Below are 53249 nucleotides of genomic sequence, written 5' to 3'. Positions count from 1 at the left end.
GCGGGCGGGGTCGCGGCCCCCCCCCCCGGGGGCCCCCCCCCGGGGGGGCGCGCCCCCCCCCCCCCCCGCCCCGCCCCCCCCCCCCCCCCCCCCCCCCGCCGCCCCCCCGCCCCCCCCCCCCCCCCCCGGCCGCCTGTTTGCGCCGTATCGTGGAGTACGGCCGACCGTCCCCCTCCGCACGCAGAAAGGCGCCGCGCAATGGTGCAGATCAAGACCCCCGAGCAGATCGCGAAAATGCGCGAGGCGGGCCTGGTGGTCGCTGCCATTCACGCCGCCACCCGCGAGGCGGCCGTTCCCGGGGCCACCACGAAGGACCTCGACGAGGTCGCCCGCAAGGTGATCGCCGATCACGGCGCGAAGTCGAACTTCCTGGGGTACGGCGGATTCCCCGCGACGATCTGCACGTCGGTCAACGACGTCGTGGTGCACGGGATCCCGGACGAGAAGACCGTCCTCAAGGACGGCGACATCATCTCGATCGACGCCGGCGCCATCGTCGACGGCTGGCACGGCGACGCGGCGTACACCGCCTTCGTGGGCACCGGTCACGCCCCGGAGCTCATCGAGCTCTCCCGGGTGACCGAGGAGTCCATGTGGGCCGGGATCGCCGCGATGAAGGTCAACAACCGGCTCGTCGACATCTCGAAGGCCATCGAGTCCTACATCCGCCGCCAGCCCCGCCCGGCCACCGGCAAGTACGGGATCATCGAGGATTACGGCGGGCACGGCATCGGCACCGAGATGCACATGGACCCGCACCTGCTGAACTACGTCTCGCGCAAGCGGGGCAAGGGCATCAAGCTCGTCCCGGGCGTTTGTCTGGCCATCGAGCCCATGGTCTCGCTCGGCACGGCGCAGACGAAGATCCTCTCCGACGAGTGGACGGTCCTCACGACGGACGGCTCATGGTCCTCGCACTGGGAGCACTCGATCGCGCTGACCGAGCAGGGCCCGCTGGTCCTGACCTCCCCCGACTGCGGCCGGGCCCGGCTCGCGACGTACGGCGTGGAGCCCGCGCCGGATCCGCTGGGCTGAGCGGCCGGAGTCCGGCGCAGTGGTTCCGACGCCCATGCGGCGCCGGTCCCGCGAGGACTGGGGGCGGGGAACCCGCGCCCGGTCCGGTGGCGGCCGCAGGTCCGGGTCGCCGCCAGGGCTTAAGGATCAGGGTAAGTGGGCAAACTTGACGGATTCGTCTTTTGGAGTCCGCTGACGTAGACTGACTCGTCGGCTCTCGTGCATCCGTGTGTCCGCATGCGGCGGTGCGAAGTCGATCAAGGTAGCCGATTCGAAGGGCGAAGCGTGGCCAAGAAGCAAGGTGCCATCGAAATTGAGGGCACCGTGATCGAGTCCCTCCCGAACGCCATGTTCAAGGTGGAACTTCAGAACGGTCACAAGGTCCTCGCGCACATCAGCGGCAAGATGCGGATGCACTACATCCGTATCCTTCCCGATGACCGGGTCGTGGTGGAGCTCTCTCCGTACGACCTGACGCGTGGCCGGATCGTCTACCGGTACAAGTAGATCTTGCCGCCACCGCTGCCACGGCGCGGTGAGGGCACTGACCCGGAGAACCTGACATCCCATGAAGGTCAAGCCGAGCGTCAAGAAGATCTGCGACAAGTGCAAGGTGATCCGCCGTCACGGCCGGGTCATGGTCATCTGCGACAACCTGCGCCACAAGCAGCGCCAGGGCTGACGCACGACCACCTGCATCTCGCAGCTTTTCGCGCGACGCACGTAAACGTACATACGCAGTGCCCGTCCACGCTTCGGCTGACGACACCTCCGGCGGGGGCCGGGGACCCGGGCGTACCACCTCCCTCACAGGCGAGGTCGGCGTTCGGGAGCGGTACTGCGGAAGACCCCCGACATGACAACTGGAGCCATTGAATGGCACGCGTTTCAGGTGTTGACATCCCGCGCGAAAAGCGCGTGGAGGTTGCCCTCACCTACGTCTTCGGTATCGGGCGCACCCGGTCCAAGGAGATCCTCGCCACCACCGGCGTGAACCCGAACACCCGCGTTCGCGACCTGGCCGAAGAGGACCTGGTCAAGATCCGCGAGTACGTCGACGCCAACCTCCGCACCGAGGGTGACCTTCGCCGCGAGATCCAGGGCGACATCCGCCGCAAGATCGAGATCGGCTGCTACCAGGGCATCCGGCACCGTCGCGGTCTGCCGGTCCACGGTCAGCGCACCAGCACGAACGCGCGTACCCGTAAGGGCCCGCGTCGCGCCATCGCCGGTAAGAAGAAGCCGGGCAAGAAGTAGTCCTCAGCGGACGTACTGCGGTTCCCCGGGTCACCGGACTCCGCAGCAACCAGCGGTCTTCGCTGTAGGACCGATCACCTCCCCTCTCCATCTGGAGTCAAGACATGCCCCCCAAGGGTCGTCAGGGCGCAGCCAAGAAGGTGCGTCGCAAGGAAAAGAAGAACGTCGCTCACGGGCACGCCCACATCAAGAGCACGTTCAACAACACCATCGTCTCGATCACGGACCCCTCGGGCAACGTGATCTCCTGGGCCTCCGCCGGCCACGTCGGCTTCAAGGGCTCGCGCAAGTCCACCCCCTTCGCCGCGCAGATGGCCGCCGAGTCGGCCGCCCGCCGCGCGCAGGAGCACGGCATGCGCAAGGTCGACGTCTTCGTCAAGGGTCCCGGCTCCGGCCGTGAGACCGCGATCCGTTCCCTGCAGGCCACGGGCCTCGAGGTCGGTTCGATCCAGGACGTCACCCCGACGCCGCACAACGGCTGCCGTCCGCCGAAGCGTCGCCGCGTCTGATCCGTCACGGCCGGTGACGGCCGTGCGTCAGTAGCGTCGGATGCGGGCGGTATGTCCCTTCGGGGACGTGCCGCCCGTATCCTTGTCTCATCTGTCGGGCATCAAATAGCGGGTGCCCATGACTGAAGGATCACAGCATGCTTATCGCTCAGCGTCCGTCGCTGACCGAAGAGGTCGTCGACGAGTTCCGCTCACGGTTCGTGATCGAGCCGCTGGAGCCGGGCTTCGGTTACACCCTCGGCAACTCCCTGCGTCGCACGCTCCTCTCCTCGATCCCCGGTGCCGCCGTCACCAGCATCCGGATCGACGGTGTCCTGCACGAGTTCACCACCGTGCCGGGCGTCAAGGAGGACGTGACCGACCTCATCCTCAACATCAAGCAGCTGGTCGTCTCCTCGGAGCACGACGAGCCGGTCGTGATGTACCTGCGCAAGCAGGGCCCCGGCCTGGTCACCGCTGCCGACATCGCCCCGCCGGCCGGTGTCGAGGTCCACAACCCGGACCTGGTCCTGGCCACGCTGAACGGCAAGGGCAAGCTGGAGATGGAGCTGACCGTCGAGCGCGGTCGCGGCTACGTCTCCGCCGTCCAGAACAAGCAGCTGGGCCAGGAGATCGGCCGCATCCCGGTCGACTCCATCTACTCGCCGGTGCTCAAGGTCACGTACAAGGTCGAGGCGACCCGTGTCGAGCAGCGCACCGACTTCGACAAGCTGATCGTCGACGTCGAGACCAAGCAGGCGATGCGTCCCCGTGACGCCATGGCGTCGGCCGGTAAGACCCTGGTCGAGCTGTTCGGTCTGGCGCGCGAGCTCAACATCGACGCCGAGGGCATCGACATGGGCCCGTCCCCGACGGACGCCGCGCTCGCCGCCGATCTGGCACTGCCGATCGAGGAGCTCGAGCTCACGGTCCGTTCGTACAACTGCCTCAAGCGCGAGGGCATCCACTCCGTGGGTGAGCTCGTGGCGCGTTCCGAGGCCGACCTGCTCGACATCCGCAACTTCGGTGCGAAGTCGATCGACGAGGTCAAGGCGAAGCTGGCCGGCATGGGCCTGGCGCTCAAGGACAGCCCGCCCGGATTCGACCCGACGGCCGCCGCCGACGCCTTCGGCGCGGACGACGACGCGGACGCCGGCTTCGTGGAGACCGAGCAGTACTGAGCCGTCTCCCGGCCGGGGGCACTCCTGTGAGGAGTGCCCCCGGGCCGGGTCGGCCGGGAGGACTTCCGTGGGGCGACCGCCTCGCGGGAACTGACACCGGTACCTGATACGGCCGGTGCAGCACACAAGGAGAAAACCATGCCTCAGCCCGCCAAGGGTGCCCGTCTGGGCGGCAGCGCTGCGCACGAGAAGCTTCTTCTCATCAACCTCGCGAAGTCGCTGTTCGAGCACGGCCGCATCACCACGACCGAGGCCAAGGCCCGTCGCCTGCGTCCGGTCGCCGAGCGTTTCATCACCAAGGCGAAGAAGGGCGACATCCACAACCGTCGCCTGGTGCTGCAGTCGATCACGGACAAGGGCATCGTGCACACGCTCTTCACCGAGATCGCCCCGCGGTACGAGAACCGCCCCGGTGGTTACACCCGCATCACCAAGATCGGCAACCGTCGTGGCGACAACGCCCCGATGGCGGTCATCGAGCTGGTCGAGGCCCTGACCGTGGCCCAGCAGGCCACCGGTGAGGCCGAGGCCGCCACGAAGCGCGCCGTCAAGGAAGACGCCCTCAAGAAGGACGAGGCTCCGGCCGAGACCGTCGAGGACGCCAAGCCGGCGGACGCCGCCGACGAGTCCAAGGACGCCTGAGCGTACTGAGACCCCGTTGCGGGCCCGTACCACCCTTCGGGGCGGTGCGGGCCCGTTCGGTTTTGAGAGGATACGCGGGTGAGTGATGTGGCAGAGCCCGGCTCCGTACGGGTACGGCTGGACCTTTCCTACGACGGGAAGGACTTCTCCGGCTGGGCGAAGCAGACCAGCAGGCGCACGGTGCAGGGCGAGATCGAGGACGCGCTGCGGACGGTGACGCGTTCCGCGGTGACGTACGACCTGACGGTCGCCGGGCGGACCGACGCCGGGGTGCACGCCCGGGGGCAGGTCGCGCACGTCGACCTGCCGGCGGAGGTGTGGGCGGAGCACGAGGAGAAGCTGCTGCGGCGGATGGCGGGCCGGCTGCCGCTGGACGTGCGGATCTGGCGGGCGGCCGAGGCACCCGCGGGGTTCAACGCGCGCTTCTCCGCGCTGTGGCGCCGCTACGCGTACCGGGTGGGGGACCGGCCGGGCGGGGTGGATCCCCTGCTGCGGGGGCACGTGCTGTGGCACGACCGCCCGCTGGACGTGGACGCGATGAACGAGGCCGCCGCCCTGATGACGGGGGAGCACGACTTCGCGGCGTACTGCAAGAAGCGGGAGGGTGCCACGACCATCCGTACGCTGCAGAAGCTGCACTGGGTACGGGACGGGCACACCGGCGTCCTGACGGCGACGGTGCAGGCCGACGCCTTCTGCCACAACATGGTGCGGGCTCTGATCGGCGCGGCGCTCTTCGTCGGTGACGGGCGGCGTCCCGCGGCCTGGCCCGCCGAGGTGCTGGCGGCCCGCGTCCGGGACCCCGGAGTGCATGTGGTCAGGCCGCACGGGCTGACGCTGGAGGAAGTGGCCTACCCGGCAGACGCGTTGCTGGCGGCCCGGGCCGAAGAGGCGCGGAACGTCAGGTCGTTGCCGGGGGCGGGCTGCTGCTGACCCGCCGTCGGCCGGGCGCCGCCGGGGTCAGCTGCCCCGGACGGAGCGGACCGTCCGGCGCAGCAGACCCACCCTGCGGGGGTGGCCGCTTCTCCGCCTCGCCCCGGTACGCGCCGATGTTCTCCGGCGGCGGGACTCAGGAGGCGGGGGCCGCGGCGGCCGCCGACGCCTGGACCTCGCCGCGGTGGCGGATCTGGCGGAACGTGAAGTCGGTCAGGTCGTCGCCGACCGCGTACACGGCCTCGTCCGCCCTGGACACGTTCTTCCCGCTGGTGAAGCCGCCGACGGTGAAGTAGGCGTAGCGGCCGTAGGAGTTGGCGGTGCGGCGGCACACGGACCCGCCCCGGCAGAAGGTGGGGACACCCCCGCCACTGAGGGAGGCGATACCGCCCGACGCCTGCTGGGCCGCCTTCTTCGCCTCCGCCTCGGTGCCGAAGACGGCGAGCCCCACGGTGACCGCGACGCCGCCCCTGCTGTACGTGGCCCGGATGACCTGGTCGCAGCCGTTCGAGGCCAGGATCGAGCCGAGCGCCCCCTGGGTCGTGGCGGCGCAGCCGGTCGTGGAAGCGGTCGCGCCCTTGGCGTAGACACGGTCACCCATCGTGAGCTTCCTGCCGGGGAAGAACGCGTCCACGGTGACCGGGGCCCTGTCCTTGCGGGCGTCGGCTATGTAGTCCTTCGGGTCCGGCGGGGGCGGCGGGGCCACCGAGGAGAAGGACGGCTGCGGGACCGCACTGTCCGAGGGCAGGTCGACGGGGGTGGGAAACTCGCTCGCCTTGCTGCCCCCGCCCGAGGTCCCGCCGCCGGTCGTGATGACGGCCGTGGCGACGATCGCCGCGACCGCGGCGGTGGCCAGCGCACCCCCGCCGATCATCAGCCACTTCTTCCGCCGGCTGCGTGCCGCGGACGCCTCGGCCAGTGCCGCCCAGTCCGGAGTCCGGCTGTCCCCAGGCCCCCAGGAGGGCCCCCCTTGCCCAAAGCTCATGCCGCGAATCCTAGACCGACGGTAATCCGTTTGGGTCAGGGGTGCGCGGGCCGTGACAATGCTGTGCATGGGACATCTCGAAGCGGGCCACCTGGAGTACTACCTGCCGGACGGGCGGGTGCTGCTCGGCGATGCCTCGTTCCGGGTGGCGGACGGGGCGGTCGTCGCCCTGGTCGGGGCGAACGGAGCGGGCAAGACGACCCTGCTGAGGCTGCTCGCCGGGGAGATCCAGCCGCACGGCGGCTCGGTCTCGGTGAGCGGCGGACTCGGGGTGATGGCCCAGTTCGTCGGTTCCGTACGGGACGAGCGGACCGTCCGTGACCTGCTGGTCTCCGTGGCGCAGCCCCGGATCAGGGAGGCGGCGAAGGCCGTCGACGCGGCCGAGGAGCGCATCCTCACCGTCGATGACGAGGCCGCGCAGATGGCGTACGCGCAGGCGCTCAGCGACTGGGCGGAGGTGCGGGGGTACGAGGCCGAGACGCTGTGGGACATCTGCACCATGGCCGCGCTCGGTGTGCCGTACGAGAAGGCGCAGTGGCGCGAGGTGCGCACGCTCAGCGGCGGCGAGCAGAAGCGGCTGGTGCTGGAGGCGCTTTTGCGGGGCCCCGACGAGGTGCTGCTGCTCGACGAGCCGGACAACTACCTCGACGTCCCCGGCAAGCGGTGGCTGGAGGAGAAGCTCAAGGAGACCCGTAAGACGGTGCTCTTCGTCTCCCACGACCGGGAGCTGCTCTCGCGGGCCGCGGAGAAGATCGTGAGCGTGGAGCCGAGCCCCGCCGGTTCGGACGTCTGGGTGCACGGCGGCGGGTTCGCCACGTACCACCAGGCGCGCAAGGAGCGGTTCGCACGCTTCGAGGAGCTGCTGCGGCGCTGGGAGGAGGAGCACGCCCGGCTGAAGGCACTGGTCCTGCGCATGCGGCAGCAGGCGGCGAACAGCCCCGACATGGCGAACCGCTACCACGCGATGCAGACCCGCTTCAAGAAGTTCGAGGAGGCGGGCCCGCCGCCCGAACCGCCCCGCGAGCAGGACATCCGGATGCGGCTGCGCGGCGGGCGGACCGGTGTGCGGGCGGTGACCTGCGCCGATCTGGAGCTGACCGGTCTGATGAAGCCCTTCGACCTGGAGATCTACTACGGGGAGCGGGTAGCCGTTCTCGGATCCAACGGGTCGGGCAAGTCGCACTTCCTGCGGCTCCTGGCGGGGGAACCGGTGGCGCACACCGGTGAGTGGAAGCTCGGGGCGCGCGTGGTGCCGGGGCACTTCGCGCAGACGCACGCCCATCCGGAGCTGCTGGGAAGGACGCTCGTCGACATCCTGTGGACGGAGCACGCCAAGGACCGCGGCGGCGCGATGTCGGTGCTGCGCCGGTACGAACTGGAGCGGCAGGGGGACCAGGCCTTCGAGAGGCTGTCCGGCGGGCAGCAGGCGCGCTTCCAGATCCTGCTCCTGGAACTGGCCGGCACGACCGCGCTGCTGCTCGACGAGCCGACGGACAACCTCGACCTGGAGTCCGCGGAGGCCCTGCAGGACGGCCTGGAGGCTTATGACGGCACGGTCATGGCCGTGACGCACGACCGCTGGTTCGCGAAGTCCTTCGACCGCTACCTGGTCTTCGGTTCGGACGGCGTGGTCCGGGAGACCACGGAGCCGGTCTGGGACGAGCGCCGGGTCGAGCGGGAGCGGTAGACCCGCGCGTTTTGACCCGTCCGGGGCCGAGCGGGTATCGTCGGCCGTTGTTATACGTATTGGCCTCGTCGTTCTACGCGAAGAGCCTTACGTAGGTTCTCTGGAGCAGTTACCAGTGGCTCGCATACGGGCAGTGTTCCCGGCATTGTGGGCCCCAGCTGCATGATCGCTTCAGGGGTGCCATGTGTCTGGACCTCATCCACTGAAGAAGCGAAGGCTACGAAGTGCGTACGTACAGCCCCAAGCCCGGCGATGTCACTCGCCAGTGGCACATCATCGACGCCGAGGACATCGTCCTGGGCCGTCTGGCCACCACGGCTGCGAACCTCCTCCGCGGCAAGCACAAGGCGATCTACGCCCCCCACATGGACATGGGCGACTTCGTCATCATCATCAACGCCGAGAAGGTCCACCTCTCCGGTAACAAGAAGACCCAGAAGATGGCGTACCGCCACTCGGGCTTCCCGGGCGGTCTCCGTTCCGTGCGGTACGACGAGCTCCTCTCGAAGAACCCCGAGAAGGCCGTCGAGAAGGCCATCAAGGGCATGATCCCCAAGAACACCCTGGGCCGTCAGATGCTCTCGAAGCTCAAGGTCTACGCGGGCGACCAGCACCCGCACGCTGCGCAGCAGCCGGTCCCGTTCGAGATCACCCAGGTCGCGCAGTAGTTCCGGCCTCCCCCCTAAGACGTAAAGAAAGATCTGAGGAGAATCGTGGCCGAGACCACTGTTGAGACGACCGCTGACGACGCGGCGGGCACCGAGGGCGAAGAGACCTTCGCCGAGGTGACCACCTTCGAGTCGGAGGTCCCCGTCGAGGGTGAGTACACCTCCGAGTCGCTCGCGGGCCGCTTCGGCGACCCGCAGCCGGCGGCCGGCCTGGGCCGTCGCAAGAACGCCATCGCCCGTGTCCGGATCGTTCCGGGCTCCGGCAAGTGGAAGATCAACGGTCGCACCCTTGAGGACTACTTCCCCAACAAGGTGCACCAGCAGGAAGTCAACGAGCCCTTCAAGGTGCTCGAGCTCGACGGCCGCTACGACGTCATCGCCCGCATCTCGGGTGGCGGCGTCTCCGGTCAGGCCGGTGCCCTGCGCCTCGGCGTGGCCCGCGCGCTGAACGAGGCGGACGTGGACAACAACCGCGCCACGCTGAAGAAGGCCGGCTTCCTCTCCCGCGACGACCGTGCGGTCGAGCGCAAGAAGGCCGGTCTCAAGAAGGCCCGTAAGGCCCCGCAGTACAGCAAGCGCTAAATCGCCTGCTCGTCCGCGTCACACGTTCGCCCCGGCGGCACACCTTCGTGCCGCTGGGGCGTTCGTTTATCGGTCCTCGCGGGCGTATAACGGCTTAAGACGTTTATCGGGCTGGCGGCCTCGACCGCACCTCACACTGCTGCGTTTCGCCTTGCCATGCCCTGTTCTGCTTGCTTTGGTTTTGTGGTTTCGGAGCACCATCGGAGGACACCAGTGGGACGACTTTTCGGCACGGACGGCGTGCGCGGTGTCGCCAACGCGGACTTGACGGCCGAGCTCGCGCTCGGGCTCTCGGTCGCGGCGGCACACGTACTGGCCGAGGCGGGCACCTTCGAAGGGCACCGGCCGACAGCGGTGGTGGGCCGCGACCCGCGCGCGTCCGGGGAGTTCCTGGAGGCCGCCGTCGTGGCGGGCCTGGCCAGTGCGGGCGTCGACGTGCTGCGGGTCGGCGTGCTGCCGACCCCCGCGGTGGCCTACCTCACCGGTGCGCTCGGCGCCGACATCGGTGTCATGCTCTCCGCCAGCCACAACGCCATGCCGGACAACGGCATCAAGTTCTTCGCCCGCGGTGGCCACAAGCTCGCCGACGAGTTGGAGGACCGCATCGAGACGGTCTACGAGCAGCACCGCACCGGCGAGCCCTGGGCCCGCCCGACCGGCGGCGGCGTGGGCCGGGTCACCGACTACACGGAGGGCTTCGACCGGTACGTCGCCCACCTGATCGGCGTGCTCCCCAACCGGCTCGACGGTCTGAAGGTCGTCCTCGACGAGGCGCACGGCGCGGCCGCCCGGGTCTCGCCCGAGGCGTTCGCCCGGGCCGGGGCCGAGGTCGTCACCATCGGCGCCGAGCCGGACGGCCTGAACATCAACGAGGGCTGCGGTTCCACCCACCTGGCGCTGCTGCGGACCGCCGTCGTCGAGCACGGCGCCGACCTCGGCATCGCGCACGACGGCGACGCCGACCGCTGCCTGGCCGTGGACGCGCGGGGCGAGGAGGTCGACGGCGACCAGATCCTGGCCGTGCTCGCCCTCGCCATGCGCGAGGCCGGCCACCTGCGCAAGGACACCGTCGTCGGCACCGTCATGTCGAACCTCGGCTTCAAGATGGCGATGGAGCGGGAAGGCATCAACCTCGTCCAGACCGCCGTCGGTGACCGCTACGTCCTGGAGTCGATGAAGGCCGAGGGCTTCGCGCTCGGCGGCGAACAGTCCGGCCACGTCATCGTCCTGGACCACGCCACCACCGGGGACGGCACGCTGACCGGGCTGATGCTCGCCGCCCGCGTCGCCGCCACCGGCCGCACGCTCGCCGATCTGGCCGGTGTGATGCAGCGCCTCCCGCAGGTCCTCGTCAACGTGCCGGACGTCGACAAGTCCCGCGTGGACACCTCCCCGGAGCTGGCCACCGCCGTCGCCGCGGCCGAACGCGACCTGGGCGACACCGGCCGCGTACTCCTGCGCAAGTCCGGCACCGAGCCGCTGGTCCGGGTCATGGTCGAGGCCGCCGACATCGAGCAGGCCCGTGCCGTGGCCGGACAGCTGGCCGACGTCGTGAAGTCCGCCCTCGGCTGACGTCCCCTCAGCTTGTGTACGGGCCCGGCCTGACGGTCGGGGCCGTACGCCGCTTCAGCCTCCACAGGGCCTTCTGGGCCAGCAGCGTCACCGTCCCCGCCACGACGATGCCCCCCAGGTTGGCCAGCAGCTGCGCCGACGACCCCCAGGTCTGCTGGAGGTCCTGGTAGCTGAAGGCGACCGCGGCGTTGGCGGCGGCGGGCACCGTGGTCACCGAGATGGCCACGCCGATCAGCGCACCGGACTTCGCCGAGGTCAGCGAGAGCGTCCCCGCGACGCCCGCCAGAAGCGCCACGACGAACGACATCCAGTCCGGATGCCAGATGAAGCCGGTGTTGGGCCGGTCCGCCGTGACCATGTCCGCGTTGAACAGCCCGAACGCGTCCATCAGCCAGGAGAACCCCGCCGTCAGCACCATCGCCGCCGCGAAGCCGCCGATCAGTGCCCACAGCGACCGCCCGACCAGCCGCGGGGCACGTTGCACCAGCGCCGTCGAGATCCCGGCCAGGGGGCCGAACTCCGGCCCCACGGCCATCGCGCCCACGATCAGGATGGCGTTGTCGAGCATCACACCGCAGGCGGCGAGCATCGTCGCGACGGCGAGGAACGCCACGTAGGTGGCGCTGAACGTCGACTCCTCGTGCGTCACCTCGGTCAGCTCTTCCCAGAGCACCGCGTCCGCACCCTCACCCGGTGCCTCCCGCTCCGCCTCGTCGGCGTGCGCGGAGAGCGTGAGGTCCATGTTCTCCGCGGTGATCGAGCCGGACCTGTCGATCCCCAGCTCCCGCAGCGCGCCGATCAGCTCGTCGCCCGCCTCCCGCGCCACGTCGCACAGGACCACGTCACCCGCGGGGGCGCGGGCGACACCGGGCAGCACCACGACGTGCGTGGCGCCGACGGTGTGCTCCACCAGCTTCACGACCTCGTCGGTACGGTCGGCGGGCACGATGAGGCGCAGATGCAGCACGGAAAGAACCCCCGGGACTCAGAGTTTGCGCAAGGACAGCCGCCGGACCTTGTGGTCCGCCCCCTTGCGGAGCACCAGAGTGGCACGGCCCCGGGTGGGAGCCACGTTCTCCAGCAGATTGGGCTTGTTGACGGTCCGCCACATCGTGCGCGCGTAGTCCAGCGCCTCCTCCTCCGAGACCTGGGTGTACTTGCGGAAGTACGAGGACGGGTCCTGGAACGCCGTCTCGCGCAGCCGGCGGAAGCGGTGCAGGTACCAGGTCTCGATGTCCTCGGGGCGCGCGTCCACGTACACGCTGAAGTCGAAGTAGTCCGCGAGTCCGACCCTCGTCCGGCCGTCCTTCCCGGGCAGTGCGGGCTGCAGCACGTTCAGCCCCTCGACGATCAGGACGTCGGGCCGGCGCACGGTGAGCCGTTCCCCCGGGACGATGTCGTAGATCAGGTGGGAGTAGACGGGCGCCGTCACCTCGTCCTTGCCGGCCTTGATGTCGGCGACGAACCGGGTCAGCGCCCGCCGGTCGTACGACTCGGGGAAGCCCTTGCGCGACATCAGCCCACGCGCCTTGAGCTCCTCCATCGGCAGCAGGAACCCGTCCGTGGTCACCAGCTCCACCCGGGGGTGCTCCGGCCAGCGTGCCAGCAGGGCCTGCAGGATGCGGGCGCTGGTGGACTTTCCGACGGCGACGCTGCCGGCCACCCCTATGACGAACGGGGTCCCGCGCTGCTCGCCGTGGCCGTTGCCCGCGTCTCCGAGGAAGGTGTTCAGGGCGCCGCGCAGGCCGGAGGTGGCCTGGACGTACAGGTTGAGGAGGCGGGAGAGCGGCAGATAGACGTCCCGGACCTCGTCGAGGTCGATGACGTCACCGAGCCCTCTCAGCCGCTCGACCTCCTCGGCGCTCAGCGGGAGCGGGGTCTTGTCGCGCAGCGCGCTCCACTCCGCCCGGGACAGGTCGACGTAGGGCGTCGGCGCGTGCTCGGTGCGACGGGGGCTCCGTGCGGGCGAAGTGATCACCTGCTCATTGTCGCGGGAGTTGTGCCGCAGCGGGGGGTGGGTTCGGTCACGTGCGGGAGGCCGCCTGCCGGGCCGACGGCCACGGGCGCTGGAACTCGGGCGGCTGGTCCACCACCGGCGCCGCCACGGCCGCCGGCGCATGCGTCGACGTCCGCCGAGCAGGGCGGTGCAGACGGCCCACCCCGTTTCCGTGGGGCGCCGGCGCGGCAGCCGCAGGAAGGCCTCAGGCCGGCAGAGCCGGCTGGCGCGCGTGGAGCGCGAGCCACTTCCTCTCAGACGGCACCACTGCGGTCAAGGGGGCGGTGAGTGGGGGGCTCCGCTCGGGCTGCACCTGTTACGGACGAGCCTCCAGATCGCGGACTGCGGAGGCAGCCCGTACATCGATCCGCGCTACGACCTCGCTTCCGGAGTAAAGTAGGAGTCGCTCATACTTTGAATGGATCCTACTTCAGGGGGATGGCGTGGCCTTCACCGGACGCGGCCGTGAGCTGCGTGTTCTCGGGTCCTGGCTCGACAAGGTCCTGTCGGTCACGGGCGGCAGTGCGGGGCAGGCGCTGGTGGTCAGAGGACGTCGCCGCATCGGCAAAACCCGGCTGGTCCAGGAGTTCTGCGGGCGTTCGGGTCGTCCCTATGTGTTCTTCCAGGCGACGCGTGGCCGACCGGCTCCGCTTTCCCGGCAGGATCTGTTCGATGCCGTAGCCGAGGGAGAAGGCATGGGTGAGTACGGCGCGGCCCTTGCGCACGCCGTGCCTCCCGAGGACTGGGTGCGTACCCTCGCGGCGGTCGCCGCGGCGTTGCCCGTGGACGAGCCGGTGATTCTCGTCCTGGACGAGGTGCCGTGGCTGGCGGAGGCCGATGCCGGGTTCGATGCCGCTCTCAAGACCGCTTGGGACATGCATCTGTCCGCGAAGCCCGTTCTTCTGCTTCTGCTCGGATCGGACCTTGCCATGATGGATCGGCTGACGTCGTACGATCACCCGTTCTACGGGAGAGCAGGCCAGTACACGGTGGGACCGCTGAGCCCGGCTGATGTCCAGGACTCCACCGGTCTGGAGGCCGCGGACGCTCTGGACGCCTATCTGCTCACCGGGGGTTTCCCGGAAGTCGTGACCGACTGGCGGGCAGGCGAATCAGTCAGTGGCTACCTGCGGCGGCAGGTCGAGGACCCCTCCTCCGTGCTGCTGACGACGGGCGAGCGCTCCCTGGCTGCGGAGTTTCCCGCACGGCTGCAGGCAGGCAGGGTGCTGCGGGCGATCGGATCGGGTGAACGGGCCTTCTCCGGCATCGCGGCGAGTACCGGGGGCACGGATGGGCAGCCACTCGCTCATGGGACTCTCGCTCCGATACTGAACGAACTCACCGAGGTGAAAAGGATTGTGGCCGCGGACCTTCCGCTGTCCACACGGCCTGCCCCCAAACTCAAGCGGTACCGGATCGCCGATACCTACCTGCGGTTCTGGCTCGCGCACCTGGAGAACGCCGTCGCGCAGGCCGAGCGCGGCAGGGGTGAGGTCTCGGCCGCCCGGATCAGCCGGTCGTGGGCGTCGTGGCGGGGGCGTGCGGTGGAACCCGTGATCAGAGAGGCGCTGCTGCGCAAGCTGCCTGACGATCTCTTCCCTGGAGTGAACGAGGTGGGCGGTTGGTGGAACCGCCAGAACAATCCCGAGGTGGACCTCGTCGGCGCGGACGCTGAGCCTGTCGCCGGCGCGATCCATTTCGTCGGATCGGTGAAATGGCGGGACGACGCCCCGTTCGGGGCCCGGGATCTCGCCGCGCTTTCCACGGCGGCCGAGCAGGTACCGGGTGCGGGGGACGCGGCTCTGGTGGCCGTCAGCCGCAGGCCGCCCACGGCCGCGGCCAGGCGCGAACTGGCGGCGTGTTGGGGACCGGATCAGGTGGTTGACGCGTGGAGATGACCTGACCCCGGGGGTGGACGAGGCCGTGGCGGTGCGAACGCTGCCGTGCAGCGGTGAAGACAAGGGCCCCGGCCCTCACACGCCGTCCGGACGCTCGCGGAGCAGGGCCCGGAGCGCCAGGGCCGTCCGGTCCGCCTGCTCGGCCGTCACGCGCTCGGACTCCGGGGCCCGGAGCAATGCGAAGACTCCCGGCCCTCTTTGTTCCTGCGGCAGGTCCGCCGTGCGCGGCACGATGTGGAAGTGCACATGGGAGAAGCCCTCGGCCTCGGCGAACTGCACGACGTAGGTCTTGTCGCAGCCGGTCACGTCGCGGAGCGCCCGGGAGAGGCCGACCTGCCACCTCCCGAGAGTGAAGGCCTCCGCGTCGGTGAGGTCGTGAACGGCCGTGACGTGGCGACGTGGTAGCAGCACCAGCCAGCCCGGGACCGCTGTGTCGAAGGCATGGGCCACCCGCCAGTGCTGATCGTGGACCACGCACTCCCGGGGCGGCAGTGCGTCGAACTGCGCTTCCCTGGTACACACGTAACACTCGGCTGTCGTCATGGACCGAGAGCGTAGAACCGCCCGGCCGGGAACGCGCCGGTCTTCGCGGTCAACCCCTCCGCCGTCCGAAGAGCGCGCCCAGCCGGGAGGCGGCCGTACGTCGCACCCTGCTGCGGTCTCCGGCCGGGGGATGTCCTCCGGGGCGCGGAGCGGCATACGGATGACCGCGGCCGGCGGTACAGCGGCGTAGATGACGGCCGTGCGCTGCCGCAGGGGCTCGGGCGTCGAAGACGCGTGGGCACGCAGACGGGTGGCGGGCGGCGGTGAGTGGGAAGCCGCAGGTCAGCAGGGCGCGACGGCAGGGCGACAGGCACGTTCCGGCGGCCTGCCGGACCCCGACACACGCCGGACCCTGGGCTCCGGTAGGCAGGGGCCTTATGGTGCCGATATGTGTGGAATCGTGGGTTACGTCGGGATGCAGCCGGCGCAGGACGTCGTCGTGGCGGGGCTCAAGCGGCTGGAGTACCGGGGGTACGACTCTGCCGGGATCGCCGTCCTCGCCGACGGCGGGCTCGCCACGGCCAAGAAGGCGGGCAAGCTCCTCAACCTGGAGAAGGAGCTCAAGAACCGGCCGCTTCCGGGTGGGAACACCGGCCTCGGGCACACCCGTTGGGCCACGCACGGCGGCCCGACCGATACCAACGCGCACCCGCACCTCGACAACGCGGGCCGGGTCGCCGTCGTGCACAACGGGATCATCGAGAACTTCGCCGCGCTGCGCGAGGAACTGGCCGGGCGCGGCCACGACCTCGCCTCCGAGACCGACACCGAGGTCGTGGCCCATCTGCTGGCGGAGGCGTACTCCTCCGGCGGGGACCCGGCCGAGGCGATGCGGCAGGTGTGCCGCCGGCTGGAGGGGGCGTTCACCCTGGTCGCCGTCCTCGCGGACGAGCCCGACGTGGTCGTCGGGGCGCGGCGGAACTCGCCGCTCGTGGTGGGTGTGGGGGATGGGGAGATGTTCCTGGCCTCCGACGTGGCCGCCTTCATCGCCCACACCCGGGACGCGATCGAGCTCGGCCAGGACCAGGTGGTGGAGCTGCGCCGGGACGGGGCCACCGTCACCGGGTTCGACGGCCGGCCCGCCGAGGTGCGCGCGTACCACGTGGACTGGGACGCGTCCGCCGCCGAGAAGGGCGGCTACGCCTCCTTCATGCTCAAGGAGATCGCCGACCAGCCCAAGGCCGTCGCCGACACGCTCCTCGGCCGGATCGACGCGGAGGGGGTGCTCCGGCTGGACGAGGTACGCATCCCGCCCGGGGTGCTCCGCGAGGTCGACAAGGTCGTCGTCGTCGCCTGCGGGACGGCGTTCCACGCCGGGATGATCGCCAAGTACGCCATCGAGCACTGGACCAGGCTCCCCTGCGAGACCGAGCTGGCCAGCGAGTTCCGCTACCGCGACCCGATCCTGGGCCCGCGCACCCTCGTCGTCGCGATCTCGCAGTCCGGCGAGACCATGGACACGCTGATGGCGGTACGGCACGCCCGCGAGCAGGGCGCGAAGGTCCTCGCCATCTGCAACACGAACGGCTCGACGATCCCGAGGGAGTCCGACGCGGTCCTGTACACGCACGCCGGGCCCGAGGTCGCCGTCGCCTCCACCAAGGCGTTCCTGACGCAGCTCGTCGCCTGCTACCTCGTCGCCCTGTACCTGGGGCAGGTGCGCGGCACCAAGTGGGGCGACGAGATCCGCACCGTCGTGCGCCAGCTCTCCGAGATGTCGGGCGCGGTCGAACGGGTGCTCGGGACCATGGAGCCCGTACGGGAGCTGGCGCGCTCCCTCGCCGACCGCGGCACCGTGCTCTTCGTGGGCCGGCACGTCGGCTACCCGGTGGCCCTGGAGGGCGCGTTGAAGCTCAAGGAGCTCGCGTACATGCACGCCGAGGGCTTCGCCGCCGGGGAGCTCAAGCACGGGCCGATCGCGCTCCTCGACGACGGACTGCCGGTCGTCGTGATCGTGCCGTCCCCACGCGGCCGTTCTGTGCTCCACGGCAAGATCGTGTCCAACATCCAGGAGATCCGGGCACGGGGCGCGCGTACCGTGGTCATCGCCGAGGAGGGCGACGAGGCGGTCGTCCCGTACGCCGACCACCTCATCCGGATCCCCGTCACGCCTACGCTGCTTCAGCCGCTGGTCGCCACCGTGCCGTTGCAGGTCTTCGCCTGCGAACTGGCGACCGCCCGGGGCAACGAGGTGGACCAGCCGCGCAACCTGGCGAAGTCCGTGACAGTCGAGTGAGTGAGTGAGTGGGCGCGTGATCATTGGGGTCGGGATCGATGTGGCGGAGATCGAACGCTTCGGCGCGGCGCTGGAGCGCACGCCCCAGCTGGCCGGTCGGCTGTTCCTGGAGCGGGAGTTGCTGCTGCCCGGCGGGGAGCGGCGGGGGATCGCCTCGCTGGCGGCCCGGTTCGCGGCGAAGGAGGCCCTGGCCAAGGCCCTCGGCGCCCCGGGCGGGCTGCTCTGGACGGATGCCGAGGTCTGCGTCGAGGACAGCGGGCAGCCGAGGCTGGAGGTCCGGGGAACCGTCGCGGCACGGGCGGACGAACTCGGCGTACGCACCTGGCACGTATCCCTCAGCCACGACGCGGGGGTGGCGTCCGCCGTGGTGATCGCGGAGGGTTGAGCACATGCGACATGCGTACAGCGTTCAGACCGTACGGGCCGCCGAACAGGCCCTGATGACACGGCTGCCGGACGGCGCCCTCATGCAGCGCGCCGCCGCCGGCCTGGCGGTTGCCTGCGGAGACCTGCTCCGGCGCAACGGCCGGGTGTACGGGTCCCGGGTCCTCCTCCTCGTCGGCAGCGGCGACAACGGCGGTGACACCCTGTACGCCGGGGCCCGGCTGGCCCGGCGCGGGGCGGGTGTCCGTGCTCTGCTGACCTCCGCGGACAAGGTCCACCGGGCCGGGCTGGCCGCGCTCCTGGCGGCGGGCGGCCAGGTCCTGGACGACCCCGGCGGATTCGGCCCGGTCGACCTCGTCGTCGACGGCATCACCGGCATCGGCGGACGTGGCGGCCTGCGTCCCGATGCCGAGGAACTGGTGCGGGCGGTCACCCGCGGCCATGCGCCCGTCCTCGCCGTCGACCTGCCGAGCGGTGTCGACGCGGACACCGGCCAGGTGGAGGGCGCGGCCGTACGGGCGGACGCGACCGTCACCTTCGGCACGTACAAACCCGCCCTGCTCGTCGACCCCGCGGCCGAGTACGCGGGCGCCCTGCGGCTCGTCGACATCGGCCTGGGCCCCGAACTGCCCGCGCGGTCCGACCTGGAGGCCCTCCAGTACGCGGACGTCGCCGGCCTCCTGCCCCTGCCGGCCGGCGAGAGCGACAAGTACCGGCGCGGCGTGGTCGGGGTGGCCGCCGGCTCGCAGCGGTACCCGGGGGCGGCGGTCCTCGCGGTCGCGGGCGCGCTGCGCGGCGGCGCGGGAGCCGTGCGGTACGCGGGCCCCGGAGCCGACGCGGTGATCGCCCGCTTCCCGGAGACCCTCGTGCACCCCGGGCCGCCGTCGCGGGCCGGGCGGGTGCAGGCGTGGGTGGTCGGACCGGGGCTCGGCGACGGCACGCAGGCCGAAGCCGCCGTCTCCGACGTGCTCGCCGCCGACGTCCCCGTCCTGGTCGACGCCGACGGGCTGCGGCTCATGGACGCCGGAGCCGTACGGGCGCGCACCGCGGCCACGGTGCTCACCCCGCACGCCGGGGAGGCCGCCGCGCTGCTCGGCGTCCCGCGCGAGGAGGTCGAGGCGGGGCGGCTCGCCGCCGTCCGCGAACTGGCCTCCCGCTACCGGGCGACGGTGCTGCTCAAGGGCTCGACGACCCTGGTCGCGGAGGACGGCGACGCGCCCGTGCGGGTCAACCCGACCGGCACGGCCTGGCTGGCCACCGCGGGCAGCGGCGACGTGCTCTCCGGGCTGACGGGCTCCCTGCTCGCCGCGGGCCTCGCCCCGCGCGACGCCGCCTCGGTGGGCGCCTACCTGCACGGGCTCGCCGCCCGCAGGACGGCGGACGGCGCGCCGGTCGCGGCGCAGGACGTCGCGGACGCGATCCCGGCGGCCTGGCGGGACGTACGGGCCTGAGCGACGCTGGGGGGGGATCCGAACGGGACGGTGATCGGTGTGGGAAGCGGGACGACGGTACGCGTACGGCGGGTGTACGACCCGCCGGGGGACGACGACGGACCCGGGTCCTCGTCGACCGGCTCCGGCCGCGGGGGATTTCCAAGGAACACGCCGCCCTCGACTCGGGGGCCAGGGAGGTGACGCCCTCGAAGGAACTCCGCTCCTGGTACCACGAGGACCCCACCGGCTCGCGCTACGACGACTTCGTGGACCGCTACCGCACCGAGCTCGGTGACCCCGCCCACGCCCGGGCCGTCGGCGACCTCGTCGCACTGGTCCGCGAGGGCGGGCCGGTCACCCTGGTCACCGTCGTGAAAGACGTGGAGTCCAGCCTCGTCCCCGTCCTGGTCGACCAGGTGGAGCACACGCTCGGACATCGGTGACCGCCTCACGGGCCGGGACGCCGGGGGCACCGGCGTACGGCTCTGAGAGACTGGACGCGATGAACGAGACAGCGACCACGAGAGCCCGTGCCGAGATCGACCTCGCCGCGTTGCGCGCCAATGTGCGCGCCCTGCGCGCGCGGGCGTCCGGGGCGCAGCTCATGGCGGTGGTGAAGTCCGACGCCTACGGGCACGGCGCGGTGCGCTGCGCCGAGGCCGCGCTGGAGGCGGGCGCGACGTGGCTGGGAACCGCCACACCCCAGGAGGCGCTCGCCCTGCGTGCGGCCGGGCTCGGCGGCCGGGTGATGTGCTGGCTCTGGACACCGGGCGGCCCGTGGCGCGAGGCGATCGAGGCCGGTATCGACGTGTCGGTGAGCGGGATGTGGGCGCTCGGGGAGGTCGTCGCCGCCGCCACGGAGGCCGGCGTCCCGGCCCGGGTCCAGCTCAAGGCCGACACGGGACTGGGGCGCAACGGCTGCCAGCCCGCCGACTGGCCGGAGCTCGTCTCCGCCGCCCGCGCCGCCGAGGACGAGGGTGTCCTGCGCGTTACGGGCCTCTGGTCCCACTTCGCCTGCGCCGACGAACCGGGCCACCCCTCGATCACCCCGCAGCTGAACGTCTTCCGCGACATGGTGGCGTACGCCGAGAAGGAGGGCGTGCGGCCCGAGGTGCGGCACATGGCCAACTCCCCGGCGACCCTCACGCTCCCGGAGTCCCACTTCGACCTCGTACGTACCGGGATCGCGATGTACGGCATCTCGCCCAGCCCCGAACTGGGCGCGCCGGCGGACTTCGGGCTGCGCCCCGTCATGACGCTCTCCGCCTCCGTGGCCCTGGTCAAGCAGGTGCCCCCGGGCCACGGCATCAGCTACGGGCACCACTACACGACGCCGGCCGAGACGACCCTCGCGCTGGTGCCCGTCGGCTACGCGGACGGTGTCCCGCGCCATGCCTCGGGCCGGGGTCCCGTCCTCGTGGCGGGGCGGCTGCGGACCGTGGCGGGCCGCGTGGCGATGGACCAGTTCGTGGTCGACCTCGGGGGCGACACCCCGGCGCCGGGCGCGGAGGCGGTGCTGTTCGGCCCCGGGGACCGGGGGGAGCCGAGCGCCGAGGACTGGGCGGTGGCGGCGGACACGATCGCGTACGAGATCGTCACGCGCATCGGCGGGCGGGTCCCCCGGGTCTACGTCGGCGCGGGTGGCACGGGCGGGGCCGGCGGCGCGCCGCACGCGGGCGACGGCCGGGACTAGGCCGTGTTCCGGAAGTCCCGTCCGCCCGGAGACACCTGGCACGCACACGCGCCGTGCTGCCGGGGTCGCTCCGGTACCGGGGCGCCCCGCCTCGTGCGGTCGTACGCACCGGACGCCGCCGGGTCCGCCCTCCGGGCGGGCGGCGCTACGTCCGGCACACGCCTCAGGTGTACGGCCCCGGGAGGCCGGACAGGCGGCAGGCCGGGCCGACGACAACGACGAGGGAGCACGGCAGGTGAGTGAGACCAGCGCGGGGGACGTGTCCGCGGCGACGGCGGCCGCCGCGGCGGGCTGGCGGCGGGCGGGCCTCGCCGGGGCGGCGATAGGCGTCGTCGCCGCCGGCGCGGCGGCCGGAGTCGCCGTCGAGCGGCTCACGGTGGGCCGCGGCATGCGTAAGAGGGCGCGCCTGGCCCTGGACGCCGCCGGCCCGTACGGGGCGCTGCGCGGACTGCCCGGCCGGGCGGTGGCGGACGACGGCACCGAGCTGTACTACGAGGTCGAAGAGGTCGAAGCCGACGGCCCGCCGGGCGCGCCCGGCGGGCGGGCCCCGGCCGGCTCCGGCCCGCGCCGGCGCCGGCTCTTCGGCATCAAGGCACCGACGCCCGTGACCGTGGTCTTCAGCCACGGCTACTGCCTCGGCCAGGACTCCTGGCACTTCCAGCGGGCAGCGCTGCGCGGTCTGGTCCGCACGGTCCACTGGGACCAGCGCAGCCACGGCCGCTCCGAGCGCGGCAGGTCGCAGGCCGAGGGCGTACCGATCGGCATCGACCAGCTCGGCCGCGACCTGAAGACGGTCATCGACGCGGCGGCCCCCGAGGGACCGCTGGTGCTGGTGGGGCACTCGATGGGCGGCATGACGATAATGGCCCTCGCCGACCGGTATCCGGAGCTGATCCGTGACCGGGTCGCCGCCGTCGCCTTCGTCGGCACGTCGAGCGGGAAACTCGGTGAGGTGAACTTCGGGCTGCCGGTGGCCGGAGTCAACGCGGTCCGCCGGGTGCTGCCCGGTGTGCTGAAGGCGCTCGGCTCGCAGGCGGAGCTGGTGGAACGCGGGCGGCGGGCGACCGCCGACCTGTTCGCCGGGCTGATCAAGCGGTACTCGTTCGGATCGCGGGACGTGGACCCGGCGGTCGCCCGGTTCGCGGAGCGGCTCATCGAGTCGACGCCGATCGACGTGGTCGCCGAGTTCTATCCGGCCTTCACCGAGCACGACAAGAGCGGGGCGCTGCCCGCCTTCCGCGAGATCCCCGTCCTGATCCTGGCGGGCGACAAGGATCTGGTGACGCCCAGCTCGCACAGCGAGGCCATCGCGGACGTACTCCCGGACGCGGAGTTGGTCATCGTGCCGGACGCCGGTCACCTGGTGATGCTGGAGCACCCCGAGACGGTCACCGACCGGCTCGCGGACCTTCTGGTACGGATCGGCGCGGTACCGGCCTGAGGCGGGTTCCGCAGCAGGGGGTGCCGGGGCTGGTCCTCCGCCCCGCGACCGCGGGCACCGGACGACGCCGGGGCCCGTCCTGCGGGCGGCCGGCACTCCGTCCGGAACGCGCCCCGGACATCCTGACCGTCCGACGGCCTCGCCGCCCGCCGGGGGCGAGGCCGTAACGTTGGACGGCATGGAAGCAGCAGCACACGACACCGCCGCCCCGGGCGCCGTCACCCTGGACCTCGCCGTCGAGTCCCCCGAACAGATGCGGGACCTGGGCCGCCGCATCGCCGGAGTGCTGGCCCCCGGCGACCTGGTGATGCTCACCGGCGAGCTCGGCGCGGGCAAGACCACCCTGACCCGGGGCCTCGGCGAGGGCCTCGGGGTACGCGGCGCCGTCACCTCGCCCACCTTCGTGATCGCCCGGGTCCACCCGCCGCTGGGCGCGGGCCCCGCCCTGGTCCACGTCGACGCGTACCGCCTGGGCGGGGGCCTGGACGAGATGGAGGACCTGGACCTCGACGTGTCGCTGCCGGACTCGGTGGTCGTCGTGGAGTGGGGCGAAGGCAAGGTCGAGGAGCTGTCGGACGACCGGCTCCACGTGGTGATCGACCGTGCCGTCGGCGACACGGACGACGAGCGCCGCACGGTGACCCTGGTGGGTGTCGGGGCGCGCTGGGCGGAGCTGCCGACGGAGCTGGCCGCGGTCTGACACCTGCCGGGAGGACGGCCGGGGCCGCTCCGCGCCGACATTTTCCGACAGGGTGTCGGTAACATGTTGCGTGAGAGGCGCCGGCCGTGTTCACATGGGTGGGAGACTTGGTTAGGCTTACCTAACTTCCACCGGCCGGGTCTCCCGTCCGAGCCCGAGGAGGCATGTCATGCCGGTACCCGAGCGAGAAGCGCGACCGCGGTCGCCGCAGGCCGAGCCGCCGCCACCGTCCGAGGTGACGATGCGGGACCTGCTGGCCTCCTGCGCCGCCGCGACGGCGGTCTCGACACCCCCGCGCGACGGGGGCCACCCGAACCTGGACGAGGACGGGCACGAGGACGACGGGCGGGGGCACCTGACCGCCGGACGTGACGCCGCCTGAGGGTCTCCCGCAGTTGCCGGCGGATCCGCGACGAGAGCTACTCGTACTTCGCCGCGTCGTCGGAACGTCCGCATGCGTCCGGGGCCGGTTCGGACGCCGCCGCGCCTGGCGGGGTACCGCCGTGCCGAGGGCTCGAGTCCCGACGGACCGCGCCCGTCCGTCACCGCGGGGCGAGGGCTAGGGGACGACGACGACCTTGGCGCCGACCGTCGCGAAGGTCCACATCGCATTGCCGTCGGGGCGCTTCATCCGCACCCCGCCGGTCTTCAGCGTCGGGTCCGGGCTCGGCATCGAGCCGTCCTGCGCGGCGCTGAAGCCCACGGAGACATCGCCGACGTTCGCGAAACGCACCACGTGTTCGATCAGTACGCCGTCCGAGCCCTTGATGCTGCCGGACCGTGAGGTCACCCCGTAGACGCCGGGCGGCGGGCTGACCGCGCTCGGCATGACCGTGAACGTCCGGAGCGCCTTCTCCGTGTCGTCCACGAGCCAGACCCGCCGGTCCTTCAGCGCGTACACCACCCGCGTCCCGGTACCCGAGTCCGCGGGGACCGCGAGCGGCCGCGGCGGGGGAGAGGGCTTCGGGGAGGGCGAGGCCGCCGCGGTTCCGGAGGCGCCCGGGGAGGGGGCGGCGACCGAGTCCGGCGCGTTCGCCGAGGCCTGGTAGGCGAGGAAACAGACCGCGGCCACCGCCGCGGCGGTGAGCCCGGCCACGATTCCCGAGCTGCCCCTTGCCACCGTAAGCTCCCCTTTCGCATGCCGTCCGTCGTAAGTCGTACAAGCATTTACGTCGTACATGCGTGTACCCGGGCGACGCTACCAGCAGCGGAAGGGCGTATCGGGACGACGTACGGGGCGGGCGTACCCGAGTCGGCGGAGCCGTAGGCTGTTTGTGTGCTCCTGCTCGCCGTGGATACCGCCACCCCCGCCGTCACCGTCGCCCTCCACGACGGAACCTCCGTCGTCGCCGAAACCGGCCAGGTCGACGCCCGAAGGCACGGGGAGCTGCTGCTGCCCGCCGTCGACCGCGTCCTCACCGAGGCCGGACTGAAGCTCGACGCCGTGACGGACGTCGTCGTCGGGGTCGGGCCCGGCCCCTACACGGGGCTCCGCGTCGGCCTGGTCACCGCGGCGACCTTCGGCTCCGCCCTCTCCGTCCCCGTGCACGGCGTGTGCACGCTCGACGGCCTCGCGTACGCCGCCGGCCTGGACGGCCTCGAAGGACCGTTCGCCGTCGCCACGGACGCGCGCCGCAAGGAGGTCTACTGGGCGAGGTACGAGGACGCCCGCACCCGGACCGGTGAGCCCGGCGTGGACCGGCCCGCCGACATCGCCGGCCGGCTCACCGGCCTGCCGGTCGTCGGCGCGGGCGCCCTGCTCTACCCGGACGCGTTCCCCGACGCCCGGGGCCCCGAGCACGTGCGGGCCGGGGCGCTCGCCGCCCTCGCCGCCGAACGCCTCGCCGCGGGGACCGGCCTGCTGCCGCCGCAGCCGCTCTACCTGCGCAGGCCCGACGCCCAGGTCCCGAAGAACTACAAGGTGGTCACCCCCCGGTGACGACCACGACCGCTGTGCTCCGCGAGATGCGCTGGTGGGACATCGACCCGGTGCTGGAGCTCGAACACGAACTGTTCCCCGAGGACGCCTGGTCGGCCGGCATGTTCTGGTCCGAGCTGGCGCGGGCCCGCGGCCCGCAGGCCACCCACCGCTACGTCGTCGCCGAGGACCCCGGGAGCGGCCGGATCGTCGGCTACGCGGGCCTCGCCACGGCCGGTGACCTCGCCGACGTGCAGACGATCGCCGTCAGCCGGGGCCAGTGGGGCGGCGGTCTCGGATCCGAACTCCTGACCGACCTGCTCAGACACGCCACCGCCCTCGAGTGCACCGCGGTGCTCCTGGAGGTCCGTGTCGACAACACCCGCGCGCAGAAGCTCTACGAACGCTTCGGCTTCGAACCCATCGGCTTCCGCCGGGGCTACTACCAGCCGGGGAACGTCGACGCACTCGTCATGCGGCTGACCGTACAAGGAACAGAGACTGACTGATGGCTGACGAACCGCTCGTACTCGGTATCGAAACCTCCTGCGACGAGACCGGCGTCGGCATCGTGCGGGGGACCACACTGCTCGCCGACGCCGTCGCCTCCAGCGTCGACACGCACGCCCGCTACGGCGGTGTCGTCCCGGAGATCGCCTCCCGCGCGCACCTGGAGGCGATGGTCCCCACCATCGAGCGTGCCCTGAAGGAGGCCGGCGTCAGCGCCCGCGACCTCGACGGCATCGCGGTCACGGCGGGCCCCGGGCTGGCCGGCGCGCTGCTCGTCGGCGTCTCGGCCGCCAAGGCGTACGCGTACGCGCTGAACAAGCCGCTCTACGGGGTGAACCACCTCGCCTCCCACATCTGCGTCGACCAGCTGGAACACGGCCCGCTCCCCGAGCCGACCATGGCGCTGCTGGTCAGCGGGGGACACTCCTCGCTGCTGCTGGCCCCCGACATCACCCGCGACGTACGGCCGCTCGGCGCGACCATCGACGACGCGGCGGGCGAGGCGTTCGACAAGATCGCCCGTGTGCTGGACCTCGGCTTCCCCGGCGGTCCGGTCATCGACCGGCTGGCGAAGGAGGGCGACCCGAAGGCGATCGCGTTCCCTCGCGGGCTGAGCGGCTCCCGGGACCCCGCGTACGACTTCTCCTTCTCCGGCCTCAAGACCTCCGTGGCGCGCTGGATCGAGGCAAGGCGGGCGGCCGGCGAGGACGTGCCCGTACGGGACGTCGCCGCGTCCTTCCAGGAGGCGGTCGTCGACGTGCTCACCCGCAAGGCCGTCCGCGCCTGCAAGGACGAGGGCGTCGATCACCTGATGATCGGCGGCGGAGTCGCGGCCAACTCGCGGCTGCGGGCCCTGGCCGAGGAACGCTGCGAACGGGCCGGGATCAGGCTGCGCGTGCCCCGGCCCGGGCTGTGCACCGACAACGGGGCGATGGTCGCCGCGCTGGGCGCGGAGATGGTGGCCCGCAACCGCCCCGCCTCCGACCTGGAACTCTCGGCGGACTCCTCGCTGCCGGTCACCGAACCCCACGTCCCCGGCGCGGACGCCCACGAGCACGTGCACGAGATCAGCAAGGACAACCTCTACTCATGAGCGGCACGACCGTCGCCCTGATGTGGGAGGCCCGGGCCGCCGAGGGCCGCGGCCCGGAACTCCTGGAGTGGGCCCGGGCCAGGGCCGGAGAGCTGGCCCGGCCCCCGCTGCGCGCCGAACTCCTGCGCGCCCCGCAGGACCGGGTGCTCGTCCTCACCTGGTGGGAGGCGGCGTACGGGGACGACCTGCCCGAGCTGCCCGAACCCGACGCCGCGCTGATCACCCGGCCCGTGCACCGCTGGCGCTTCGAGTCCCTCGGCCCGGCGGGCGGCTGACCGGACCCCGGTGGCCGCGCCGGACGATCTCCCGGAAGAATTTTTCGGGGAGGTGTCGATCCGGGCCCTCCCCGTTCGACGCAGGGGTGAGAGGCGGGAACAGCCCGCCGCGCGATCCGAGGAGAAGAAGTGCCGCGCTATCTGACGATGATCCGTATGGACGAGAACAACACCCCCGCGGAGGGCCCCAGCGAGGGCCTGATGCAGCGCATGGGCGAGCTCATCGAGGAGATGACGAAGGCCGGCGTCCTGCTGGACACCGCCGGGCTCACCCCGACCTCTCAGGGAACCAGGGTCACCTGGTCCAACGGCGAGTTCACCGTCACCGACGGGCCGTTCACCGAGACGAAGGAAGTCGTCGGCGGTTACGCCCTCATCGAGGCGAAGGACAAGGCGGAGGCCCTGGAGTGGACCAAGCGCTTCCTGGCGACCCACGAGGAGTACTGGAACGTCACCTCCGAGATCCGCGAGATCGCCCAAGGCTGACGGGCGGGGGTCCCACCGCACCCGGGCGGGGCGGCAGCCGTTTGCCGACCCCGCCCCCGGCTGCTCTGATGGGTGGCCGTGACAGAAGTGAGCAGTGCCGTCGAAGCCGTGTTCCGCATCGAGTCGGCGCGGATCATCGCCGCGACGGCGCGCGTCGTACGGGACGTGGGCATCGCCGAGGAGCTCGCGCAGGACGCCCTCGTCGCGGCGCTGGAGCAGTGGCCGCGTACCGGCGTCCCGGACCGGCCCGGTGCCTGGCTCACGGCCGCGGCGAAGCACCGGGCGATCGACCTCGTACGCCGCAAGGAGACCTACGCCCGCAAGCTCGCCGAGGTCGGACGGGCCCTGGAGGACGTGCCGCCGCCCGAGCCCGCCGACCCCGAGGACATCGACGACGACCTGCTCCGGCTGGTCTTCACCTCCTGCCACCCGGTGCTCCCGACCGAGGGGCGCGTCGCCCTCACCCTGCGGCTGCTCGGCGGACTGACCACCGGTGAGATCGCACGCGCCTTCCTGGCCACGGAGCCGGCCGTCGCCCAGCGCATCGTCCGCGCCAAACGGACCCTGGGCCGGGCCGGGGTCCCCTTCGAGGTGCCCGACGGTGCCGAGCGGGCCGCCCGCCTCGGCTCCGTACTCGACGTCATCTACCTGATCTTCAACGAGGGGTACGCGGCGACCGCGGGTGACGACTGGCTGCGCCCCGCGCTGTGCGAGGACGCGCTGCGGCTGGCCCGGCTGCTGGCCGGTCTGATGGAGCGTGAGCCCGAGGTGCAGGGGCTGGTGGCCCTGCTGGAGCTGCAGGCCTCACGGACCAGGGCCAGGACGGGGGCCGACGGCGCGCCCGTCCTGCTCGCGGACCAGAACCGCTCGCGCTGGGACCGGCTGCTGATCCGACGGGGGTTCGCCGCCCTGGAACGGGCGCACGCGGCGGGCGGCGCCCCTGGCCCGTACGCCCTGCAGGCCGCGATCGCCGCGTGCCACGCCCGCGCGGTCCGCTACGAGGACACGGACTGGGCGACGATCGCCGCCCTGTACGGCACCCTGGCGAAGACCGCGCCGTCGCCCGTGGTGGAACTGAACCGCGCGGTGGCCGTCTCCATGGCCGAGGGCCCCGCGGCGGGCCTCGCCCTGACGGACGCGCTCACGCACGACCCGGCGCTCACCGCGTATCACCTGCTGCCCAGCGTGCGCGGTGACCTGCTGGAGCGGCTGGGGCGGCGTGAGGAGGCGCGGGCGGAGTTCCTGTGGGCGGCGGAGCTGACCCGCAACGCGCGTGAGCGGGCGCTGCTGCTCGCCCGCGCCCAGGGCGTGTCGCGATGAGTTCCGGCGCCGGAGGGGGTCTACCGTGCACCGCGTCCTTCCGCGTGCCGAGTGGACACCGCGTCCCGCGGCCCGTGGGAGACACGGGACGGGAAGCACCCCACCGAGCGAGGAGAGACCCATGCAGAAGATCAAGACCTTCCTGTGGTTCGACGACCAGGCCGAGGAAGCCGCGGAGTTCTACGTCTCGGTCTTCGGCGGGGACTCCCGTGTCCAGAACGTCACCCACTACGCCGAGGGCGCCCCGGTCGAGGCGGGCAGGGTCATGACCGTGGAGTTCCGCCTCGCCGGCACGGAGTACGTCGCCCTCAACGGCGGCCCGCAGTTCCCGTTCACCGAGGCGATCTCCCTGACCGTCGACTGCGAGGACCAGGCGGAGGTCGACCGGCTGTGGGCCGCGCTCACCGAGGGCGGCGAGGAGGGCCAGTGCGGGTGGCTCAAGGACAAGTACGGCCTGTCGTGGCAGATCGTCCCGCGCGGCATGGTCGAGCTGTTCGCCGACCCGGATCGGGCCAAGGCGGAGCGGGCCATGAAGGCCATGATGGGAATGCGGAAGCTGGACATCGAGGCGGTCCGGAACGCCTGAGAGCCGGTCGGCACGTGCGCCTCCCGGGAAAGGGGCGCACGCTGGAAGAAGGATTCTTCCGGGAGGTGACCGTCATGATGGAGACCACGGTCGGCTGGCACGTCGAGCTGGAGTTCGAGGAGGACACCCACCGCACCCGTGCGGCCGCACTCGTACGGCTGAGCGACGGGACCGAGGTCCGGGCTCACGGCTACGCCAGCCGGCACCCCTCCGACGCGGAACAGCCGAGAGTCGGTGAGGAGATCGCGGGTGCCCGCGCGCTCAACGAACTGGCGATGAAGCTGCTCACCAAGGCGCACGACGAGATCGACGAGGCGGCGGGCCGGACCTCGTACCCGCTGACCTGAGCTGAGCTGAGCTGACCGGGCCGGCCCCGCGGCACGGCCGACGGCCGACCCGCTCAGGGGCGCTTCGCCGGGTGCCCGAGCAGCATCGTCGGGGCGCCCGCCACCCGGGTCAGGAAGACGGTGGCGGAGTGCGGCCCCTGAAGCTTCATCTTCCGCCGCAGCTCCTCGGGTTCGACCGCCGAGCCGCGCTTCTTGACCGTCAGGACACCCACCCCGCGCTCCCGCAGCAGGGCCTTCAGCCTCTTCGTGTTGAAGGGCAGCTGATCGGTGATCCCGTACGCGGTGGCGTAGTCGGAGTCGTGGTGCGTGTCGCTCGTCACGTACGCGATCGTCTCGTCGATCAGCCTGCCCCCGCACTCCTCGACGACGGCGGCGACCAGGTGGGCGCGGATGACCGCACCGTCCGGCTCGTACAGGTACCGGCCCACGGGGCCGACCGGCGGCGCGGGGAGCGGGGCGGCGGCGGTCAGGGTCGCGCCGGACGGCAGCAGGGTGGCCCGGAACGCGCCGGGAGTGAAGCCGTCGCCGAACCAGAGGACCGCCTCCTTCACATCGCCGCCGTCCGAGATCCACTCGGCCTCGGCGAGCGGGCCGATCGCCTCGTGCGGGACCCCCGGCGCGATCTTGAGCGCGGCGCGGGGTGCCTTCAGGGCGGCGGCGGTCGCCCAGGAGAGCGGGGGTGAGTACGCCTCCGGGTCGAAGATCCGGCCGCGCCCGCCGCGCCGGGCCGGATCGACGAAGACCGCGTCGTACGGGGAGGTGTCGACGTCCGTGACGTCGGCGCACCGCACCTCGATGAGGTCCCCCAGGCCGAGCACCTCGGCGTTGGCGCGGGCGGTCTCGGCGGTCAGCGGGTCGCGGTCCACGGCCAGGACCGCGATCCCCGCACGGGCGAGGGCGACGGCGTCGCCGCCGATGCCGCAGCACAGGTCGGCGACGCTCCGCACGCCGAGCCCCGCCAGCCGCCCGGCACGGTGGGAGGCGACGGAGGTCCGGGTCGCCTGTTCCACGCCGTCGGGGGTGAAGAACATGCGGTACGCGTCGGCCGCCCCGAACTTCGCCACCGCGCGCTGCCGCAGGCGCGCCTGACCGAGCGCCGCCGACACCAGGGCCGTGGGGTGGGTACGGCGCAGCCGGGTCGCCGTGGCGAGTTCCCGGGCGGGGTCGTGGTCGCGGAGCTCGTCCAGGAGTGCCGCTCCCTGCGGGGTACGCAGGGCGGCGAGTGCGGCGAGCGGGTCGCTCAGGTCGGCAGGGGGAAGGGCGTTCACGGCTCCATTGTGAGCCAGGCGGGGGATGCGCCGGGTGCGGCGGAGGTGTCGCCCGAGGCGGCCGGTGTCCCGGTGGCAGGATGCGGCGCCATGCAACTAGTAAGACAAAATGAAAAAAGGGTCATGAACCCCCACAGAAAGGTCTGCGGGGTTCTGGTCGCCCTGCTGATCGGCGCAGCCGCCTCCGGGTGCGGAGACCGCTCGGACGGGGGGCCCGCGGTGGGGCGGGAGCCGGCCGCCGGGGAGCCGGGGGCCACCACCGGGCAGCCGGGCCCCGCCGCGGTGGAGGCCGAGGCGGCAGCCGCGGCCAGGGCGAAGGCCGAAGCGGTGGCCGAGGCGGCGCGCCTGAAGCGGCAGCAGGCCGCCCGTGCCGCGGTCGCGAAGAAGTGGGGGCTGGCGAAGGCCCCGCTCACCGCCCCGCCGCCACCCGCCGAGAAGCCGCACATCACCACCCGTGAGGGCTTCGAGGTCGAGGGCGGGGAGGACCTTCCGCCGGTCTTCACCACCGTGCCCACCAAGGAGCGCGTCGTCTTCCTGACCATGGACGACGGCGCCGAGAAGGACCCCGAACTGCTGAGGATGATGTCGGAGCTGAAGATCCCGTACAGCGCCTTCCTCAGCGACTACGAGGTCAAGGACGACTACGGCTACTTCAAGGACATGCAGGCCCGGGGCGTCACCCTCAGCAACCACACGCTCAGCCACCCCTATCTCCCCGGGCTCTCCGCGGAGGAGCAGCGGAGGGAGATCTGCGGCTCGCAGGACCGGATCGAGAAGCACTTCGGGAAGCGGCCCACCCTCTTCCGGCCGCCGTACGGCAACTACAACGGCGACACCCTGCGCATCGCCGCGTCCTGCGGCATCAAGGCCGTGCCCCTGTGGGCCTCCGAGGCGTTCCCCGACCACATGGAGTGGCGCGAGTGGGACCGTGACCTGCACCCCGGTGACATCATCCTCACCCACTTCCGGGGCCGCGCGCAGTGGGGCGGTTCCATGGCCGACATGGTCCGCAACGTCATGAGGACGGTCACCGCCAAGGGGTACGCCGTGGCCCGGCTGGAGGACTACGTCTGACGGGCCGGCTGCCGTACGGGCGCCTCGCAGGGGCTCGCGCGGAGCGCACGGAACCCTGGGGACGCCTCCCGCGTTGTGCCGGCGTGGCCCGGCCGGCCGCGCCACGCGAGGGTGGTCAATTGGCACTCCGCTTGACCGAGTGCTAATCCCGGTCATAGTCTCAGTGCTGGCACTCCCCACTGGAGAGTGCCAGCACTTCTGCGACAGGGCAGGTCCGGCACCCGCGACGACGGATCGGCCTGGTCGCCACCCACTGACTGTTAAACCCCGTGAGATCTCCGAAGGGGGAGACCGGATCGTGTCGACCACCAGCTCCAAGGTTGCGATCAAGCCGCTCGAGGACCGCATTGTGGTCCAGCCGCTCGACGCCGAGCAGACCACGGCTTCCGGCCTGGTCATTCCGGACACCGCCAAGGAGAAGCCCCAGGAGGGCGTCGTCCTGGCCGTGGGCCCGGGCCGCTTCGAGAACGGCGAGCGACTTCCGCTCGACGTCAAGACCGGCGATGTCGTTCTGTACAGCAAGTACGGCGGCACCGAGGTGAAGTACAACGGCGAGGAGTACCTCGTCCTCTCGGCGCGCGACGTTCTCGCGATCATCGAGAAGTAATTCACCCACGTTTGCTTCTGTTCTGCGCCCCTGGCCGCCTGCGTGACAACTAGCCGGGCGGCGAGGGGCGCAGTTCGTTTGAGAGGACAGCTCAGCCCATGGCGAAGATTCTGAAGTTCGACGAGGACGCCCGTCGCGCCCTTGAGCGCGGCGTCAACAAGCTTGCCGACACGGTGAAGGTGACGATCGGCCCGAAGGGCCGCAACGTCGTCATCGACAAGAAGTTCGGTGCCCCCACCATCACCAACGACGGTGTCACCATCGCGCGCGAGGTCGAGCTCGACGACCCGTTCGAGAACCTCGGTGCCCAGCTGGTGAAGGAGGTGGCGACCAAGACCAACGACGTGGCCGGTGACGGCACCACCACCGCCACCGTCCTGGCCCAGGCGCTCGTCCGCGAGGGTCTGCGCAACGTCGCCGCGGGCGCGTCCCCGGCCGCCCTGAAGAAGGGCATCGACGCCGCGGTGAAGGCCGTGTCCGAGGAACTCCTCGCGACCGCCCGCCCGATCGACGACAAGTCCGACATCGCCGCCGTCGCCGCGCTCTCCGCGCAGGACAGCCAGGTCGGCGAGCTCATCGCGGACGCGATGGACAAGGTCGGCAAGGACGGTGTCATCACCGTCGAGGAGTCCAACACCTTCGGTCTGGACCTCGAGTTCACCGAGGGCATGGCCTTCGACAAGGGCTACCTCTCCCCGTACATGGTGACCGACCAGGAGCGTATGGAGGCCGTCCTCGACGACCCGTACATCCTGATCCACCAGGGCAAGATCGGCTCCATCCAGGAGCTGCTCCCGCTCCTGGAGAAGGTCATCCAGTCGGGTGGCTCCAAGCCGCTTCTGATCATCGCCGAGGACGTCGAGGGCGAGGCGCTCTCCACCCTCGTCGTCAACAAGATCCGCGGCACCTTCAACGCCGTCGCGGTGAAGGCCCCGGGCTTCGGTGACCGCCGCAAGGCCATGCTCGGCGACATCGCCACCCTCACCGGTGCGACCGTCATCGCCGAGGAGGTCGGCCTCAAGCTCGACCAGGCCGGTCTGGACGTCCTGGGCACGGCGCGCCGCGTCACGGTCTCCAAGGACGACACGACCATCGTCGACGGCGGCGGCGACGCCGCGGACGTCAAGGGCCGCGTCAACCAGATCAAGGCCGAGATCGAGTCCACGGACTCCGACTGGGACCGCGAGAAGCTCCAGGAGCGCCTCGCGAAGCTGGCCGGCGGTGTCTGCGTGATCCGCGTCGGTGCCGCCACCGAGGTGGAGCTCAAGGAGAAGAAGCACCGTCTGGAGGACGCCATCTCCGCGACCCGCGCCGCGGTCGAGGAGGGCATCGTCTCCGGTGGTGGCTCCTCCCTCGTCCACGCCGTCAAGGTTCTCGAGGGCAACCTCGGCAAGACCGGCGACGAGGCCACGGGTGTGGCGGTCGTCCGCCGCGCCGCCGTCGAGCCGCTGCGCTGGATCGCCGAGAACGCCGGCCTGGAGGGTTACGTCATCACCTCCAAGGTCGCCGAGCTCGACAAGGGCCAGGGCTTCAACGCCGCGACCGGCGAGTACGGCGACCTGGTCAAGGCCGGCGTCATCGACCCGGTCAAGGTCACCCGCTCCGCCCTGGAGAACGCCGCGTCCATCGCGGCGCTGCTGCTCACGACCGAGACCCTGGTCGTCGAGAAGCCGGCCGAGGAAGAGGCCGACGCCGGTCACGGCGGGCACGGCCACTCGCACTAGGCCGTGTATCGAAAGTCCCGCCTGCCCGGCGGCGCCCGGCACGCACACTCGCCGCGTTGTCGGGATCGCCCCGATACATCCAGTATCGGGGCGACCCTCCGCCTTGCGATCGCACGCACCGGACACCGCCGAGCCTGCCCTTCGGGCAGACGGCGCTACTTTCGACACACGCCCTAGTCCCGCCCCGGACGGCCGTCCCGTACACCGCCGGAGCCCGGTACCCCCGTCGCGGGGGCACCGGGCTCCGGTGCGTGTGCGGGCGGCACTCCCGGTCAGCGGGGACCGTAGCTGCGGCCCGCCCGGGAGGTCACCCCGCCGAGGAGGCCCCGCGGTGCCACCTTCACCAGGCCCATCAGCGCCTTGTACCGGGGATCCGGCACGGAGACCGACCTGCCCCGGGCCAGATCGGCCAGGGCCGCCTCGACCAGCTTGTCCGCGTCGAGCCACATCCAGCCGGGGATGTTGTCCGTACCCATCCCGGCCCGCTCGTGGAACTCCGTCCGTACGAAGCCGGGGCACAGCGCCATCAGCCGCACCCCCGAACCCGCCAGGTCCTTCGCCGCGCCCTGGGTGAACTGCACGACCCACGCCTTCGACGCCCCGTACGTCCCCCGGGGCAGGAACGCCGCCACCGAGGCCACGTTCACCACTCCGCCGCGGCCGCGCTCCCGCATCCCCGCCGCGGCCGCCGAGGTCAGTCGCAGCACCGCCTCGCAGTGCACCTTCAGCATGGTCAGCTCGTCGGCCGTCGAGACGTCCAGATAGCGCCCCTTGGTGCCGAAACCGGCGTTGTTGACCAGCAGATCGACGGGGCTCGTAGGCGTCGTCAGCCGGGACTCGACGGCCTCGATCCCGGCGTCCGTGGACAGGTCCGCCGTCAGCACCTCGGCCTCGATGCCGTGCCGGTCGTGCAGTTCGGTGGCCTGGGCCCGCAGCCGCTCCGTGTCACGGGCCACCAGCACGAGGTTGTGCCCGTCACCCGCGAGCCGCCGTGCGAAGGCGGCGCCGATCCCCGCCGTCGCGCCCGTAATCAGTGCAGTCGTCATACGCGGCACGTTAGTGCCCCGCGCGCACAGGCCGTCGGCCCGCCCGCCCTTCCCCGTCCACGACCGCGCCCGGAGCGCCGGTGCGCTGCCCCGCGCGGAGCCGTCAGGACGCGTGCGCCGCGACGTACTCCCGGGCCTTGCGCAGCGCCTCCGGGTGCAGCGCCTCCCCGGCGGCCAGCAGGAGCGGCAGCAGCTCACGCTCCGTCGTCACGGCACGGAACTGCAGTGCGGCGGTGACCTCGTGGGCCGGACGGTGCACGACCTCCACCGGGTCCCCGCCGCGGATCGTCCCCGGTTCGACCACGCGCAGATAGGCGCCCGTGGCCCCCGTCAGGGTGAACCGCTTCACCCAGCCCTTCTCGCCCAGGTGACCCGCGAACGTACGGCACGGTATGCGGCCGGACGTGACCTCCAGGACCGCCCCGCCGCCGATCCGCCAGCGCTCACCGATCCTGGCGCTGCTCACCGACAGGCCGAGGGTCGTCAGATTCTCACCGAACGTGCCGTTGGGCAGGGGCCGGCCCAGTTCCGCCTCCCAGGCGTCGAGCTCCTCGCGTGCGAAGGCGTAGACGGCCTGGTCGGAGCCGCCGTGGTGGCGCAGGTCGCACACGGTGTCCCCGGCCAGGCCGCTACCGCCCCGGCCCTTGGAACCGGGGTCGGTGACCAGGACGGGGCCGTCGGCCGGCCGCTTGTCGATCCCGGTGACCCCGCCTGGACCGTCCGTGTCCGGGGAGGGGGTGGGGCGGCCCAGATTCACGCTCAGCACCTTCATGCCCCCTACGCTATCCATTCGGCCCTCAAAGACGCCCGTGCTTATTGGCTTGCTTCTGCAAGCACCGCTTATGGTGGACAGGTGATCGAAGCCCGTCATCTCCGTGTCCTGCGCGCCGTCGCCACCACCGGCTCCTTCTCCGCCGCCGGCCGTGAGCTGGGCTGCACCCAGCCCGCCGTGAGCCAGCAGATGAAGGCGCTGGAGTCCTCGGCGGGCACCCCGCTGCTGATCCGGACGGGGCGGGAGATGCGGCTCACCGAGGCCGGTGAGGCGCTGGTGCGCCACGCCTCCGGCATCCTCGCCGGGTTGACCGCCGCCGAGGAGGAGGTCGCCGCGATCGCCGGACTGCGCGCGGGCCGGGTCCGGCTCGTGTCGTTCCCCAGCGGGAGCTCCACGCTGGTGCCGGGCGCCCTGGCGGCGCTGCGGGCCGCACACCCCGGAACCCGTGTCTCGCTCGTCGAGGCGGAGCCGCCGCGCTCGGTGGAGATGCTGCGCGACGGCGACTGCGACATCGCGCTGGCGTTCCGGTACGGGACGGCCGGCGGCGAGTGGGACGATCTGGTCGTCCGCCCGCTGCTCACGGACCGGCTGGTGGGGCTGGTGGCCGAAGGGCACCGGCTTGCGGGTGCGGAGACGGTGGGCATCGGCGAGCTTGCCGACGAGCCGTGGATCGCGGGGTGCCCGCGCTGCAGGCGCCAGCTGGTGGAGGTCTGCGAGGAGTCCGGGTTCACCCCCCGGATCGACTTCGCCACCGACGACTATCCGGCGGTCATCGGGCTGGTGGGTGCGGGGCTGGGGGTGGCCGTCCTGCCCGAACTGGCCGTCGAGTCGGTCCGCCCGAGGGGGGCCAGGACCATCACCGTGGAGCCGGCGGTGGAGCGGGAGATCGTCGCGCTCACCCTGCCCGACCTGGCCCGGGTCCCGGCGGTGGCGGCCACGCTGGACCAGCTGTCCCTGGCGGCCGCGCGCTGAGCGGCCGGCGGGCGGAGCGGCCCGTGGTGGCAGTCGGCGGAGGTGGGCGGCCCCGCGCCGTGGGAGCCGCCGCGTCGCGGGAGTCGCGCGGGCGGTGCGCGGCGCGCCGACCGGAGCTCGCGCCCGGCCGTACCCGGGGCGCCACGTCCGACAGCGGGCGCGCCAGGTGCGGGGAAACGTTTCTGCGCTCGGTTCGGGGCGCGGAGGGTCAGGTGGGACCGCCGGGTGTTCCCGGCGTGGCTCCGGAGTGGGCGGAGATCAGGCGGTTGCGAGCGCGGCCCATGAGTTCCTCGCGCTCGTCCTCGGTCAGGCCGCCCCACACGCCGTAGGGCTCCCGTACCGCGAGGGCGTGAGCAGCGCACTCGGCGCGTACCGGACACCGCATGCAGACCTCCTTCGCCGAGGTCTCACGGGCGCTCCGGGCCGCCCCGCGCTCTCCTTCGGGGTGGAAGAACAGTGAACTGTCGACCCCGCGGCAGGCGGCCAGCAACTGCCAGTCCCACAGATCTGCGTTGGGTCCGGGAAGGCGGGAGAAATCTGCCATTGCGTGTCCCCTCGAAACCTTGCTGAGTCGGAAACGGCACCCTCGACCGTCGTTCGTCGGCGACCTGAGTCCCGACGGTACATCCACGGTGTAAGTAGATGTAAATATGACTGATTGCGAATGTAGTCACAGACGCCAGCAAAAGGGAAGAAATCCAGCTGAATAGGGCATGCCTCCGGGTGAAAGATCGGTTGACGAGTGAATGATCTCGCGTCGCTCTCCTCCGTGTGCGTGCCTTCACTTAGAGTGCCGAACCGGAGGTCGCAGCCCGTAACTCTTTCGAGTGACCGTCGTTGAGGAGGGGGAAGCGGTTGACGGAGAGCGAGCTCGGGCAGGTGTCCGAGGGGGTCGACCGCACAGGTGACGACTTGTATCAGCCTGGAGGCTCAAGGTGACGCGCATCAGCTGCGGAGGACGGTCATGACATCCGTCCTCGTCTGCGACGACTCCCCGCTTGCCCGAGAAGCGCTTCGTCGCGCGGTTGCGACCGTGCCCGGCGTGGAGCGGGTGACGACGGCGGCCAACGGCGAGGAAGTCCTCCGCCGCTGGGGGGCCGATCGTTCGGATCTGATTCTGATGGACGTACGCATGCCCGGCCTGGGGGGTGTGGAGACGGTCCGGCGGCTGCTCTCCGCGGACCCGGGGGCCCGGATCATCATGCTGACCGTCGCCGAGGACCTGGACGGCGTGGCTCTCGCCGTCGCCGCCGGCGCCCGCGGATACCTGCACAAGGACGCCTCGCGCGCCGAGCTGCGGGCCACGGTGACCCAGGCGCTGGCCGACCCGACCTGGCGGCTCGCCCCGCGCCGGCTGCGGTCCGCCGAGATGGGGGCGGCTCCGACGCTCACGGCCCGGGAGATCCAGGTGCTCGAAGGCATGAGCCACGGCCGCTCCAACGCCGAGATCGGACGCGAGCTGTTCCTCTCGGAGGACACGGTCAAGACGCACGCGAGGCGTCTGTTCAAGAAGCTCGGGGCCTCGGACCGCGCGCACGCCGTGGCGCTCGGCTTCCGCTGGGGCCTGGTCCGCTGATGAGGCGGCGGGGCCGGTAGCCGTACGACCCGTCCGCACACCGGCGGACGGGACGACGGTGGCGGCGGACCTGCGGCCGGCCCCTCCCCACCAGCGCTGTGTGACGCTTCCCGGCGGATGCCGCATCCTTGAGACGTGGAGTTCCTCGGGAACGATTCGGTCGAGCGGAAGGGGAGGGCGCAGGCCATGACATCCGGCGCACCCGCTCATGAGACCCGCACACCCGCTGATAACGCTTCGGTGCACAACTCGGGACGCGATGCCGCGGAACAGACGGCACCAAGGCACCATGGTCCGATGCGCGACGACGAGACGACGGTGATCGGTGCTCTGGTGCACCGTGCCGTCGACGGTGACGCGCAGGCCACCCATGACCTGCTGGCCCACGTCCACCCCCTGGCCCTGCGGTACTGCAGGTCCCGGCTGAACCGGCTGCCCGGTGATGCCCGTCACTTCGTGGAGGACCTGGCGCAGGAGGTCTGCGTCGCGGTGCTGATGGCGCTGCCGCGGTACAAGGACACCGGGAGGCCCTTCGAGGCCTTCGTCTTCGCGATCGCGGGCCACAAGGTCGCCGACCTCCAGCGGGCCGCGATGCGGCATCCCGGATCGACCGCGGTGCCCTCCGACGAGATGCCCGAGCGGCCCGACGACTCGCTCGGCCCGGAGGAACGCGCCCTGCTCAGCAGCGATGCGGCCTGGGCGAAGAAGCTTCTCGCCAATCTTCCGGAGAACCAGCGCGAGCTGCTGGTCCTGCGGGTCGCGGTCGGACTGACCGCGGAGGAGACGGGACAGATGCTGGGGATGTCGCCGGGTGCGGTGCGGGTCGCCCAGCACCGCGCGCTGAGCAGGCTGAGGGCCCTCGCGGGTCAGTAGGGGCCGGTTCCGGAGGCTCCCGCGGTGTGGAGCAAGCCACAGAAGCGCTGAGTGATCTTGTTCGTGGAATGAGACACCCCGTACGGCCGTTAGCATGGACATCCGCACCGATCAAGGCCATTTGGGGAAGGTGTCATGACTGCAAACGTCGACGGCGTGCCTGAGAAATTCGCGACCCTCGGGCTGACATACGACGACGTGCTGCTGCTGCCGGGCGCGTCCGAGGTCCTGCCCAACGCGGTCGACACCTCGTCCCTCATCTCGCGCAACGTGCGGGTGAACATCCCCCTGCTGTCGGCCGCCATGGACAAGGTGACCGAGGCGCGGATGGCCATCGCCATGGCGCGTCAGGGCGGCGTCGGCGTGCTGCACCGCAATCTCTCGGTCGAGGACCAGGTCAACCAGGTCGACCTGGTCAAGCGGTCCGAGTCCGGGATGGTCACCGACCCGATCACCGTGCATCCGGACGCCACACTCGGCGAGGCGGACGCGCTCTGCGCGAAGTTCCGCATCAGCGGAGTGCCGGTCACCGACGCCGGGGGCAAGCTCCTCGGCATCGTGACCAACCGCGACATGGCCTTCGAGTCGGACCGGACGCGCCAGGTGCGCGAGGTCATGACACCGATGCCCCTGGTCACCGGGCGGGTCGGCATCTCCGGCGTGGAGGCCATGGAGCTGCTGCGCCGCCACAAGATCGAGAAGCTTCCGCTGGTCGACGACGCGGGCATCCTCAAGGGCCTCATCACGGTCAAGGACTTCAAGAAGGCCGAGCAGTACCCGAACGCCGCCAAGGACGCCGAAGGCCGTCTGCTCGTCGGTGCCGCCGTCGGTGCCAGCCCCGAGGCGCTGGACCGCGCCCAGGCACTCGCCTCCGCGGGGGTCGACTTCCTGATCGTCGACACCTCGCACGGCCACAACAGCAACGCCCTCGACTGGATGGCGAAGATCAAGTCGAGCGTCGGCATCGACGTCATCGGCGGCAACGTGGCCACCCGTGACGGCGCCCAGGCACTGATCGACGCCGGCGTCGACGGGGTGAAGGTCGGCGTCGGCCCCGGCTCGATCTGCACCACCCGCGTGGTCGCCGGTATCGGTGTCCCGCAGGTCACCGCCATCTACGAGGCCGCGCTCGCCGCGCGTGCCGCGGGTGTCCCCGTGATCGGCGACGGCGGCCTCCAGTACTCGGGCGACATCGGCAAGGCGCTCGCCGCCGGGGCCGACAGCGTGATGCTGGGCAGCCTCCTCGCAGGCTGCGAGGAGTCCCCGGGCGAGCTGATGTTCATCAACGGCAAGCAGTTCAAGTCGTACCGTGGCATGGGCTCGCTGGGCGCCATGCAGTCCCGCGGGCAGGGGCGCTCGTACTCCAAGGACCGCTACTTCCAGGCCGACGTGTCCGCGGACGAGAAGCTCGTGCCCGAGGGCATCGAGGGGCAGGTGCCCTACCGTGGCCCGCTGGCCAACGTCCTCCACCAGCTGGTCGGCGGACTGCGCCAGACCATGGGCTACGTCGGCGCCGCTTCCGTCGACGAGATGGAGAGCAAGGGCCGGTTCGTGCGGATCACCTCGGCGGGTCTCAAGGAGAGCCACCCGCACGACATCCAGATGACGGTCGAAGCGCCGAACTACAGCAGGCAGTAACGAGTCGGTGCAGGTGAGGGGCGGACCGGGGTTCCCGGGACCGCCCCTCATGTGCGTGTCGGGGATACTGGTCAGCGCAGACGTAGAGGAAAGGCCACATCATCGTGACTGAGATCGAGATCGGGCGCGGCAAGCGCGGTCGGCGCGCATACGCGTTCGACGACATCGCTGTCGTGCCGAGCCGGCGTACCCGTGACCCGAAGGAGGTCTCGATCGCCTGGCAGATCGACGCCTACCGCTTCGAGCTGCCCTTCCTGGCCGCTCCCATGGACTCGGTGGTCTCCCCGCAGACCGCCATCCGTATCGGTGAGCTGGGCGGCCTCGGCGTCCTCAACCTCGAAGGGCTGTGGACCCGGCACGAGGACCCCCAGTCCCTGCTGGACGAGATCGCCGAGATGCCCGTGGAGACCGCGACCCCGCGGCTGCAGGAGATCTACTCCGCCCCCATCCAGGAGGAGCTGATCGGCCGGCGCATCAAGGAGGTGCGGGACTCCGGTGTCGTCACCGCCGCCGCCCTCTCCCCGCAGCGCACCGCGCAGTTCTCCAAGGCCGTCGTCGACGCGGGCGTGGACATCTTCGTCATCCGCGGTACGACGGTCTCCGCCGAGCACGTCTCCGGCGCCGCGGAACCGCTCAACCTGAAGCAGTTCATCTACGAGCTGGACGTCCCGGTGATCGTGGGCGGCTGTGCCACCTACACCGCGGCCCTGCACCTGATGCGCACCGGCGCGGCCGGTGTCCTCGTCGGCTTCGGCGGCGGCGCCGCGCACACCACGCGCAACGTCTTCGGCATCCAGGTCCCGATGGCGACCGCGGTCGCCGACGTGGCGGGCGCGCGCCGTGACTACATGGACGAGTCCGGCGGCCGCTATGTGCACGTCATCGCGGACGGTGGCGTCGGCTGGTCCGGCGACCTGCCCAAGGCCATCGCGTGCGGCGCGGACGCCGTGATGATGGGTTCGCCGCTGGCCCGTGCGACGGACGCGCCCGGCCGCGGCCGGCACTGGGGCATGGAGGCCGTGCACGAGGACGTGCCGCGCGGCAAGCTGGTCGACCTCGGCTCCGTCGGCACGACGGAGGAGGTCCTCACCGGCCCCTCGCACAGCCCCGACGGCTCGATGAACATCTTCGGCGCGCTGCGCCGGGCGATGGCCACCACGGGCTACAGCGACCTCAAGGAGTTCCAGCGCGTCGAGGTGACGGTCGCGGACTCGCAGCACCGCCGCTGACGCTGCCCGTACGTGCGCCGGAGCCCGGACCGCCCTCTGCGGTCCGGGCTCCGCGGCGTACGTACGGGCCCGCTCAGCCGGAGGACTTCCTGGCGGCCGAGAAGGCGGCCGCCGCGGCGATCGCGAAGAAGAGGAGGCTGATCGCGTCGGAATCGGCCTTCCACGCCTCATTCAGCAGGCTGAAGTGATCGAAGAACATCTCCGGGACGGTCACCGGGGCCACCTTGGTGGCGAGGATCGCCTCGCCGAGCAGCTGACCGCCGTAGACGCCGGCCAGGGCGAGGGCGGCACCGACGACCGGCAGTGCGGGGTTGCGCCCGCCGGCCTTGCCCGCCGCGAAGCCGACCAGGAAACCGACCCCGACGGCCGCGTAACCGATCTGGCGCTCGGTGGCGCCGATGATCCCGCCGTAGACACCGGCGGCGACGAGGGCCGCGACAAAGGCGGCGAGCAGACCGAGCCCCACGTTGTCGCGCACCGGCGCCGCCGGGGCGAACGGCATGCCGCCGCCGAACTGGCCGGCCGGCGGACTCGGCTGCTGACCTGCGTACGGGTTGCCCGTGGGAGTGCCGGGCTGCTGCGCCGCGTACGGGTTCCCGTCGGTCGGCTGTCCGCCGCCGTAGGGCTGCTGAGGTGGGTTCGGCGGCTGAACGGGCTGGCTCATGGTGGTGTTCCCCCCGGGACTGAGGCGCACGTCTGTGCGAGAAGTGACGCCGCAGGCTAGCAGTACGTGCCGACACGGCCCCCGTCCGTGCGGGAGCCGGCCTCGGGGGCGATGCCTACAACCGGTGCGCGGCTCCCGCCGGGGTCGCTCCCCGGGTGTCCAGGAGGAGCTGGGCCTTCACGGCGAGGCCCTGGAGGTCGTACGTGCGGTGGTGCTGGAGCAGTACCGTGAGATCGGCTCCGGCGGCCGCCTCGTAGAGCGAGTCGGCGCGGGGAACGGGCTGTTCGCGCACCCGCCAGTCCAGGACGTGCGGGTCGTGGTAGCCGATCTGCGCGCCCATGTCCATCAGCCGGGTCGCGATCTCGCGGGCGGGTGAGGCTTCCTGGTCGGCGAGGTCCGGCTTGTAGGTGACCCCGAGGAGCAGCACCCGGGCTCCGCGGACCGACTTGCCGTGTTCGTTCAGCAGTGTGGCGCACCGCTGGATCACATAGCTCGGCATCCGGTCGTTGATCTCCTTGGCCAGCGAGACCATGCGCAGGGGGTGGCCCGGTGTGCGGCTGCTGTACGGGAGGTAGCCGGGGTCCACGGGGGCGCCGTGGCCGCCGACACCGGGGCCGGGGCGGAACGGCTGGAAGCCGAAGGGCTTGGTCTCGGCGCACCGGATGACGTCCCAGAGGTCGACGCCGAGGTCGTGACAGAGCACCGCCATCTCGTTGACCAGCGCGATGTTGACGTGCCGGAAGTTGGTTTCGAGGACCTTCGTCATCTCGGCCTCGCGCGGTCCGCGGGCCCGGACGACCTTGTCGGTGAGGCGGCCGTAGAAGGCGGCGGCGGACTCGGTGCACGCGGGGGTGAGGCCGCCGATGACCTTGGGGGTGTTGGTGTAGACGTGTACGCGGTTGCCGGGGTCCAGGCGGCCGGGGGAGTGGGCGAGGTGGAAGTCCCGCCCGGCGCGCAGACCCGAGCCCTGCTCCAGGAGCGGCCGTACGACGTTCTCGGTGGTGCCGGGCGGTACGGCGGACTCCACCAGGACCGTGGTGTGCGGGCGCAGCCGGGCGGCGAGTGCCCGGGCCGCGTCGGTCACGGCGCCCAGGTCGAGGGTGCGGTCGGGCCCCAGCGGGGTGGGGGCGCAGATGGCGGCGGTGCGGACCCGGCCCACCTCGGCGGGGTCGTCGGTCGGCCGGAAGCCTCCGGAGAGCATCCGGCGGATGTCCGAGGCGCTGAGGGATCCCTCGACCGGTGTACGGCCCGCCGAGAGTTCGGCGAAGGGGCGCGGGTCGGTGTCGTAGCCGACGGTCCGGATCCCGGCGCCGACGGCCGCCTGGGCGAGGGGCAGGCCGAGGTGACCGAGTCCGATGACAGCGAGGTCTGCGGGCATGTCGAGGGCCGTCCTTCCCTAAGACCAAGAAGACAGAAAGCGCAACTGCTGGGGACAGTGCTATGTCAGAATAGGCGTAAATATGACCTATATGTCGCATTCTGTGTCTCCCGTCGACCGGGTGTTGTCCACAGGCGGTGGCTGAAGTCGTGGACCGCGGACAGAATCGAGTGGTGGGCACGGACGCCCGGCTCCCCGGCCGGCCCCGCTCCCCGCGCCGTAGCACCCCGATCCACCAGGAGTACCGGGAGGCAGCAGTGAGGACAGCGACACTGGGACCCGCGGAGCGCGCCGAGGCGCTGGCCGCGATGGCCGAGCGCGAACTCGACGTGTTGGTCGTGGGAGCGGGCGTGGTCGGCGCCGGGACGGCTCTGGACGCGGCCACCAGAGGACTGACGACCGGTTTGGTCGAAGCGCGCGACTGGGCGGCCGGGACGTCCAGCAGGTCGAGCAAGCTGATTCACGGTGGGCTGCGCTATCTGGAGATGCTGGACTTCGCGCTCGTCCGGGAGGCGCTGAAGGAGCGCGGGCTGCTTCTGGAGCGGCTGGCCCCGCATCTGGTGAAACCCGTGCCGTTCCTCTACCCCCTGCAGCACAAGGGGTGGGAGCGGCTGTACGCGGGCTCCGGCGTCGCCCTGTACGACGCGATGTCGGTCTCCTCCGGCCACGGCCGCGGGCTGCCCGTGCACCGGCACCTCTCACGCCGCCACGCCCTGCGGGTCGCGCCCGCCCTGAGGAAGGACGCGCTGGTCGGCGCGTTGCAGTACTACGACGCCCAGATGGACGACGCCCGCTATGTGGCCACACTCGTGCGCACGGCCGCCGGCTACGGCGCGCACGTGGCCAACCGTGCGCGTGTGGTCGGCTTCCTGCGGGAGGGCGAGCGGGTCGTCGGCGCGCGCGTGCAGGACGTCGAGGAGGGCGGTGAGTACGAGGTCAGGGCCAAGCAGGTGGTCAACGCCACCGGCGTGTGGACGGACGACACCCAGGCGCTGATCGGTGAGCGCGGCCAGTTCCACGTGCGTGCGTCGAAGGGCATCCACCTGGTCGTCCCGAAGGACCGCATCCACTCCTCGACCGGCCTGATCCTGCGCACCGAGAAGTCCGTGCTCTTCGTGATCCCGTGGGGCCGGCACTGGATCGTCGGCACGACGGACACCGACTGGGACCTGGACAAGGCACACCCGGCCGCCTCCAGCGCCGACATCGACTACCTGCTGGAACGCGTCAACTCGGTCCTCAACACCCCTCTGAGCAGGGACGACGTCGAGGGGGTCTATGCCGGGCTGCGGCCGTTGCTGGCCGGCGAGTCGGACGCCACGAGCAAGCTCTCGCGGGAACACACGGTGGCCCACCCCGCGCCGGGACTCGTGGTCGTCGCAGGCGGTAAGTACACGACGTACCGGGTGATGGCGAAGGACGCCGTGGACGAGGCGGTGCACGGGCTCGACCAGCGGGTGGCGGACTGCGTCACGGAGGACATCCCGCTCCTGGGCGCCGAGGGGTACCGCGCCCTGTGGAACGCCCGCGCCAGGATCGCGGTCCGCACCGGGCTGCACGTCGTCCGGGTGGAGCATCTGCTCAACCGGTACGGCTCGATGGCCGAGGAGTTGCTCGAGCTGGTCGAGGGCGACGCCTCGCTGGGCGAGCCGCTGGCGGGGGCGGAGGACTACCTGCGCGCGGAGGTCGTCTACGCCGCCTCGCACGAGGGGGCCCGCCACGTCGACGACGTACTCACCCGCCGGACCCGCATCTCCATCGAGACCTTCGACCGGGGCACCCGGTGCGCGCGGGAATGCGCCGACCTGATGGCGCCGGTGCTGGGCTGGGACACGGGCCGGATCGAGCGCGAGGTCGAGCACTACCGCAAGCGGGTGGAGGCCGAGCGGGAGTCGCAGCGGCAGCCGGACGACCTGACGGCGGACGCGGCTCGGCTGGGCGCGCCTGACATCGTGCCGATCTGACGGCGGGTCCGGTCCCGCCCGGGCAGTCCGGGGAGAGCTCCGCTTCCGGCGGTGCCCTGCCCGGTCAGGCCGGGCAGGGCACCGGGGCGGCCACCCGGCACCGCGCCCGGCCCGTCCGCCGCGAAGGTGGTGCTCGGTGCGCGACAGTCGGGGGGCACCCGGCGGGCCGCTTCAGGGGTCCTGCCTCGACGAAGGGCCGGGAAACGGAGGACGATGCGGGGGCGGGTCGCGGTTCGCCGGGCAGGCTCGCCGTTCCGGGGACGAGCGGAGTCCGGACCTCGAGAGGCCGGGAAGCGCGCGGGGACCGGGCGTGGCAGGGGCTCCTCCCACCGGTCGCCTCGTGGCCGACCCCGGACCCGGGACCATGACCGGTCCCGGGGTGAGGGACAATGAACGCTCTGCCAGGGCGGGTTGATCGCAGAGGGGACGCATGTCGGAGGCGGAGCAGGCACGGGAGCCCCAACGGGACAAGGACGGACGTCTCCTCGCGGGGCGGTACCGACTCGGGGAGGTGCTCGGCCGGGGCGGCATGGGCACGGTCTGGCGCGCTGCCGACGAGACGCTGGGCCGCACGGTCGCGGTCAAGGAACTGCGGTTCCCCACGGCCATCGACGAGGACGAGAAGCGCCGGCTGATCACGCGCACGCTGCGCGAGGCGAAGGCGATCGCGCGGATCCGCAACAACAGTGCGGTGACGGTCTACGACGTGGTCGACGAGGACGACCGGCCCTGGATCGTCATGGAACTCATCGAGGGCAAGTCGCTCGCCGAGGTGATCCGCGAGGACGGGACGCTGACACCGAGACGCGCGGCGGAGGTGGGTCTCGCCATCCTCGACGTGCTGCGCTCGGCGCACCGCCAGGGCATCCTGCACCGCGACGTGAAGCCGTCCAACGTACTGATCTCCGAGGACGGCAGGGTCGTCCTGACCGACTTCGGGATCGCCCAGGTGGAAGGAGACCCCTCCGTCACCTCCACGGGCATGCTCGTCGGCGCCCCCTCGTACATCTCGCCCGAGCGGGCCCGCGGGAACAAGCCGGGGCCGCCCGCCGACCTGTGGTCGCTCGGCGGACTGCTGTACGCGAGCGTCGAGGGCTGTCCGCCGTACGACAAGGGATCGGCCATCGCCACGCTGACCGCCGTGATGACGGAGCCGGTCGATCCGCCGAAGAACGCCGGCCCGCTGACGGAGGTCATCTACGGCCTGCTGACCCGGGACCCCGAACAGCGGCTGGACGACGCGGGAGCGCGTGTCCTGCTGAACGCGGTGATCAACGCCCCGGAGCAGCCGGGGCGGCCCGCGGAGGAGCCGGCCGACCGCACCCAGGTCATGACACTGCCCACGATCACCGCCCCCCAGGAAGCCAAGGGGCCGAAGAGCGGCGGCAGGAAGGCCTCCGGCGCGGCCGCCGCCGGGGCCGCGGGAGCCGGTGTCAAAAGCGCCTCCGGGCAGGGCCCCCGTCCTGGGACGGGAGGCAGGTCCGCCGCCTCCGGGACACCCACAGGCTCCGCCACACCTACAGGCTCCGCGGCACCCGCCGGGCCGGGAGCCCCCGCGGGTGCCGCGACACCCGCCGGTTCGGCTTCGACCCCGGCCCCCGGCACCGCGACCGGGGAGAGCACGCGGGAGCGGCTCCGCGGCGCGCTGCGCTCCGTACGGAACGCGAAGACCCCGATGGCCACGGCCTCCGCCCCGGGGCAGGGCATACCGCCGCGTCCGGCGGGCGCGTCCTCCCCGGCCCGTGCGTCGATCACCGACGTCGTACCGCGCCGCACACTGGTGGTCATCGCCGGGGTCGTCGTCCTGGCCGTGCTGGGCACCGTCCTGGCGCTCACCCTCGGCGACGACGGGGGTGAGCAGGGCAGCAGCGCCGGGAGCGGCGGCCCCGCGTCGGCCGACGGCGGCGCGGGCACCGACTCCGGGTCCGGCAAGGAGACGGACAGCGGCAAGGGCGGTGGCACGGACGACGGTGCGAAGGACGGGCAGGAAGAGGACAAGGGCCAGGCGTCCAAGGACCCTTCGGGCACTCCCAAGAGCGATGCCCCGGCCGGCGACGGGCTGCCCGCGGGGTACAAGAAGGTCACCGGCAAGCGGTTCCACTTCACCATGGCGATGCCCGCGGACTTCCGGCTCGACGGCATAGCGGGCCAGAACTCGGGTGGCATCTACAACGCCGACGGCGGCTTCCCGCGCGTCCAGGTCGACTACAACTCCTCACCGAAGGACGACGCGGCAGCCGCCTGGCAAGGGGCGGTCGGGGCCACCAAGAGCCTCAGTGACGGCTACAAGCACATCCGGATCAAACCGGTCGAGTACAACGGCTACCCGACCGTCGCCGACTGGGAGTTCACGCGCAATCAGCAGGGCAAGAGGATCCGTGTCCTCAACCGGGGATTCAAGGCCGACGCCACCCACGGCTACTCGATCATGATCAGCTGCCGGGCGGACGAGTGGGACGGCGAGGAGTGCCGGACCCTGCGCGAGACGGCGTTCGCCACGTTCGAGCCCACCGACTGACATGCGCTGACCGCACAGGGTGACGCGTGGGGTGTTCCGCAGGGTGCGTCGTCCGGCCGGAGGGCAGGCCCGGCAGCGTCCGGTGGGTGTGGTCCCCGGGCGGAAGGGCCCCCCGACACCCGCTGTATCAGGCTGACACCGGCAGCGCGGCGCGTGTGCGTACCAGGCGCCACCGGGCGGACGGGACGTGCGGAACACGTCTGGGTGTGCCCTGTGCGGCCGGGTTGCGCCGACCCGGCAGCACGGCCGCCACTTGCCCCGTATGGTGAGAGGCCGAGGACGGTACGCAGCCGGGATCACGGGGTAACTGCACAGCACGTGACCGTGCTTGACGGATGTGAGCGGTCTTCGTGACCGGGGGACAGCGCGCTCTGGGGAGGTGTCGTGGACGACTACGCGGGTCGGGTACTCGCCGACCGCTACCGCCTCCCGCTGCCCCCGTCCGATGCGTACGAGCTGGTGGAGACCCGGGCGTTCGACACCTACAGCGGGCAGGAAGTCCTGGTTCGCCAGGTGCCGTTGCCGGAGGTCGTGGATGCCGAGGTGATGGACGCCGACGGTCCCTCGGCGACCGCCAGGCGGGCCACCGGACGTACGGTGCGCCGGTCGACGGACCCCGCGGTCCGGCGGGCGATCGAGGCAGCCCAGGCGGCGGCCCAGGTACCCGACCATCCGCGGCTGGACCAGGTCTTCGACGTGTTCGCCGAGGCGGGCTCGCTGTGGATAGTGAGTGAACTGGTCGCCGCCAGGCCGCTCGCGGCGCTCCTCGCCGAGCGCCCGCTCAATCCGTACCGTGCCGCCGAGATCGGCTCCGACGTGCTCACCGCTCTGCGGGTGCTGCACGCGCACGGCTGGACCCACCGCAACATCACCGTCCGCACGGTCCTGGTCTGCGACGACGGCCGTGTCGTGCTGACCGGTCTGGCGGCCGGTGCCGCCGAGGAGGCGCTGTGCGGGTACGCTCCCGTGCCGCACACCGAGGACGAGGGAGCGTACGGGCCCCCGGCGGTCGAGACGGGCCCCACCGGCCCGTACGAGCCGCCGCCCGCACCCGACCCGCTGCCCGCCCCCGAGGAGACCTCCGCCGGGGTGCCGGCGGCCCGCCCCTACGCCGGGATCGAGGCGGTGCGCCCGCCCGGGGCGGACCGGGAGAACGACCCGGGCGCCGGCCCGGTGAGTGACCAGGAGGACGGCGGCCGGAGCGGGCAGGAGCTCGTCCCCCGCCCCGCGCGACCCGCCGTGCCCGTGGTGGAGCCCGGAGCGGGCAGCGCGGCGCAGCTGCGTGCGGCCCGTGCCGGAGCCATCGCGGCGTACCGTGCGGGTGCCCGCGCGGCGGCCCGGGCCGACCAGGGCCTGCCGCCTGCCGCCCGGCAGAGCGGTCGGCCGGGCGAGGACGCACCCCGCGAGGACCCGTCGCGTACGGGCCGGCCGGCCGAGGACGCGCCCTACGGCGACGCGGCCGACCGGATCCCCCCGCACGGCGACGCCCTCCGGGAGGCCCGGCCGTACGGCGACGGGCATCACGGCGCCCCGTTCGACGAGGCCCCGGCGTACCGGGGCTCGGTATACGAGGAGCCTCCGCTCCACGGCACCCTGCCGTACGGCACCCCCTCGCGGGAGGAGCCCGCGGCACCGCCCGCCGGGGGGCAGCAGCGGCCGGCCGGCCCCTGGGGCCCCGCGGCCGGGGCCCCGGACGGCTCGGTCCACGACGACGCGTACGACGAGCACGAGGCGTACGACGGCGAGGACGAGGACGACGACCCGGGGGACGACGGCCCGGGCCTCCTGCCCCCCGCCCGATGGGTCCACCTCGCCGGCACGTGGGACGACGGCCCCGGTGCCGGCCGCCCCGTGCCCGCGGGCGGATCGGGCTACTCCGGCGAGGACGCGCTCCGCGCAGACGCCCGCCGCCCGGGCAGCGCGCCCGCGGAGGGCCGGGACCGGCTGCCGCAGCCGGTGGCCGCACGGGCGCCCTCCGGAGGATGGGACGCGGTCGTCGCCTCCGGCGGCGACACCCCCGCCTACCGTGGCCCCGCCACCCCCCTCGCCGCCGAACGCGCCCGGCAGGCCCGTATCGCCGTGGTCGGTGCCGTCACGGAGCGCTGGGCGCCCGAGCAGGCCGGGCCCGTCCACGACAACTGGCAGCTGGCCCCGCCCATCGGCCCGTCCACCGACCTGTGGGCGCTCGGCGCCCTGCTCTACCGTGCCGTGCAGGGCCACGCGCCCTACCCGGAGGAGAACGCGGCCGAACTCGTCGAGATGGTCTGTGCGGAGCCGCCCGCGTTCGCGGAGGACTGCGGCCCGCTCCGCCCCGTCGTCGAGTCGCTGCTGCGTCAGGACCCCACGGAAAGGCCGGACTTCGAGGAGCTGCGCGGCTGGATGCGCTCACTCGTGCGCTCGGCCCCGGAGCCCGAGGCGGGCACCGACGTGGTGCCGCTGCCGCCCGCCGACGCCGCCCGCCTGCCCGTGGTGCGCCGCAGGGGCGAACTGGTGCGCAGGCGCCGGGGGCGTGGGACCGCGCACGGCCGCCACCGGCAGGGCAGGCCCCAGCGGTACGAGAAGCCGCCCCGCGCCCCCCGGGCGCCCAAGGAACCCAAGGTGCTGCGTCAGCCGGCCCCGGGCGCCCAGCCGCCGCGGCGGCTGGGCCGGCTGCTGCTGGTCCTGATCCTGCTGGTGACGGCCGCAGCCGTGGCCTACGCCGTGATGTTCATGCCCGAGGAAGGATCCGGACCGGGCACGAAGACCGGGTCGCAGCCCCGGCCCTCCGGTTCCGCCCCGGAGGCACCGGCCGGACCGGCGCCCGAGGCCAGCGCGTCGGACGCGTCGTCCGGCGGCTCCGAGGGCTCCTCCGGCTCGCAGCAACCGCAGACCAGCCACTCCGCCGCCACCCTCGCCCCCGGCCATGTGCTGCGCAAGGACCCGGAGGGCTTCGAGATCGGTGTCCCGAAGGAGTGGCAGCGCAGCCCGGCCAACGCGGACCGTCAGATCCGTTACGGCAGCGACGGGTTCAGCGTGCTCGTCGTACCCGGCAGGGACACCGTCAAGGCCAACGGCGCCGACCCACTGGACTACCAGCGCAGCGGCGAACCCGAGCTCACGCCCTTCCGGGAGTCGAGCTGGGCCACGTCCTCGGGCCTGCGCCGGGTCGACGTCGGCCGGCAGGCCATGGCCGAAGGGCAGTTCACCTGGCAGGAGAGCGGCGGGCGCGAGGTGTACGTCCGCAACCTGGTCATGATCGTGGACGGCAGGTACCACATCATCCAGGCGATCGGCCCGGAGAACGAGCGTGACAAGGTGTCAGAGATCTACGAACAGGCCATCTCCACGTATCGCGTGACGTCCTGACACGTAGTCGGCACACGGGCAAGCATCACAGTGCGGTCTCGTGGGCGGTGCGAGGTTACGCCGGGCCGCCCCTCTCCGTACCCTGTCGTTCGAAGGAATGGGGCGGGGACACACGTGGAACACGCGCAGAGCACGGGAGCGGGAATCGTACTGGCCGGGCGGTACCGGCTCGGTGAGGTTCTCGGTCGTGGGGGCATGGGCAAGGTCTGGCGGGCTCAGGACGAGGTGCTGCACCGGACCGTCGCCGTCAAGGAGTTGACCGCCGGGCTGTACGCCGCCGAGGCCGACAGGGCGGTGCTGCACGCCCGTACGCAGAAGGAGGCGCGCGCGGCGGCGCGGATAACCCACCCCGGGGTCGTCACCGTCCACGACGTCATCGAGTACGACCACCGCCCCTGGATCGTCATGCAGTACGTCGACGGGCCCTCGCTCGCCGACGCGACCAAGGAGAGCGGCGAGGTAGAGGCGCGCGAGGCCGCCAGGATCGGCCTGCACGTCCTGAGCGCCCTGCGGGCCGCGCACGGCGCCGGGGTGCTGCATCGCGACGTCAAACCCGGGAACGTCCTGCTCGCCCGCGACGGGCAGGTGCTGCTCACCGACTTCGGGATCGCCGCGATCGAGGGTGACTCCACCATCACCAGGACCGGCGAACTGGTCGGCTCCATCGACTATCTGGCACCCGAACGGGTACGCGGCGGCGACCCGGGCCCCGCCTCGGACCTCTGGTCGCTGG

Annotated in this window: 51 protein-coding genes and 1 pseudogene (1 of these 52 only partly in view); 41 read left to right on the top strand and 11 right to left on the bottom strand. The window is 71.9% G+C overall.

Annotation, left to right across the window (positions count from 1 at the left end; translation table 11 throughout):
* Positions 1 to 198: 198 nt before the first annotated feature.
* The 8 genes from map (at position 199) to truA (ending at position 5515) form a co-directional block, all read left to right on the top strand.
* Positions 199 to 1035 carry a type I methionyl aminopeptidase gene (gene map / locus ACH4VO_RS27370; protein ID WP_360998026.1) on the top strand — a complete coding sequence of 279 codons (837 nt, stop codon included), beginning with the start codon at positions 199 to 201 and terminating at the stop codon, positions 1033 to 1035.
* 264 nt (positions 1036 to 1299) lie between these two features.
* Positions 1300 to 1521 carry a translation initiation factor IF-1 gene (infA, locus tag ACH4VO_RS27365; RefSeq protein WP_003956442.1) on the top strand — a complete coding sequence of 74 codons (222 nt, stop codon included), beginning with the start codon at positions 1300 to 1302 and terminating at the stop codon, positions 1519 to 1521.
* A gap of 61 nt (positions 1522 to 1582) precedes the next feature.
* Positions 1583 to 1696 (top strand): 50S ribosomal protein L36, encoded by a 114-nt coding sequence (gene rpmJ / locus ACH4VO_RS27360; protein ID WP_003956441.1) that lies wholly within the window; start codon positions 1583 to 1585, stop codon positions 1694 to 1696.
* 194 nt (positions 1697 to 1890) lie between these two features.
* Complete coding sequence (gene rpsM, locus ACH4VO_RS27355; protein WP_014047799.1) at positions 1891 to 2271, top strand: 30S ribosomal protein S13; 381 nt, start codon at positions 1891 to 1893, stop codon at positions 2269 to 2271.
* Between the two features lie 104 nt (positions 2272 to 2375).
* The gene (gene rpsK, locus ACH4VO_RS27350; RefSeq protein WP_003956432.1) at positions 2376 to 2780 is read left to right on the top strand and encodes a 30S ribosomal protein S11; all 405 of its coding nucleotides are present in this window, start codon (positions 2376 to 2378) and stop codon (positions 2778 to 2780) included.
* A gap of 137 nt (positions 2781 to 2917) precedes the next feature.
* On the top strand, positions 2918 to 3940 hold the full coding sequence (locus ACH4VO_RS27345; RefSeq protein WP_069171149.1) for a DNA-directed RNA polymerase subunit alpha: 1023 nt from the start codon (positions 2918 to 2920) through the stop codon (positions 3938 to 3940).
* 138 nt (positions 3941 to 4078) lie between these two features.
* A complete protein-coding gene (gene rplQ, locus ACH4VO_RS27340) occupies positions 4079 to 4582 on the top strand; it encodes a 50S ribosomal protein L17 (protein ID WP_360997983.1) in 504 nt (167 codons plus the stop codon).
* Between the two features lie 78 nt (positions 4583 to 4660).
* Complete coding sequence (truA, locus tag ACH4VO_RS27335; RefSeq protein ID WP_360997986.1) at positions 4661 to 5515, top strand: tRNA pseudouridine(38-40) synthase TruA; 855 nt, start codon at positions 4661 to 4663, stop codon at positions 5513 to 5515.
* A 136-nt stretch (positions 5516 to 5651) separates the two neighbouring features.
* On the opposite strand, the gene ACH4VO_RS27330 is transcribed toward truA, so the two are convergent.
* Positions 5652 to 6500 (bottom strand): hypothetical protein, encoded by an 849-nt coding sequence (locus ACH4VO_RS27330; protein WP_360997988.1) that lies wholly within the window; start codon positions 6498 to 6500, stop codon positions 5652 to 5654.
* Between the two features lie 67 nt (positions 6501 to 6567).
* On the opposite strand from ACH4VO_RS27330, the gene ACH4VO_RS27325 reads away from it, so the two are divergent.
* The 4 genes from ACH4VO_RS27325 (at position 6568) to glmM (ending at position 11009) form a co-directional block, all read left to right on the top strand.
* Positions 6568 to 8187, top strand: coding sequence for an ATP-binding cassette domain-containing protein (locus ACH4VO_RS27325; RefSeq protein WP_360997990.1), 1620 nt, complete (start codon positions 6568 to 6570; stop codon positions 8185 to 8187).
* Positions 8188 to 8411: 224 nt separating this feature from the next.
* Positions 8412 to 8855 (top strand): 50S ribosomal protein L13, encoded by a 444-nt coding sequence (rplM, locus tag ACH4VO_RS27320; protein ID WP_030914195.1) that lies wholly within the window; start codon positions 8412 to 8414, stop codon positions 8853 to 8855.
* A gap of 45 nt (positions 8856 to 8900) precedes the next feature.
* Positions 8901 to 9437 carry a 30S ribosomal protein S9 gene (gene rpsI, locus ACH4VO_RS27315; protein ID WP_398441553.1) on the top strand — a complete coding sequence of 179 codons (537 nt, stop codon included), beginning with the start codon at positions 8901 to 8903 and terminating at the stop codon, positions 9435 to 9437.
* Positions 9438 to 9650: 213 nt separating this feature from the next.
* Positions 9651 to 11009, top strand: coding sequence for a phosphoglucosamine mutase (gene glmM, locus ACH4VO_RS27310; RefSeq protein WP_360997991.1), 1359 nt, complete (start codon positions 9651 to 9653; stop codon positions 11007 to 11009).
* Positions 11010 to 11016: 7 nt separating this feature from the next.
* Here glmM and ACH4VO_RS27305 read toward each other — a convergent pair whose 3' ends face one another.
* Positions 11017 to 11976: a DUF389 domain-containing protein gene (locus tag ACH4VO_RS27305; RefSeq protein ID WP_360997992.1), complete on the bottom strand. Its 960-nt coding sequence runs from the start codon at positions 11974 to 11976 to the stop codon at positions 11017 to 11019.
* 18 nt (positions 11977 to 11994) lie between these two features.
* The gene (gene coaA, locus ACH4VO_RS27300; RefSeq protein WP_360997994.1) at positions 11995 to 12987 is read right to left on the bottom strand and encodes a type I pantothenate kinase; all 993 of its coding nucleotides are present in this window, start codon (positions 12985 to 12987) and stop codon (positions 11995 to 11997) included.
* Positions 12988 to 13448: 461 nt separating this feature from the next.
* On the opposite strand from coaA, the gene ACH4VO_RS27295 reads away from it, so the two are divergent.
* On the top strand, positions 13449 to 14903 hold the full coding sequence (locus ACH4VO_RS27295) for an ATP-binding protein (RefSeq protein WP_360997996.1): 1455 nt from the start codon (positions 13449 to 13451) through the stop codon (positions 14901 to 14903).
* Between the two features lie 75 nt (positions 14904 to 14978).
* Here the strand turns inward: ACH4VO_RS27295 and ACH4VO_RS27290 are convergent, their stop codons facing one another.
* Positions 14979 to 15446 carry an HIT family protein gene (locus ACH4VO_RS27290; protein WP_360997997.1) on the bottom strand — a complete coding sequence of 156 codons (468 nt, stop codon included), beginning with the start codon at positions 15444 to 15446 and terminating at the stop codon, positions 14979 to 14981.
* A 388-nt stretch (positions 15447 to 15834) separates the two neighbouring features.
* Here ACH4VO_RS27290 and glmS point away from each other — a divergent pair, with 388 nt between their 5' ends.
* From glmS to ACH4VO_RS27250, 8 genes and pseudogenes are all read left to right on the top strand, one after another.
* Positions 15835 to 17682, top strand: a complete 1848-nt coding sequence (gene glmS / locus ACH4VO_RS27285; protein WP_360997999.1) for a glutamine--fructose-6-phosphate transaminase (isomerizing) — start codon at positions 15835 to 15837, stop codon at positions 17680 to 17682.
* 16 nt (positions 17683 to 17698) lie between these two features.
* Entirely contained in the window at positions 17699 to 18067 is a 369-nt protein-coding gene (locus ACH4VO_RS27280) for a holo-ACP synthase (RefSeq protein ID WP_360998001.1), read from the top strand.
* 4 nt (positions 18068 to 18071) lie between these two features.
* Positions 18072 to 19517 carry an NAD(P)H-hydrate dehydratase gene (locus tag ACH4VO_RS27275; protein ID WP_360998003.1) on the top strand — a complete coding sequence of 482 codons (1446 nt, stop codon included), beginning with the start codon at positions 18072 to 18074 and terminating at the stop codon, positions 19515 to 19517.
* Between the two features lie 39 nt (positions 19518 to 19556).
* Positions 19557 to 19942: pseudogene (locus ACH4VO_RS27270) on the top strand (DUF488 domain-containing protein).
* 59 nt (positions 19943 to 20001) lie between these two features.
* Entirely contained in the window at positions 20002 to 21192 is a 1191-nt protein-coding gene (alr, locus tag ACH4VO_RS27265; RefSeq protein ID WP_360998004.1) for an alanine racemase, read from the top strand.
* Positions 21193 to 21427: 235 nt separating this feature from the next.
* Complete coding sequence (locus ACH4VO_RS27260) at positions 21428 to 22633, top strand: alpha/beta hydrolase (RefSeq protein WP_360998006.1); 1206 nt, start codon at positions 21428 to 21430, stop codon at positions 22631 to 22633.
* Positions 22634 to 22811: 178 nt separating this feature from the next.
* The gene (gene tsaE / locus ACH4VO_RS27255; protein WP_360998008.1) at positions 22812 to 23333 is read left to right on the top strand and encodes a tRNA (adenosine(37)-N6)-threonylcarbamoyltransferase complex ATPase subunit type 1 TsaE; all 522 of its coding nucleotides are present in this window, start codon (positions 22812 to 22814) and stop codon (positions 23331 to 23333) included.
* A 169-nt stretch (positions 23334 to 23502) separates the two neighbouring features.
* Positions 23503 to 23715 (top strand): hypothetical protein, encoded by a 213-nt coding sequence (locus tag ACH4VO_RS27250; protein ID WP_360998010.1) that lies wholly within the window; start codon positions 23503 to 23505, stop codon positions 23713 to 23715.
* Positions 23716 to 23892: 177 nt separating this feature from the next.
* Here ACH4VO_RS27250 and ACH4VO_RS27245 read toward each other — a convergent pair whose 3' ends face one another.
* The gene (locus ACH4VO_RS27245; protein WP_360998028.1) at positions 23893 to 24429 is read right to left on the bottom strand and encodes a hypothetical protein; all 537 of its coding nucleotides are present in this window, start codon (positions 24427 to 24429) and stop codon (positions 23893 to 23895) included.
* A gap of 180 nt (positions 24430 to 24609) precedes the next feature.
* Between ACH4VO_RS27245 and tsaB the strand changes: the two genes are divergently transcribed.
* From tsaB to ACH4VO_RS27205, 8 genes are all read left to right on the top strand, one after another.
* Positions 24610 to 25272 (top strand): tRNA (adenosine(37)-N6)-threonylcarbamoyltransferase complex dimerization subunit type 1 TsaB, encoded by a 663-nt coding sequence (tsaB, locus tag ACH4VO_RS27240; protein WP_360998011.1) that lies wholly within the window; start codon positions 24610 to 24612, stop codon positions 25270 to 25272.
* Positions 25269 to 25760: a ribosomal protein S18-alanine N-acetyltransferase gene (gene rimI, locus ACH4VO_RS27235; protein WP_360998013.1), complete on the top strand. Its 492-nt coding sequence runs from the start codon at positions 25269 to 25271 to the stop codon at positions 25758 to 25760. Before tsaB ends, rimI begins: the two co-directional genes overlap by 4 nt.
* On the top strand, positions 25760 to 26854 hold the full coding sequence (gene tsaD, locus ACH4VO_RS27230; RefSeq protein WP_360998015.1) for a tRNA (adenosine(37)-N6)-threonylcarbamoyltransferase complex transferase subunit TsaD: 1095 nt from the start codon (positions 25760 to 25762) through the stop codon (positions 26852 to 26854). Before rimI ends, tsaD begins: the two co-directional genes overlap by 1 nt.
* Complete coding sequence (locus ACH4VO_RS27225; RefSeq protein WP_069171130.1) at positions 26851 to 27129, top strand: hypothetical protein; 279 nt, start codon at positions 26851 to 26853, stop codon at positions 27127 to 27129. Before tsaD ends, ACH4VO_RS27225 begins: the two co-directional genes overlap by 4 nt.
* Before the next feature lie 129 nt (positions 27130 to 27258).
* Positions 27259 to 27615 (top strand): YciI family protein, encoded by a 357-nt coding sequence (locus tag ACH4VO_RS27220; protein WP_069171129.1) that lies wholly within the window; start codon positions 27259 to 27261, stop codon positions 27613 to 27615.
* Between the two features lie 78 nt (positions 27616 to 27693).
* Positions 27694 to 28935, top strand: a complete 1242-nt coding sequence (locus tag ACH4VO_RS27215; RefSeq protein WP_360998017.1) for a DUF6596 domain-containing protein — start codon at positions 27694 to 27696, stop codon at positions 28933 to 28935.
* A gap of 121 nt (positions 28936 to 29056) precedes the next feature.
* Positions 29057 to 29521 (top strand): VOC family protein, encoded by a 465-nt coding sequence (locus ACH4VO_RS27210; protein WP_360998019.1) that lies wholly within the window; start codon positions 29057 to 29059, stop codon positions 29519 to 29521.
* A gap of 74 nt (positions 29522 to 29595) precedes the next feature.
* Positions 29596 to 29868, top strand: a complete 273-nt coding sequence (locus ACH4VO_RS27205; RefSeq protein WP_069172051.1) for a DUF1876 domain-containing protein — start codon at positions 29596 to 29598, stop codon at positions 29866 to 29868.
* A 53-nt stretch (positions 29869 to 29921) separates the two neighbouring features.
* On the opposite strand, the gene ACH4VO_RS27200 is transcribed toward ACH4VO_RS27205, so the two are convergent.
* Positions 29922 to 31136, bottom strand: a complete 1215-nt coding sequence (locus ACH4VO_RS27200) for a methyltransferase domain-containing protein (RefSeq protein ID WP_360998021.1) — start codon at positions 31134 to 31136, stop codon at positions 29922 to 29924.
* A 123-nt stretch (positions 31137 to 31259) separates the two neighbouring features.
* Here ACH4VO_RS27200 and ACH4VO_RS27195 point away from each other — a divergent pair, with 123 nt between their 5' ends.
* The 3 genes from ACH4VO_RS27195 (at position 31260) to groL (ending at position 34541) form a co-directional block, all read left to right on the top strand.
* Positions 31260 to 32210, top strand: coding sequence for a polysaccharide deacetylase family protein (locus tag ACH4VO_RS27195; protein WP_360998023.1), 951 nt, complete (start codon positions 31260 to 31262; stop codon positions 32208 to 32210).
* 298 nt (positions 32211 to 32508) lie between these two features.
* Positions 32509 to 32817, top strand: coding sequence for a co-chaperone GroES (gene groES, locus ACH4VO_RS27190; RefSeq protein ID WP_028439209.1), 309 nt, complete (start codon positions 32509 to 32511; stop codon positions 32815 to 32817).
* 98 nt (positions 32818 to 32915) lie between these two features.
* Positions 32916 to 34541: a chaperonin GroEL gene (gene groL, locus ACH4VO_RS27185; protein ID WP_360998025.1), complete on the top strand. Its 1626-nt coding sequence runs from the start codon at positions 32916 to 32918 to the stop codon at positions 34539 to 34541.
* 272 nt (positions 34542 to 34813) lie between these two features.
* Here groL and ACH4VO_RS27180 read toward each other — a convergent pair whose 3' ends face one another.
* A complete protein-coding gene (locus tag ACH4VO_RS27180) occupies positions 34814 to 35587 on the bottom strand; it encodes an SDR family oxidoreductase (protein WP_360997215.1) in 774 nt (257 codons plus the stop codon).
* A 103-nt stretch (positions 35588 to 35690) separates the two neighbouring features.
* The gene (locus tag ACH4VO_RS27175; RefSeq protein WP_360997217.1) at positions 35691 to 36359 is read right to left on the bottom strand and encodes an MOSC domain-containing protein; all 669 of its coding nucleotides are present in this window, start codon (positions 36357 to 36359) and stop codon (positions 35691 to 35693) included.
* Positions 36360 to 36440: 81 nt separating this feature from the next.
* Between ACH4VO_RS27175 and ACH4VO_RS27170 the strand changes: the two genes are divergently transcribed.
* The gene (locus ACH4VO_RS27170; RefSeq protein ID WP_360997219.1) at positions 36441 to 37331 is read left to right on the top strand and encodes a LysR family transcriptional regulator; all 891 of its coding nucleotides are present in this window, start codon (positions 36441 to 36443) and stop codon (positions 37329 to 37331) included.
* 208 nt (positions 37332 to 37539) lie between these two features.
* Here ACH4VO_RS27170 and ACH4VO_RS27165 read toward each other — a convergent pair whose 3' ends face one another.
* On the bottom strand, positions 37540 to 37875 hold the full coding sequence (locus tag ACH4VO_RS27165; RefSeq protein WP_360997220.1) for a WhiB family transcriptional regulator: 336 nt from the start codon (positions 37873 to 37875) through the stop codon (positions 37540 to 37542).
* 420 nt (positions 37876 to 38295) lie between these two features.
* On the opposite strand from ACH4VO_RS27165, the gene ACH4VO_RS27160 reads away from it, so the two are divergent.
* The 4 genes from ACH4VO_RS27160 (at position 38296) to ACH4VO_RS27145 (ending at position 42647) form a co-directional block, all read left to right on the top strand.
* Complete coding sequence (locus ACH4VO_RS27160; protein WP_003948568.1) at positions 38296 to 38907, top strand: response regulator transcription factor; 612 nt, start codon at positions 38296 to 38298, stop codon at positions 38905 to 38907.
* 297 nt (positions 38908 to 39204) lie between these two features.
* Positions 39205 to 39780, top strand: coding sequence for a sigma-70 family RNA polymerase sigma factor (locus ACH4VO_RS27155; protein ID WP_056796454.1), 576 nt, complete (start codon positions 39205 to 39207; stop codon positions 39778 to 39780).
* Between the two features lie 135 nt (positions 39781 to 39915).
* Positions 39916 to 41418: an IMP dehydrogenase gene (gene guaB / locus ACH4VO_RS27150; RefSeq protein WP_360997222.1), complete on the top strand. Its 1503-nt coding sequence runs from the start codon at positions 39916 to 39918 to the stop codon at positions 41416 to 41418.
* 104 nt (positions 41419 to 41522) lie between these two features.
* Positions 41523 to 42647, top strand: a complete 1125-nt coding sequence (locus ACH4VO_RS27145; RefSeq protein WP_360997224.1) for a GuaB3 family IMP dehydrogenase-related protein — start codon at positions 41523 to 41525, stop codon at positions 42645 to 42647.
* 73 nt (positions 42648 to 42720) lie between these two features.
* On the opposite strand, the gene ACH4VO_RS27140 is transcribed toward ACH4VO_RS27145, so the two are convergent.
* Both ACH4VO_RS27140 and ACH4VO_RS27135 read right to left on the bottom strand, forming a co-directional pair.
* Positions 42721 to 43311, bottom strand: a complete 591-nt coding sequence (locus tag ACH4VO_RS27140) for a hypothetical protein (RefSeq protein ID WP_360997226.1) — start codon at positions 43309 to 43311, stop codon at positions 42721 to 42723.
* A 115-nt stretch (positions 43312 to 43426) separates the two neighbouring features.
* A complete protein-coding gene (locus tag ACH4VO_RS27135) occupies positions 43427 to 44689 on the bottom strand; it encodes a nucleotide sugar dehydrogenase (protein ID WP_360997228.1) in 1263 nt (420 codons plus the stop codon).
* Positions 44690 to 44946: 257 nt separating this feature from the next.
* On the opposite strand from ACH4VO_RS27135, the gene ACH4VO_RS27130 reads away from it, so the two are divergent.
* The 4 genes from ACH4VO_RS27130 to ACH4VO_RS27115 form a co-directional block, all read left to right on the top strand.
* Positions 44947 to 46653, top strand: coding sequence for a glycerol-3-phosphate dehydrogenase/oxidase (locus ACH4VO_RS27130; RefSeq protein ID WP_360997229.1), 1707 nt, complete (start codon positions 44947 to 44949; stop codon positions 46651 to 46653).
* A 430-nt stretch (positions 46654 to 47083) separates the two neighbouring features.
* Positions 47084 to 49171, top strand: a complete 2088-nt coding sequence (locus tag ACH4VO_RS27125; RefSeq protein ID WP_360997231.1) for a protein kinase — start codon at positions 47084 to 47086, stop codon at positions 49169 to 49171.
* A 384-nt stretch (positions 49172 to 49555) separates the two neighbouring features.
* Positions 49556 to 52516, top strand: coding sequence for a protein kinase (locus ACH4VO_RS27120; RefSeq protein WP_398441541.1), 2961 nt, complete (start codon positions 49556 to 49558; stop codon positions 52514 to 52516).
* Between the two features lie 114 nt (positions 52517 to 52630).
* Positions 52631 to 53249, top strand: partial view of a serine/threonine-protein kinase gene (locus ACH4VO_RS27115; protein WP_360997235.1) — the beginning only. Its footprint extends 1082 nt past the window's final position; 619 of the gene's 1701 nt are visible here — the first part of the coding sequence; it begins with the start codon at positions 52631 to 52633; its stop codon lies off the right edge, out of view.

Source organism: Streptomyces sp. NPDC020780, from assembly GCF_044334475.1.
Classification (GTDB): domain Bacteria; phylum Actinomycetota; class Actinomycetes; order Streptomycetales; family Streptomycetaceae; genus Streptomyces.
This window is presented reverse-complemented; position numbering and strand designations above follow the sequence as displayed.

Coding starts and splice junctions, on each gene's coding strand:
- ACH4VO_RS27180 (WP_360997215.1), bottom strand. CDS start 35,587: ATGACGACTGCACTGATTACGGGCGCGACGGCGGGGATCGGCGCCGCC.
- ACH4VO_RS27175 (WP_360997217.1), bottom strand. CDS start 36,359: ATGAAGGTGCTGAGCGTGAATCTGGGCCGCCCCACCCCCTCCCCGGAC.
- ACH4VO_RS27160 (WP_003948568.1), top strand. CDS start 38,296: ATGACATCCGTCCTCGTCTGCGACGACTCCCCGCTTGCCCGAGAAGCG.
- ACH4VO_RS27210 (WP_360998019.1), top strand. CDS start 29,057: ATGCAGAAGATCAAGACCTTCCTGTGGTTCGACGACCAGGCCGAGGAA.
- ACH4VO_RS27275 (WP_360998003.1), top strand. CDS start 18,072: ATGCGACATGCGTACAGCGTTCAGACCGTACGGGCCGCCGAACAGGCC.
- tsaD (WP_360998015.1), top strand. CDS start 25,760: ATGGCTGACGAACCGCTCGTACTCGGTATCGAAACCTCCTGCGACGAG.
- ACH4VO_RS27125 (WP_360997231.1), top strand. CDS start 47,084: ATGTCGGAGGCGGAGCAGGCACGGGAGCCCCAACGGGACAAGGACGGA.
- tsaE (WP_360998008.1), top strand. CDS start 22,812: ATGGAAGCAGCAGCACACGACACCGCCGCCCCGGGCGCCGTCACCCTG.
- ACH4VO_RS27155 (WP_056796454.1), top strand. CDS start 39,205: ATGCGCGACGACGAGACGACGGTGATCGGTGCTCTGGTGCACCGTGCC.
- ACH4VO_RS27290 (WP_360997997.1), bottom strand. CDS start 15,446: ATGACGACAGCCGAGTGTTACGTGTGTACCAGGGAAGCGCAGTTCGAC.
- rpmJ (WP_003956441.1), top strand. CDS start 1,583: ATGAAGGTCAAGCCGAGCGTCAAGAAGATCTGCGACAAGTGCAAGGTG.
- ACH4VO_RS27325 (WP_360997990.1), top strand. CDS start 6,568: ATGGGACATCTCGAAGCGGGCCACCTGGAGTACTACCTGCCGGACGGG.
- ACH4VO_RS27140 (WP_360997226.1), bottom strand. CDS start 43,311: ATGAGCCAGCCCGTTCAGCCGCCGAACCCACCTCAGCAGCCCTACGGC.
- groL (WP_360998025.1), top strand. CDS start 32,916: ATGGCGAAGATTCTGAAGTTCGACGAGGACGCCCGTCGCGCCCTTGAG.
- alr (WP_360998004.1), top strand. CDS start 20,002: ATGAACGAGACAGCGACCACGAGAGCCCGTGCCGAGATCGACCTCGCC.
- ACH4VO_RS27330 (WP_360997988.1), bottom strand. CDS start 6,500: ATGAGCTTTGGGCAAGGGGGGCCCTCCTGGGGGCCTGGGGACAGCCGG.
- ACH4VO_RS27205 (WP_069172051.1), top strand. CDS start 29,596: ATGATGGAGACCACGGTCGGCTGGCACGTCGAGCTGGAGTTCGAGGAG.
- rpsM (WP_014047799.1), top strand. CDS start 1,891: ATGGCACGCGTTTCAGGTGTTGACATCCCGCGCGAAAAGCGCGTGGAG.
- ACH4VO_RS27195 (WP_360998023.1), top strand. CDS start 31,260: ATGAACCCCCACAGAAAGGTCTGCGGGGTTCTGGTCGCCCTGCTGATC.
- map (WP_360998026.1), top strand. CDS start 199: ATGGTGCAGATCAAGACCCCCGAGCAGATCGCGAAAATGCGCGAGGCG.
- rplQ (WP_360997983.1), top strand. CDS start 4,079: ATGCCTCAGCCCGCCAAGGGTGCCCGTCTGGGCGGCAGCGCTGCGCAC.
- ACH4VO_RS27345 (WP_069171149.1), top strand. CDS start 2,918: ATGCTTATCGCTCAGCGTCCGTCGCTGACCGAAGAGGTCGTCGACGAG.
- ACH4VO_RS27225 (WP_069171130.1), top strand. CDS start 26,851: ATGAGCGGCACGACCGTCGCCCTGATGTGGGAGGCCCGGGCCGCCGAG.
- rpsK (WP_003956432.1), top strand. CDS start 2,376: ATGCCCCCCAAGGGTCGTCAGGGCGCAGCCAAGAAGGTGCGTCGCAAG.
- ACH4VO_RS27250 (WP_360998010.1), top strand. CDS start 23,503: ATGCCGGTACCCGAGCGAGAAGCGCGACCGCGGTCGCCGCAGGCCGAG.
- guaB (WP_360997222.1), top strand. CDS start 39,916: ATGACTGCAAACGTCGACGGCGTGCCTGAGAAATTCGCGACCCTCGGG.
- ACH4VO_RS27135 (WP_360997228.1), bottom strand. CDS start 44,689: ATGCCCGCAGACCTCGCTGTCATCGGACTCGGTCACCTCGGCCTGCCC.
- glmS (WP_360997999.1), top strand. CDS start 15,835: ATGTGTGGAATCGTGGGTTACGTCGGGATGCAGCCGGCGCAGGACGTC.
- ACH4VO_RS27165 (WP_360997220.1), bottom strand. CDS start 37,875: ATGGCAGATTTCTCCCGCCTTCCCGGACCCAACGCAGATCTGTGGGAC.